Consider the following 49,494-nt stretch of genomic DNA (forward strand, 5'->3'; position numbering starts at 1 on the left):
AACCACTTTCCTATGCGGCCCTTAGGATGGAAAAGTCCTCAACAGGTATTGGACAATTATCTGCTCTCTCTGTAACAAATGTTTGACAAACCTACACAAATTCAAAAGGATTCCCGGATTATACCGTGCCCCAGAAGATAGTTTTTCCAGAGCTGATAATACTTCGCCTTCAAATGGATCTGGTCGAAGGTATACTCGGTGACCAAATCGCCGTTGGCATCACTTACCGCATCATTGATCTCCAGGTAAAAGATATCCTGGTTATTGGCCATAGCGGCCAGCGCTGCGTTTCTGGCATTAATATTTTCATTGTTGAAAATCTTGTCCGTATGGCTCTTTTCACCGCTCACACGCATGATTCCCTGGACAAAAATGATTGCGTTCGGCTGCAGCTGTCTGATCCGGTTCACCGCATCCGCATACACGGTGAAAAAGCTTTCCGTAGTCCCTCTTCCTAATTCATTAATTCCAAGCATGATATAGATCTTTCCGAACTGTTTCTGGGAAAGCGCTTCTTCTATTGTCACCTTAGTGCCGTCATCAAGCTGCGCCACTTTTTTCGGGGATTCAAACACATTATATATGGTAAGGGAGGTAGCCGAGTAAAAGGTTACATTATCACTGAAACCGGCGTATTCATCAAGCCCTACCGTTCTGGAATCTCCTATAAACAAAGCATCGTCAAAATAGGATTCATCCACCTGGGTAAATTCATAAGTCTTATTTTCATCCGCAGCGGATTCCTGTTCCTGTACCGTTTCCGCCTCCGAACCAGTTTCCTGACCAGTCTGTTCGCCGCTCTCTTCTGCCGCATGATTATCGGACACGCTTTCCGGACCCGGCAGCTGCATGGGTATCTGTTCTTTCTGCTGCTCTGTTTTATCTGTATTGATCAATTGTCCGAACTTATCATACATGGGCTGGACCGTATTCCCGGAAACCATGCTGTTTCCTGTCAGCACATTGGAATCAACCGTGTTTGCCGAAACACCGCCCTCCTGATCCGCCGCATTATCAGAAACCGTATTTTCTTCCCCGTTTTCTGCCGCTTCGTCTGCCGCCCCGCTTTCCTGAATCTCTTCTTCAGCGGAACCGGTCTCTTCTGTCAGGGAATGCTCTGCCTGTGCTGTATCCTCCTGCGCTCCTGCCATTGTCTGGCTGGCTTCATGAACGAACAGGTCCCATGGATAAACACCATCCTTCCATCCCTGGAAAACCAGGGATAAGCCGGGCGTCATCCATCCGTCCTGTCTGCTATAGGAGGCATATATCGTATGTTCCCCTGCATATCCTGCACCTGTTATTAGCAATCCGCTTACCAGAAGGAGCAGGAAAAGCGGATATTTGTTCCAATTTTTCATTTATATGCCACCTTAAAATCTAAAATACATAAACGGATTATTTGCCGCATTGGTCAGCTGGTAAACAGCCATCCAGAACAGCACCAGAAGAAGCGCATTGGCATACCAGCTTTTCCTGTGCTTGTTGAACCAGGCGGAAACTCCGGGAATACAGAAAAAGATCCCGGCCAGCAGAAGCCACCAGTACATGGAGAAATACTTGAATATATCCTGTGGATTAAGGGTCTCTCCAATTCCGAAGAAAGGAAACAGACGGCCAAAATATATTCCTAAATCAGGGAGACTGGTCACGGCAAATATCACCCAGGTAAGCGGAATCACAATCCATACGTAAATATGGGAAACCAGCTTATGGCGGCTCAGCCATTTGCCATAAAAAAGCTTCTCCACAATAACAAACAGGCCAACAGTAATCCCCCATATGAGAAAATTCACACCGCTTCCATGCCAAAGACCGGTAAGCAGCCATACCACACACAGATTAAGAAGAAGCCGCGGTATCCCCTTCCGGTTTCCTCCCATAGGAATATAAACATAATCCCTGAACCAGCTTCCCAGTGTCATATGCCATCTGCGCCAGAAATCACTGACGGAAGTCGCCATATAAGGCTGATCGAAATTCTTGATATATGGCATCCCTATCATCATGCCGATTCCCACCGCCATCAGGGAATAGCCCTCAAAATCAAAGTACAGCTGCAGGGAATAAGTAAATGCCCCCAGCCATGCAAGCGGTGTGGAAATACTCTCAAATCCGATTGTCTGTATATCATTCCAGAGAATTCCCAGCCTGTCTGCAAGAAGCACCTTGGCCCCCAGTCCAATCACAAGCAGCCGGAGTCCTTCCTCAAACTGCTCCGGTGTACATCCCAAATGCTCCAGCCCTTCCGAGGCATCATCATAACGCATGATTGGCCCGCTGGTAAGCTGAGGGAACATACACACATAGGAACCAAAGCTCCAGAAAGAATTGTCCGCCTCCACTTTTCCCCGGAAAACATCCATTTGATAGGATATCATTTTAAAGGTATAAAAACTGATTCCCAGGGGAAGGAGTATATTGCTGTCCACCACATTTCCTATTTTAAAGAATGCCAGCACTCCCACATCGGTTATCAGGGCCAGCAAAAGCCATTTGCGCCTTTTTTTATCTCTCCATTTACTGTGGATAAAGGGGGAATCGATATCCACCTTCATATTCTTCCCTATAAGGAAATTCAGCGCCGTACAGGCCAGCAGAAGGAACACAAACCGGGGTTCTCCGCAGGCATACATCAGGATACTTCCTATAAAGAGTACTATCTTCCGATATTTAACGGGTGTCAGATAAAAAACAACCAAAAAAACAGGCAGGAACCGAAACAGGAATTCCAGACTGCTGAAAATAAGGCTATTCTGACTAACTATGTTTCCTAAATCAAATCCTGCCACATTCTCCACTCCAGACATTACTTAAAGTTCCATATCCGTCTTCTTCAGTCATAAATTTCCGACAAAAACCGACCGGATACGGCCTATTAAGCATAATACATTTTAATAGGAATGAAAAGAGAATTTTCGTATTTTTTTAAACTTAATTTTTTCTTAAAACAATTGTAAGAATTTCCCGAGAAACCTCCGGGGGCTTTAATCAGCCGCCCGGACTCCCGCTTTCATACTGCGTACATATTCTTTCAGAGCTTCTCCTGCATTTGCACCATTGGCCGCAATTATCTTTACAATAGCGCTGCCCACAATGGCCCCGTCGGAAACGGCAGCCATTTTTTCCGCCTGTTCCGGAGTGCTGATTCCGAAACCGACCGCACAGGGAATCTTTGTTACTTTGCGCACCATATTTACAATAGAGGAAAGATCGGTCGTGATCTGACTGCGCACACCGGTCACACCCATGGACGATACAATATAGATAAAGCCGGCCGCGTCTTCCGCAATCTTCCTGATACGTTCCTCTGATGTGGGGGAGATCATGGATATCAGATCCACTCCGTTGGAAGCGGCTATGGGAGCCAGTTCCCCTTTTTCCTCAAACGGCATATCAGGAATGATAATGCCATCTACGGAAAGCTCTCTGCATTTTTCCAAAAAAGCATCATATCCATAATGAAACACCGGATTCAGATACGTAAGAAAAACCAGAGGAATCTGTGATTTTTCCCTCACTCTGCGGACAATGTCAAATACGCCGTCCGTAGTCATTCCCGCCTTCAGGGCCCGTATATTCGCTTCCTGTATCACCACGCCCTCCGCAGTGGGATCGGAAAACGGTATGCCGATTTCCACCAGGTCCGCACCGGCTTCTTCCATATCCAGAATATATTCCACTGTTTTATCCGCACTCGGATCCCCTGCGGTCAGAAACGCAATAAAAGCCTTGCCGTTTTGAAATGCATTTTTAATCTTACTCATGAATATCCCTCCCTCTGTACCGTGCAATAGCGGCCACGTCCTTATCGCCTCTGCCGGACAGGCATATGATAATACTGTCATCCGTGCTGTACTGTGCTGCAATTTTCTTAACATGGGCCACGGCATGGGCGCTCTCTATCGCACAGATAATACCTTCCGTACGGGCCAGGTATTCGAACGCATCCACCGCCTCGTCATCGGTAACCGGTACATACTGCGCCCTGTTTGTGTCATGCAGGTAGGCATGTTCCGGTCCGATTCCGGGGTAATCCAGGCCGGCGGAGATGGAATAGACCGGAGCTATCTGTCCATATTCATCCTGGCAGAAATAGGATTTCATCCCGTGAAAAATCCCCAGTGTCCCCTTCGCCATTGTCGCCGCATGCTGCCCGCTTTCCAGACCTCTTCCCGCGGCTTCACAGCCTATAAGCTGTACTTTTTCATCCGGGATAAAGTTATAGAACATACCCATGGCATTGCTGCCGCCGCCGACACAGGCCACTACAGCGGCAGGAAGCTTTCCTTCTTTTTCAAGGATCTGTTCTCTGGCCTCCTTACTGATCACGCTCTGGAAATCTCTTACCATCATGGGAAAAGGATGAGGCCCCATCACAGAACCCAGTACATAATGAGTATCCGATACACGGTTCGTCCATTCCCTCATGGTTTCGTTCACCGCATCCTTGAGCGTCTGTGTGCCGCTGGTTACCGGATGCACCTTTGCTCCCAGAAGTTCCATACGGTATACATTCAGCGCCTGTCTGTCCGTATCCTCCTTACCCATGAAAACCTCACATTCCATGCCAAGGAGCGCCGCTGCCGTTGCCGTTGCCACACCATGCTGTCCGGCTCCCGTTTCCGCTATTACTCTGGTTTTTCCCATTCTTTTTGCCAGGAGCACCTGTCCCAGCACGTTGTTGATCTTATGGGAACCGGTATGGTTCAAATCCTCTCTTTTCAGATAAATTTTGGCCCCGCCAAGATCCTTCGTCATTTTTTCCGCATAATAAAGCAGGGAGGGACGGCCTGCATATTCCTTCAGAAGCCGATCCAGCTCCTCCTGAAACTCTTTGTCCTTTTTATAATATTCATAACATTCTTCCAGCCGGATCAGTTCATTCATCAAGGTTTCTGATATATACTGTCCTCCAAACTCGCCAAAACGTCCTTTACTCATCACATCGATTCCTTTCTTTATCGGCTCTGCCGCTCTCCCTGAGCACCATGGCCTCTTTTTCCGCCAGCCTGGCGGCTCTCATAAAATCAACAATTTTTATTCTGTCTTTTCTTCCGGCGCTTTCCACTCCGCTGCTCACATCCAGCGCAAAGGGTTCAAACAGCCGGACCGCTTCCGCCGCATTGCAGGCGTTCAGCCCTCCGGCGAGGAAAAACGGTTTTCCCACCGCCCGGGCCTCATCGGCCAGCGACCAGTCAAAGGGTCTTCCCTCTCCGCACCCGCCGTCAAAAAGCAGATAATCCGCCGCACTGTCCTTCCATTCCGCCAGCTTCCTTCCATCCGTAACCTGTACCGCCTTAATTACCTTTTTCCCGCTTTCCCTTTGAATAAAGGCAATATCATCCTCTGTCTCCTGCCCGTGAAGCTGTGCGGCCTCAATCACGCCGCTCTGCAAAAGCCTGATAATCTGTTCCGGCCTCTCGTTCACAAAGACACCCACCGGGCATATTTCTTCCCGCAAAAGCCTGCGCAGCCCTGCGGCCTGTTCCGCAGTCACCTGTCTGCGGCTTCTGGCAAATACAAACCCCACATAATCCGGGCATACTTCATTGGCGTACAGAATATCTTCTACCCGGCTCAGGCCGCAGATTTTTACCCTGAGGCTTTCGTTCTTCCCATCCTCCCTGCAAAAGGACGGGCCGGTAAGGGGCTTCACAGTTTTCCCCGCAAAATATCCAGTTCCCTGCGTTTATCAGGACTCCGCATCAGCGTTTCCCCGATTAAAACCGCATTTGTACCATTTTCCCGGAGGATTTGGATATCCTGTGCCGTCTTCATACCACTCTCCGAAACAAAAAGGATATCTGCAGGAACCAGCTTACGCAGTCTGACGGAATTGGTGATATCCACCTGGAAGTTCTTTAAATCCCGGTTATTGACTCCGATAATCCTTGCCCCGCACCGAAGAGCCATTTCCACCTCCTGCCGGTCATGGGCCTCAACCAAGGCAGAAAGGCCCAGACTGTCCGCAAGCGCAAGGTAACTCTTCAGCTCCTCTTCCGTAAGAATCGCGCAGATCAGAAGCACCGCAGCCGCACCCAGCAGCTTTGCCTCATAAACCATATAGGCATCCACGGTAAAATCCTTGCGCAGTACCGGAATCGAAACCTTGCCGGCTATTTCCTTAAGGTACTGATCACTTCCCAGAAAAAATTCCGGTTCCGTCAGTACGGATATCGCCGAAGCCCCTGCAGCTTCATATTCCCCGGCTATCTGCAGATATGGGAAATCCGGTGCGATCAGTCCTTTTGAAGGAGACGCTTTTTTCACCTCACAGATAAATGATAATTCTTCCTTCCCCAGCGCGCGTTCAAAGGGAAATCCTGTGTCCGGGCTTAATTGTTCCGCTTCTTTTCGCAATTGTTCCAGAGGAACTGTCTGTTTCCTTATTTTTACCCGTTCTCTTGTTTTCTCAGCTATTGTATCCAGTATCATGGTTTACTCCATCCTTTAACATCCATTGTGATTCAGCCGTTCTTTTCCATTTATTCAAAGGCTTAGCTGTTGGAACAGGCTATAAACTCTTCCAGCTTTTTCTTCGCCCTGCCGCTTGAAATGATATCTTCGGCCATTCTCACTCCGGCTTCCATGCTTTCTGCCTTTCCTGCAATATAGAGCGCAGCTCCGGAATTCAATACCACCGCATCTCTTCTTGGCCCTTTTTCTCCTTCCAGTATGCTCAGGGTAATGGCGGCATTTTCTTCCGGCGTACCGCCCTCCAGCTCCTTTTTATCGCATTTTACAAAACCGAACTGTTCCGGTTCCAGGTAATAGGTTTTGTAATCCCCGTCCTTTACCTCACACACATAGGTTTTGGCGCTCATGGAGATTTCATCCAGCTTATCCATGCCGTAAACCACCATAGCCCTTTTTACTCCCAGATTAACCAGAACCCTTGCCAAAGGCTCTACCAGAGTCTCATCATATACGCCCATGACTTCCATATTGGCTCCTGCCGGGTTAGCCAGAGGTCCCAGGATATTGAAGATAGTACGGATTCCCAGTTCCCTGCGGACAGGCCCCACATATCTCATGGCCGTATGGTATTTCTGGGCAAATAAGAAGCAGATACCGATATCCCTTAACAGTTCGGCACTCCTGGCCGGCGCTATTGTGATATTCACTCCCAGAGCCTCCAGGACATCCGCAGCGCCGCATTTGCTGGAGGCCGCCCGGTTTCCGTGCTTTGCCACCGGGACACCTCCCGCCGCAATCACCAGCGCCGAAGTAGTGGAAATGTTAAAAGAATTGGAACGGTCTCCGCCGGTTCCCACGATTTCCAGTACATCCATGTCATTCAGAAGACGGACACAATGATTTCTCATTTCCTCCGCTGAGCCTGTGATTTCCTCAATGGTTTCCCCTTTCATGGAAAGCGCCGTCAGATATGCGCTTTTCTGAATATCAGAAGCTTCTCCGCTCATGATTTCATTCATTACCTCTTTCGCCGTCTCATATCCGATATCTTCTCCGTTTGCCAGTCTGGCAATTGCTTCCTTAATCATTTTCAATCCATCCTTTCTGTCATTCCTTTTTTATTCCGCTGCTTCTGAAAGCAGATTACGGATAATGCCCATTCCTTCCGGTGTCAATACGGATTCCGGGTGAAACTGAACTCCATATACCGGATATTCCCTGTGTTCCACAGCCATGATCTCACCATCCGCCGTTCTCGCCGTAATAACAAGCTCTTCCGGCATGCTGTCCGGATCCGCTGCCAGTGAATGGTATCTGGCTACCTGCATATGTTCCCCCATTCCCTGAAACAGCCTGCTTTCCGGCTCCAGCAGAGCGTCCGAAGTCTTCCCATGCATCAGTTCCTTTGCATAGCCTATTCTGGCCCCGAATGCTTCGCATATGGCCTGATGCCCCAGACAAACCCCGAAAATGGGTATTTTTCCTGCAAGCCTGTGCACCACCTCTTCACAGATACCGGCTTCCGATGGTTTTCCGGGTCCCGGTGAAAGAACAATCAGCTCCGGCTGCAGCTGCTCAACGGCATCGACTGTCATTTCATCATTCCGAATCACCTTGATATCCGGGTTTACCGTACCGATGAGCTGGTACAGATTATAGGAAAAGCTGTCATAATTGTCTATTAACAAAATCACCCGTCAATTCCTCCTTCCGCCGTCTCCAGGGCCGTCCTGACCGCCCTGGCCTTATTAATACACTCCTGATATTCCTTTTCCGGTTCACTGTCCGCCACGATACCGGCCCCGGAACGGATAAAGACCTTTCCGTTTTTGGCAAATGCCAGCCGTATGGCAATGCAGGTATCCATGTTCCCTGTGAAGGCCAGGTAGCCTATGGCACCGCCGTAAATTCCTCTTTTATTGTTTTCCAGCTCATTTATGATTTCGCAGGCCCGCAGCTTAGGTGCTCCGGAAAGGGTTCCTGCCGGGAGAATGGTCTCCACGGCATCCAGCGCGTCCCTGTTTTCACCCAGTGTCCCCGAAACCGTGGAGCCGATGTGCATCACATGGGAATATCGCTGTATGGTCATGTATTTTTCCACCCTTACCGTTCCTATCCTGCTGATTTTCCCGATATCGTTTCTTCCCAAATCCACCAGCATATTATGCTCCGCACGTTCCTTTTCATCCTCCAGCAGCTCTTTTTCCAGTTTTTCATCTTCTTCCGCAGTGGTTCCTCTGGGCCTGGTTCCCGCGAGAGGAAAGGTATAGAGCTGATCTCCCTCCAGCTTTACAAGCGTTTCCGGGGAGGCTCCTGCTATTTCAATGCTGTCGCTGGAAAAATAGAACATATAGGGAGAAGGATTTATTGTACGCAGCAGCCGGTAGGTATCAAACAGGCTTCCTTCCATATCCGCATCCAGCCGGTTGGACAGCACCACCTGGAAAATATCCCCTTCCCTGATATGGTGCTTCGCCTTCTCCACCATGCCGCAGTATTCCTCACGGCTGAAAAGCTCCCGGAATCCGGAGCGAAGCTTAAGCGGCGGGATATCCGCCTTTCGTCCGTTCCGAATCAAATCCGCCATATACTTCAGTTCTTCCATCGCTTTGTTATAGGAGCACTCCAAAGCATCCGTTTTCGCGTTGACAACCAGAATTATTTTCTGTCTGTAGTTATCAAAGGCAATTACTTTGTCAAAGAGCATGAGATCCACATCCTGAAAGCCTTCCGTATCCTCGGCATCCAGCTTCAGTGACGGCTCACTGTATTTCATGTAATCATAGGAAAAATATCCTACAAGCCCGCCTGTAAAAGGGGGAAGCCCCTCCAGCACAGGGCTTTTATTCTCTTCCAGTATCCGCCGTATATATTCCCGGGGATTTCCTTCATGCTCCTGGGTATGAAGCGTATTTTTTATTTTCACCCTACCGTCATGACAGGTAATTTCCAGCGCCGGGTCATATCCCAGAAATGTATAACGTCCCCATTGTTTATTATCCTCCGCACTTTCCAGCATATAACAATGGCGGCTGACATTCTTCAGAATCCGCATGACCTCTACGGGTGTAACCGCATCTGCATACAGTTCCCTGGTTAGGGGAATCAGACCATATCGATCCGCCGATGCTGCTTTTTTCGCTTGCTCCAGGCTTAATGTTTCCATTTTTTCCTCCAATTCTCTGCCCGGACCGGTTCACAGAATATTTTTCCGCACAAAAAACCCGTCCATGACAGAATCCTGATAAAGTCTTCTGTCAAGGACGGGTAATATTTCACCACCCGCGGTGCCACCTTGATTCACGTAAAATAACGTGCTCTCGCCGGATACCATCATATCCGCGGCAACTGACGTATGCCTCACGTCACGGCTACCGGACAGCCCTGCGGCTTCCCTTCACCATGCCCTCCGTGGTCCATTTAACAGGCTGCGTTCTGTCCGTTCTCAGCATTCCGGACTCTCTGTAAGTGCACGATCTGTTTTTATCTCCACATCATCGGTTTTAAAAACATTGTTTTGTTGTTTGAAGTTTTATTTTATTGCATTATAACGCTAAAGTTATAAAAAGGCAATAGAAAATTTAAAAAATGTGGTGGAATGTGGTGGAACAGTATTTGTCCTTTCCCCTCCGGGTGTCCTGTGGCCCTGCTCGCTGCCTGCCTGTGCGGCCCGGGAGAGATGTTATTTGCTGGTTCAGATTCAAAAAAGGGATATTTCTAACAGTTCCGATAACCCAATCAGCCGTCAACGCGGCTGAACTCCTCCCTTTGGTCGTCAGAGCGACTTTAGTCGCTTACATCGCCGCTAAGAACAGACGGCTGATTGGGTTATCGGAACTATAAGAAATAATCACCTTTTTTTCATATTCACCTGCAAATAACATCTCTCCCGGGCCGCACAGGCAGGCAGCGAGCAGGGCCACAGGACACCCGGAGGGGAAAGGACAAATGCTGTTCTGCGATAATCTTTGAAAAAATTTAGGGTGTTATATGGGCTTTGGCAAAGTGTATGGGGAGGTGGAAGTTGGGGGTGGGGTTGTCTATGGGGTGGTAGGCGGCGTAGTGTTCTATTTCGGGGGATTCTGAAATCTTGTAAAAGTTGCAGTAAAATTCTGTGGTTTCGTCCAGTTGGGAGAGGCCGCATTCTTTTTTCAGGAAGGGTTCCGGGATCAGGAGAGACAGGGTCCAGCGGTCTTGGTGTATGGTGGTTCTGCAGCTGCAGGTTTTCAGGTATTGCTGGGGCATGGAGGATCTGTTTTTTCTTCCTTTTCCGTAGGCGGCGTATAGGGCGGCGTTTGCGTTTATTTCAAAGTTGGTGTACATACAATCGTTGGTAAGGGGTTCTCCTTTTTGGGGGAAGGCGAGAAAGATTTCCATGGCGCTGTCTTTGCATACGGGATCCATGTAGTTATGGTATTCTTTTTTTGGATTTTTTTCTTCGCAGGTCATTTCTACATAAAAGCCTTTGTCTTTCAGGTAGGTCATTGTGCCGTAGGCTTTGGGTTTTGTCAGGCAGGTCCACATGTAGTTGTTGATTGTAAATAAGGTGCCTTTATCTGCGTTTTCTGGAGAATCGATGATTTTTACCTGGTATTCCATGATTTGCGTTCCTTTCTGAATTGGTTGGGCCGGGAAAGGCTGTCGGCTTCTGGCGGACAGGTTTTTCCGGGATTTTATAAAAAAGGCCGTAATCCCGGAAGGAACCGGAGGCTACGGCCTTTTGATTTGTTACAGGGAATCAGCTTTGAGGATTTCTGCTGTTTCCCGGGCTATTGCAAGTTCTTCATTGGTGGGAATTACGAGTACTTTGGTTCCGTTTCCGGGTTTGGAAATAATTATTTCTTCGCCGCGTTTATGGTTGGCTTCTTCATCCAGGGAAATTCCCAGGAATGAAAGGCTTTCACATACCATGTCACGGATAATGGGGCTGTTTTCTCCTAATCCGGCGGTAAAGCAGATGGCGTCCACGCCGTCCATTTCGGCGGCATAGGCTCCGATATATTTGATAACTCTCTGGGAAAATGCTTTAAGTGCGCGGACGGCATCGGTGTTACCTTCCAGATATGCATCTTCCAGATCTCTGAAGTCGGAGGAGAAACCATCGGAAAGTCCGTAAACGCCGGATTCCTTGTTGAGGATATCCATGATTTCATCGATGCTCTTTCCTTCTTTACGTGCGATAAACCCAACAATGGCGGGATCGATATCGCCGCTTCTTGTACCCATTATCAGTCCTTCCAGAGGGGTTAAGCCCATGGACGTATCTATGCATCTGCCATTTTTTACAGCGGATACGGACGCTCCGTTTCCGAGATGGCAGACAATGGTTTTCAGGCTTTCATAGGGCTGTCCGAGGACAGCTGCCACTCTTTTGGAAACATAATCATGGCTTGTCCCGTGAAATCCATATCTTCTGATTTTGTAGTCCTTATAGTAATGATAGGGAATTGCATACATATATGCTTCTTCAGGCATGGTCTGGTGGAAGGCGGTATCAAACACGCCTACCATAGGAATTCCGGGCATCAGGGCTTCACAGGCTTCTATACCGATAATATTGGCAGGGTTATGGAGAGGAGCCAGTTCGCAGCATTCCTGAATGGCCTCCTTAACCTCAGCAGTAATCAGTGTGGCTTTTGCGAAATGTTCGCCTCCGTGCACAAGCCGGTGCCCTACCGCTCCTATTTCCTGAAGGCTCTTCACCACTCCCGTTTTCTCATCGGTCAGTGCCTTCAGTACCAGGCTGACAGCCTCTTTATGATCCTTCATCGGAGCTTCTGTAACCTGTTTTTCACCTCCTGCAGGAGTATAAACCAAACGGCTTCCTTCAATCGCTATTCTTTCGCACAGTCCCTTTGCGATCAGCTTCTCGCTCTGTGCATCAATCAACTGAAATTTTAAGGAAGAACTTCCGCAGTTAATGACTAAAATATTCATAATCGTAATACCTTTTCCCTTTTCATATTTACAGCTTTTTATACAAGCTGTGCCTGTACCGCCGTCAATGCAACAACGCCCACGATATCCTCCCAGGAGCATCCTCTGGAAAGGTCATTAACGGGTCTTGCAATACCCTGAAGCATCGGACCATAGGCTTCCGCTTTACCGAGACGCTGTACCAGCTTATAGCCGATATTTCCTGCGTCCAGGTTGGGGAATATCAGGACATTTGCTTTTCCGCCAACTTCGCTGTCAGGAGCCTTGGATTTGGCTACCTTGGGCACCAGTGCGGCATCGGTCTGCAGTTCGCCGTCAAGAGTGAGATGAGGATATTCTTCATGAGCGATTTCCACTGCCTTTACCACCTTGTCCACGAGAGGATGATGTGCGCTTCCTTTTGTGGAATGGGAAAGCATCGCAATAATAGGCTTTGCACCGATCAGCTGTTTAAAGCTCTTGGCGCTGGTGTCCGCAATGGCAGCCAGTTCTTCCGAAGTGGGATCCTGATTCAGACCGCAGTCAGCAAAAAGGAATGTTCCGTGCTCTCCATACTCACAATCCGGAACATCCAGGATGAAGAAGGCAGAAACCAGCTTTACTCCCGGAGCGGTACGAAGGATCTGCAGGGAAGGTCTTAATACATCAGCCGTGGCGTGGCATGCACCGGCAACCATTCCGTCCGCATCATTGGCTTTTACCATTACAACTCCGAAGGTAAGAGGATCACTTATCAAAATTTCCTTCGCCTTCTCTACCGTCATTCCTTTGGACTTCCTTGTTTCATAAAGAAGCTCCACATATTCATCCAATTTATCTGTTTTCGTCGGATCTATCACCGTCACTCCGTTGAGATCCACTTCCAGCCAGCCGGCGCCGTCCATGATCTTCTCTTCATTGCCAACCATAATAATATTGGCAATCCCCTCCTGCAGCACATGAGCTGCTGCAATCAGCGTCCTCTTGTCGTTTGTTTCCGGCAGCACAATGGTCTTTCTGTCCGCTCTTGCTTTCTCCTTGATCGTGTCAATATAAGACATACCCAAAAAACTCCTTTCTATTCCACTTCTTCCAATTTTTGTCGTTCTTTCATCGTCTGAATAAATTATACAGAATTCCTTTTTTGTATACAAGGCCATTTTCCTGAATTTATTGTACAAAATCCTGCACATTTTATAAATTTGCTAAAATTGTTCGTGAATTTGTACAAAAAGTGGAGTCTGATAAATTTCTATCATTGTTCCTTTACCCGAAACATGATATTCTTACCATAAACAAACCGTAACTGTCCGGAGACGCGTTCCCAACTGGCGGGGATGGGTTTCTGGACAGTTACGTCAAACACTGAAATTGAATTCAGAAAGGACTCTTTACATGAAGGTTACCGGAATTATTGCAGAATATAATCCCTTTCATAAAGGACATGCTTATCATATACAAAAAGCGAAAGAACTTACCGGAGCCGATTATATCATCGTAGTGATGAGCGGCGATTTTACACAGCGTGGCATGCCCGCCATTCTGGATAAATACACTCGGGCGCGTATGGCGCTTGCCTGCGGGGCCGATCTGGTCCTGGAGCTGCCGGTCCGCTTCGCCTGTGCCAGTGCGGAATTTTTTGCCGGGGGAGCTGTTTCTCTGTTGGATCGGCTGGGAGTGGTGGATTCGCTTTGCTTCGGAAGTGAATGCGGCGACGCCGGACGGCTGCAGAAGGCAGCCTCTGTCCTCGCAGGGGCGGAAGCCTCGGAAAGCTTCAGGAACACTCTGCGGGAAGGTATACGCAATGGCCTCTCTTTTCCTGCGGCACGGGCGAAAGCGTTGGAAACGCAAGAAAATGGAACCGGTGAGCTTTTTACACTCCCCAACAACATCCTGGGAATCGAATACTGCCGTGCCCTCCTGCATCTGAACAGCCCTGTCCGGCCTGTCACCGTCCTCCGTAAGGGCGCCGGTTACCACGAAGAGGCACTTCATGATGCGCAAAACGAAACTCCCGGTTTCAGTTCCGCTTTTGCCATCCGTCAGGCACTGCAGCAGGGCGGCAGCTTTGACACTGTCCGCGGTTCACTCCCTGAAGAAACGCTGGAAATCTGGGAATATTGTCTTAAAAATGGCGGAATCGTTTCAGAGAAAGATTTTTCCCCACTCCTCCGTTACCGGCTGCTGATGGAAGCGGAAAACGGGTTTTCTTCCTATGCGGATGTCACACCTGATTTTTCTGACCGTCTGAAAAAGAACCTGGATCAGTTTACCGGCTGGCACGATTTCTGCCTTCTGCAGAATTCCAGGGATATGACCTATACCAGAATCAGCCGCTGTCTGTGCCACATCCTTCTCGGACTGTCACAGGAAAAACAGGAAGAAAGCAAACATATGGCTTTTGCCTCCTATGCCCGTCCCCTTGGTTTCCGCAGAAGTGCCGCTCCGCTGCTCCAGGCTGTCAAACAGAATTCCTCCATTCCTTTTCTTTCCAAACTGGCAGATGCCCGGCAAATCCTTTCTCCCTTTGCCGCCAGCCTGCTGGAGGAAGACATAAAGGCCTCCCATATTTACCAGACTGTAGTCAGCGGCAAATATGAAAAGCCTTTTTTGAATGAATACAGGAGACAGATTCCTATCCTGTAATTGGTTTCAGTTCTTAAAGCTGTGGATTGGAGCGGGAATTCTTCCGCCCCTGTTTACAAAGGCTTCACAGCCAAAGGAATTTACCGGCATAATGGGCGCATGCCCCAGCAGGCCTCCGAATTCCGCATGGTCTCCCACCTTTTTCCCGATAACAGGGATCAGCCGGACCGCCGTCGTCTTCTGATTCACCATACCGATTGCCATTTCATCCGCTATAATACCGGAAATGGTGGATGCCTTGGTATCTCCGGGAATGGCGATCATGTCCAGGCCCACGGAGCAGACGCAGGTCATGGCCTCCAGTTTTTCCAGGGTGAGCGCGCCGGCCATCACCGCATCAATCATTCCCTGATCCTCACTCACCGGTATGAACGCGCCGCTTAAGCCGCCCACATAGGATGAAGCCATTACGCCGCCCTTTTTCACCTGATCGTTTAGCAGCGCCAGCGCCGCCGTTGTCCCGGGCGCTCCTGCATGCTCCAGCCCTATTTCGCAGAGAATGTCCGCCACGCTGTCTCCGATAGCCGGAGTCGGCGCAAGGGAAAGATCGACAATACCGAAGGGAATCCCCAGCCTTCTGGATGCCTCTCTCGCAACCAGCTGGCCTACTCTTGTTACCTTAAATGCCGTTTTCTTGATCGTTTCACAGAGAACCTCAAAGTTTTCTCCGCGTACTTTTTCCAGTGCTGTTTTTACTACCCCGGGACCACTTACACCCACATTGATGATTTGATCCGCTTCTGTCACGCCATGGAAAGCTCCCGCCATAAAGGGATTATCATCCGGCGCGTTACAGAACACCACAAGCTTGGTACATCCGGAAGAATCCGTTTCCTTCGTATACTCTGCGGCTTCCAGAATGATTTCTCCCATCAGCCTGACGGCATCCATATTGATTCCCGTCTTGGTAGAACCCAGGTTTACGGAGCTGCAGACTCTTTCCGTTCTGGCAAGAGCCATGGGAATGGAGCGGATCAAAAGCTCCTCCGCGGGAGTCATTCCCTTGGATACCAAGGCGGAATAGCCGCCGATAAAGTTTACTCCCACTTCCTTGGCCGCTTTATCCAGCGTGTCCGCAATGACGGCAAAATCCTCCGGAGTTTTACAGGCCGCCCCTCCAATCAGGGCGATGGGGGTAACGGAAATTCTTTTATTTACAATCGGGATCCCATATTCTCTGGAAATTTCTTCGCCCACCTGAACCAGATTGCTGGCCGCCCGGGTGATTTTCTGATATATCTTTTCATTTACTCTGTCAAGATCCGAATCAATACAATCCAGAAGGCTGATACCCAGAGTTATGGTCCGCACATCCAGATTTTCCTTCTCGATCATCTTATTCGTTTCATTTACTTCAAATATATTAATCATACCTAAACCTCTTCCACTCCTGTATGTAGAACCGCCCGCCAGGGGTCCCCAAAGCCTTCAGCCCGGCCGGCAAAATCATTACGGCCTGCAATGATATCAGAGCCTGTGCATCTGGTTAAAGATTTCTTCGCTCTGGCATTTGATAATAACACCGATTTCCTCTCCCAGCCGGGTGAGTTCATCCGTGATATCACCAAAAGGTTTTCCGGTATGGTTCATGTCCACAATCATCATCATATTGAAATAGCCCTGTACAATAGTCTGGCTGATATCCAGGATATTAATATTGTTTTCCGCAAGATACGTACACACTCTGGCTATAATTCCAACCGTATCATGTCCTACTACCGTTATAATAGTTTTTTTCATATGCTTTCCTCCAATTTTCCTTATGCGATTTCGATCAAACGGGAAACCTCGCTTCTTTTTGCCACCTGAATCGGGAAATCCCCCGCTTTATATTGGGTATCCGACTGGGTAATCTCCAGCTTTACCGTCTCATAGGCCAGCTCCGGCAGGTTGTTTTCTTTGCTCAGATGCCCCAGCACAATATACTGAAGCTTATCATGAAGCAGCCGGCTTAACAATCTTCCTGAATTTTCATTGGAAAGATGTCCCCGGTCTCCCAGTATCCGCTGTTTTAAAGGGTAAGGATAAGGCCCTACCTGAAGCATATTCACATCATGATTCGCTTCCAGAAGGAGGGCATCCATCCCTCTCAGTGATTCTATCGTATAATCATTGTATGTGCCCAGATCCGTTATCACACCGATTTTCTGTTTTCCATAAGAGAATCGGTAAGCCACCGGCTCCGCCGCATCATGGGAAATCCGCATGGGATTAACCGTCATATCCTTTATAGTAAAGCTTTCATCCGCTTTTACCGTCTGGAACAGACCGTCATCTATCGCTCCGAGGCTTCTGCATCCCCGGATGGCATCCAGCGTTTTAGGAGTCGCATATATGGGAACGTTGTATTTGCGGGAAAACACGCCCAGACCGCTGATGTGGTCACTATGTTCATGAGTCACGAAAATCGCATCCAGCTCACCGGGACATATTCCCAGGCTGTTGAGCCCTTCCTCCGTCCTCTTTCTGCTGATTCCCACATCCACCAGAACATGTGTGGTATCCGTCCCTACATAAATGCAGTTTCCGCTGCTGCCGCTGGCAATGCTGCACAGTCTCATAATCTTTTTAACTCCTTATCTTTCGCCCTGTCCATTTTATATCCATGTACTAATATGCCATATCCTGATCATTCTTGCAAGGGAAAAAAGCCATCCATGCAAAATCAAGCTTTCTTAAGCGCATTTTCCAGCTGCGCATAGGTTTCCTGCAAATCTCCGTTATTTTCAATGACCCTGATGCAGTTCCTGCGGAATTCTTCCTCAGACAGCTGGCTGGCAAAAATCCGGTCAATCTTTTCATCCGTATAGTTTCTGCTTTCCTTAAGACGCCTGCGCCTGATATCCGCATCGGCATGGATATACCAGAGTTCGTCCGCAACTTTTCCATATCCCTCTTCAATCAGCAGCGCCGCTTCCAGAAAAAAAAATGCAATACGTCCCGTTTTTCTTTCCTTATCCACTTCCTGTAATATGTATACTTTCACTGCAGGATGGATGATCGCGTTCACTTTGGCGAGCAGTTCCCTGTCCGCAAAAATTAGGGCAGCCATTTTTCCCTTGTCTATCCTGCCCTCTGCGTCCAGAACTCCTTCACCTAATAATTCCACAAGCTGCCCGTAACATTCTTGTCCGGGCAGCTTCACTTCATTTGCCACATCATCCGCCAGCAGGATACGGCAGCTGCAGTGAGAAGCCAGATAGGAAAGCACCTGGGTCTTTCCCGCTCCTACGCCGCCGGTAATACCAATCAGCTTCATTTTAAATCCGCTCCTCTTATTTTGCTTCGTACCAGTTTTTCCCCGTATGAAGATCAATTTCCAGAGATACCGCCAGATCCGCAGCGTTTTTCATTTCTTTTTCCATTATGGCGGCAACCTGTTCCAGTTCATCCTGCGCCGTTTCCACCAACAGTTCATCATGGATCTGGAGAATCAGTCTGGACTTCAGATTTTCCTCTTTCAGCCGCTTCCATACACGTATCATGGCAATTTTAATGATGTCCGCCGCAGTTCCCTGTATCGGGGCATTCATAGCCACTCTCTCCCCGAAGGAACGCTGCATAAAATTACTGGACTTCAGTTCAGGCACCGGCCTTCTTCTTCCAAACATGGTAATAGAATAACCATTCTCCTTCGCCTTCTCCACTTCTTCATCCAGGAATTCCTTCACCTTGGGGTAGGTTTTGAAATACTCCTCTATATACTGGGATGCCTCTTTTCTGGAAATGCTCAAATCCTGGCTTAAACCGAAAGAGCTGATCCCATATACGATTCCGAAATTAACCGCCTTGGCATTCCTTCTCTGCAGATCCGTCACCTGCTCAAAAGGCGTGTGGAACACCTTGGATGCCGTAATTCTGTGGATATCCGCATCGGAACGGTATGCTTCAATCAGCTGTTCATCCCCTGACATATGGGCGAGAACACGCAGCTCTATCTGAGAATAATCCGCATCGGTAAACAGATAGCCTTCCTTCGGCACAAAAACCTTCCGGATAAGCCTTCCCAGCTCCATACGCATGGGAATATTCTGAAGGTTCGGCTCTGTGGAGCTGATTCTTCCGGTTGCCGTAATTGTCTGGTTCAGGGTGGTATGAATCCGGTTATTTTCTCCGATATATACCGCCAGGCCGTCGGCATAGGTGGATTTCAGCTTCGCCAGTCCTCTATATTCCAATATCTCCGATACAATGGGGAATTCCGGCGCCAGCTTTTCCAGAACATCCGCCGCTGTGGAATAGCCTGTCTTTGTTTTCTTTCCTCCGGGAAGCTTCATTTTCTCAAAAAGAACTTCTCCCAGCTGCTTCGGCGAATTGATATTAAAATCTTCTCCAGCCTGCTTATGAATGGAATTTTCCAGTTCATTGATTCGGTCTACCAGCGCATCCCCATAGGCCTTCAATTCCTCTGGGCGTACTTCCACCCCTTCTTTTTCCATTTCATGAAGGACCCTGGTCAGAGGCATCTCTATCTCACGGAACAGATTTTCCATCTCTGTTTCCTGTAATTTTTCCTGAAGGAGCGGCTGTGCAAGGAAAATGGTATAAACGGCAAAACCCGCATATTCCTGAAATGCCTCTTCTTTTTCCTGTGCCGCCTTCGTCAGGGAAAGCTTCTCCAGAAGCTGCTGACGGCTCTGGATCATAAGCCCCAGCTGCTCATTGGCTATATCCTCGATGCTATAATCATTTTTCAACGGATTCAGCAGATAAGCGGCAATCAGCACATCAAAAAACTGCCCTGTCTCCTCCTGGTTCAGATATGCATACTGCGGTTTGATCTGAAAGGTCGAAAGTTTAGTTCCTTTATCGGCCAGTTCGGCCAGCTTTCCTGTCAGGTATTCTTTGGTCAGGAAGCCCTGAGACCGTAAAATCCATATCTTATCCGGTGCCGCCGCCAAAGCCAGCGCTGCAAAATCCTCATCTTTACCGCTGTCCTCCAGTACCAGAAATGCCGCTCTCTCCGCCTTACCCGCTTCCGCAAATGCAGTTTCAGCTTCCGTGAGATCGGATGTCATGAAGAAAGAATCCTTCTGGCTGTTTTGGGTAACCGCCTCCTCTTCAAAACGCCCGAGCAGATTTTTAAATTCCAGCTGTTTAAACAACGTATATGCCTCCGGTGTAAATAAGTCCTGCATGCTCACCATGTCCCAGGTTACGTCCAGATCACAATCTGTATGGATCGTTGCAAGGACCTTGCTTAGATCCGCCAGCTCCTTGTTTTCAGCAAGAGATTCGCGGATACTTTTTTTGCTTATATCATCCAGATGAGCATATATATTATCCAGGGAACCGTACTGTACCATGAGTTCCGTCGCAGTCTTGGGCCCTACCTTGGGAACCCCCGGAATATTATCGGAAGAATCGCCCATCAGCGCCTTCAGTTCAATAAACTGTACCGGAGTTACCTGATACGCGTCCTCCACATCTTTTGCATAATAATCCTCGATTTCCGTCTTTCCGCCCTTGGTTTTGGGAATCCGGATTTTTATATGGTCACTGGCAATCTGAAGAAGATCCCTGTCACCCGATACCAGGGCAACCTCCATCCCATCCTTTTCCCCCTTCTTCGCCAGGGTTCCCAGGATATCATCCGCCTCAAGACCTGCCTTTTCCACAGTACAAACTCCCATAGCCTTCAGCACTTCCTTAATAACAGGCACCTGCTCCCGCAGCTCCTCGGGCATGGGCTTTCTTGTCCCCTTATACTCCTTATAAAGCTCATGCCGGAATGTAGGCGCATGTACATCAAAAGCCACCGCCAGGAATTCAGGCTTTTCTTCCTCCAGTATTTTAAACATAATATTCAGGAAGCCATAAACCGCATTGGTATGAAGCCCCTGCGCATTACTCAAATCAGGCACACCATAGAACGCTCTGTTCAGTATGCTGTGCCCGTCAATCAGAACCATTTTTTTACTCATATAAATACCACCGTTGTCATAACCAGAATCACTATCAGCATGGCGATCACTTCAAAATAATATAATCCCCGCTGCAGTCTCTGGCGTATTTTTACATGGCTTTCCGCCATTTGAAGTCTTGCGGACAGTTCATCATTTAAATTAAAAGCATCCCCGTCCTCCAGACGTTCCATTCCCACCGTAACCAGGAACTGAATACTGAGCTCCTCTTTACAGGATGGACACTTCTTCACATGCTCCAGGAACTGCTTTGCCGCCCTGGTTTCCATTTCTCCCTTAATAAAATCAGGTATCAGTTTTTCAGCCTGCTTACAATCCATCCGGACGGCCTCCTTCCTTTGCGCATATCATCCATGTGGAAAGGAAACCTATATATAGTTTCCTCCGCTCTTATATTAATATATACTAAAATTACCAGATATAAAAGATTTTTCTTAAAAAGACAAAAAAATAAGAGAGTAACCTCAGAAAATAAAGTATTCCTCTCTTATGTAATATAAAAACAGTACTATGCAAAACTGTTTACTTTATCTTTCATACGGCGCATTTCGTTTTCCAATGTATTAACACGGATAATAAGCATTTCTTTTTCATTTTCCACCTTTAATGCCTCGTCAAGCTTGCGTGAAAGATCCTGATGCCCTTCGGCAACTCTTCTTATATTGGGGCCTATTTCATTTTCCAGTGTCAAACGAATATCAGTCACGCCATTTTCCAACTTCATAAGACGATTATCCAGCTGTGTAAAGCGATCATCCATTTGTGAAAAACGATCATCCATCTGCATAAACCGTTCATCCATAGCCCCCATTTGCTTCAGCAATAAATCAAGTTTTTCAGAATCTGTCATAAGCTATACCTCCTATATGCATATAGTAACATAATCAAAAGATAAAGTCTATTCCGTTATTACTATCCATTCAGAACACAATTACAGTTCAGACAGGCCTGAACCGTTAAACATACAGCCAATAAAATCATAGCGCAATAGGCCGGATGCCGTACATAAAAGCACGGCATCCGTATGATTTACAGCTTTATTATCTGTTACAGCATCTTCTTCCCTCTGCAGTAGGTCTGAACCACATCGTAGTTGTCTTCCAACACCACAATATCCGCATCGTATCCTACCACCAGTTTCCCCTTTCGTTCATCCACTCCGAGACATCTGGCAGGGTTGAGCGTACAGGAATTAATAGCAGCATCCAGAGGAACCAGGGCTTTTTCCACCAGAATCTTAAGTCCCTTATTCATATTCAATGTGCTTCCTGCAATTGTATCGGTCCCCTTCAGTCTGGCGAGTCCGTCTTCCCCAATTTCAATATCATGGCCTCCCAGCTGATAGCTGCCGCCCGGAGGGCAGTGCTTTGCACGGAGCGAATCACTTACCATAATTCCATAATCCCTGCCCTTGGCCTGGAAATAGTTATTTAATGCCGCCAGATGGGAATGACAGCCATCGCAGATGATTTCACCGTAAATATCCCTTACACGGAAAGCAGCACCCACAAGTCCCGGCTTTCTGTGATGATAAGGTGTCATTCCGTTATAAACATGGGTCATGCTGGTCGCACCATTGGCAATACCCAGCATAGCCTGCTCATAAGTCGCAGAGGAATGCCCCATACTCACTACAACACCGGTTTCCCGGCAGTGTCTGGTAAGAGCAAAATTCCTGTCATGTTCAGGGGCCATGGTAATATATTTGATCAGGCCTTCCGCCGCTTCCTGGTACATTTTAAACTGCTCTACAGCCGCGGTGGCAATAGCCTCAGGAGGCTGGGCCCCCTTATATTCCATGTCCAGATAAGGGCCTTCAAAATGAACACCCAGGATTTCCGCGCCTTCATAGCCTTCCTTAACTACGGCCGCAACATTTCTCAACGCTTCGGTCAGGACCTCCGGCATCTGCGTTACCGTAGTGGGGAGGATAGCCGTTACACCCTCTTCAGGAATACGTTTCATCCAGTCACGCAGTCCTTCCGGTTCGGCGTCATTCGTATCAAAACCATAAGCTCCATGGGTATGCACATCTATAAAACCGGGAAGGATACGCTTTTCGCCATAATCCTCATCCGCTTCTTTTGTACCATAAGGAAGGATGTCCGTTATTTTTCCGTCATTTACTTCCAGCTGCATGGCGAGAAACTGTCCGGCTATCCATACCTGCTTGCTTTGTATTATCATATCATTATCCTCCTAGAATGCTTTATTCCAGCCACATAAGTAAGGAATGTTCTGTCAGATTCCGGAAAGCGCCGCCTCATCTGCAACTACAACCACATCATTATGAAGCTGGAGAACAGATGCAGGAACCTGAGGCTTTACCGGTCCGAAAAATGCCTTCTTAACGATCTCAGCCTTATCTTCCCCGCTTACAACCACAAGAACCTTTTTAGCCTGCATAATCGTTTTAATCCCCATAGTATATGCCTGTTTGGGAACTTCATCATAGGAAGCGAAGAAACGCTGGTTCGCCTTAATGGTGGACTCTGTCAAATCCACACAATGGGTTTCCAGTTCGAAGCTGTCAGCGGGTTCATTAAAGCCGATATGTCCGTTATGGCCCAGGCCAAGAAGCTGAAGATCAATTCCTCCCACAGACGCGATCACCTTATTGTAATCATCACATGCCTTCGCGCTGTCCGGCTCCGTTCCGTCAGGAAGATGGGTTCTTTCCTTATTAATATTTACATGTTTGAAAAGATTGTCATTCATAAAATAATAGTAGCTCTGGTCATTATCTCTGGTCAGCCCCTTGTATTCATCCAGATTAACAGAGGTAACCTCGGAGAAGTCCAGATCCCCTTTATTGTACCATTCCACAAGCTGCTTATAGGTCCCGACAGGCGTGGAACCGGTAGCAAGCCCCAGTACACAATCCGGCTTGATAATAACCTGTGCGGAAATAATATTTGCCGCTTTCCTGCTCATGTCCATATAATCCTTAGCTTTAATAATTTTCATTTTTACTGCTCCTTCTCAATGTATTTAGTATATACGTTTCCCTTATATTATAAACTATTATACAGCCAGTCTCCAGACTGTTCTATGTACAATCCGGTCTTTTTTTAACCATATTTGTCCAAAAAGTCTTTATAACCAAATTCGGAAGCTCCTGTTACGGAGCTTCCGACTGTGCTAGGCAGGAAAATTTGGGTTCTGTATGCTTTTATTAAAGCATTTTCTTCATTTCATCCGCTACGAACTGAACCTTGGTTCCTACAATTACCTGAACGGATGTCTTGCTGGGTCTGATAATACCCGCAACACCGGCTGATTTGATTTTCTTCTCATCCACCTTGGTGTAATCATTGATTTCGAAACGAAGTCTGGTAATACAGTTATCCAGAGACTTCACATTTTCTTTACCGCCAATTCCTTCAAGAACAACCTTGGCAACTGCTGTAAAGTCGTTGTTTGACAGAACCACGCTCTTTTCGGCTTCCAGGTCATCATCTTCACGGCCAGGTGTCTTAAGGTTGAATTTGGTAATAACAAAACGGAAGATTACATAGTACAGGATACCTACTACGATACCTATCGGGAGCACTAACCAGGGATTCTCGGCCAAAGGCGTAAAGGAACTCAATACAAGGTCAATGGCGCCGCCGGAGAAGGAGAAACCTGCTCTGACAGGAAGCGCTACGGTAATACCTGCGGTAATACCAGCTAACAATGCATGAACGAGATACAGTCCGGGAGCCAGGAACATGAAAGAGAATTCGATAGGCTCTGTTACACCGGTGAAGAAAGAACAGAATGCTGCAGATGCAAGCAGACCATAAACTACTTTCTTCTTATTGGATTTAGCTGTATGATACATCGCCAGACAGGCAGCAGGAAGACCAAACATCATGAACGGGAAGAATCCTGTCATGTACATACCAGTCTGTCCGTAAGTACCTGTATTTCCCCAGAAGTTTCCGAGGTCATTAATTCCTGCAACGTCGAACCAGAATACGGAGTTCAATGCATGATGCAGACCGAAAGGAATCAGCAGACGGTTGAAGAATGCATAAATACCTGCACCTACAGCGCCCATTCCCAGGAAACTTTCTCCCAGTTTAACCAAACCGCCAAACAGCAGAGGCCATATAAAGAACAATATTGCGGAAGCAAGGATAGAGAACATAGCCGTTACAATTGCAACCGCACGCTTGCCGCTGAAGAAAGAAAGTGCATCGGGAAGCTTGGTTCCTTTGAATTTATTATAGCATGTTGCACCAATCAGACCGGCCAGGATACCGACAAACTGGTTATTGATTTTGGCGAATGCAGGATCTGCATCCGCACCGGTCAGACCTGCTACTGTGCCGGAGCTGAGCAGTGTGGTAATCATCAGGAAAGATACCAGACCTGCCAGACCTGCGGTACCGTCATTATCATCAGACATACCGACAGCGACACCAATGGCAAAAAGCCATGCCATATTATCAATCAGAGCACCACCGGCTTTAATCAGGAATAAACCGATTGTATAGGCAACACCGCCTGCTGTAAAGCCCGCAACCTCACCAGCCATAGCGGCAGGTGCCAAAATGTACCCAACGCCCATCAGGATACCACAAACCGGCAGACAAGCAACCGGCAGCATCAAGGACTTACCTAATCTTTGCAAATACTTCATCATAATTAAAATTGCCCCCTTCTTTTTCTGTTCTGCCCTAGCTACAGAACTTTTTCTTTATTCAAAAGGAATTCTCTTTCCTTTAGAATACAACTTGTTTACAGGTTCTCTTTCATGAAGGCTTCCAGCGCCTGTGCCGCAGCATCTTCATCCGGTCCTTCTATAGTAAAAGTAACAGTCTGGCCCTGTTTCACGGCCATCATCATCAGGGACATAATTTTCTTTGCGTCCCCCTTCTTGGTTCCGTTATCCACGGAAACTGTGCTGGCAAATTCTGCAGCCTTCTTTACCAGAAGACCCGCAGGCCTTGCATGGATTCCCAGCTCGTCAGTGATCGTATACTTAAATTCTTTCATGTACGTCTGTCTCCCTTCTTCATATTTTTATCAAAACCACTCTCCGTTTATTCCGGAATTGTGGCAGATACCTTTTTCAGCAGTTCTTCAGGCCTATATATCCCTTACCGCTTTTCTTACACTCAATACATAGGTGGGAGACACGGAAAGCTCATCTACTCCCATATCAACAAAAGTCTTTGTCAGAGTGGTATCCCCGCCAAGCTCGCCGCAGATGCCTACCCAGATTCCCGCTTTATGACCATTTTCCACCGTCATCCGGATAAGCCGGAGAACTGCTTCATGATGAGAATCATAAAAATCATCAAGATTCTGATTCTGCCTGTCTATAGCCAGCGTGTACTGAGTCAGGTCATTTGTTCCAATACTGAAAAATTCAACTTCCTTCGCCAGCTCATCACTGATAACTGCTGCCGCCGGTGTTTCAATCATGATTCCCAGTTCCACTCGGTTGAAGCTGATTCCTTCTTTGGTAAGCTCCTCTTTTACTTCCTCCACAATTTTCTTTATTTTCCTGATTTCTCCTACGGAAATAATCATGGGGAACATAATAGCCGCCGTACCGAAGGCAGAAGCCCTGTAAATAGCTCTCAGCTGTGTTTTGAAAACCTCAGGTCTTTCCAGGCAGATACGGATAGCGCGAAAGCCCATCGCCGGATTTTCTTCCTTGGGAAGTTTAAAATAATCCACCTGTTTGTCGGCCCCGATATCCAGGGTTCTGATAATTACCTTCTTGCCTTCCATCTTTGAAAGGACTTCCTTATATATATGAAACTGCTCTTCCTCTGAAGGATAATCTTCTCTTCCCAGATAAATAAATTCACTGCGGAAAAGTCCGATTCCGCCGGCATCGGATTCCAGTACCTTATCCACATCTGATACATTTCCGATATTGGCATACAAGTTAATTCTGCGTCCGTCAGAGGTAATGTTGTCTTTACCTTTTAATTCCTGAAGAGCCGTACGCTCTTTTTCATATTCCATCTTTTTCTGTACCATCGTATCCAGCACCGAATCCTCCGGATTGATGATAAAGGTACCGCTGAATCCATCCACCACGGCCTTAGCACCGCTGTACTCTTCCAAAAGGGCTACATCCGTCTGTACAAGAGCCGGAATGTTCATGGACCTGGCCAGAATTGCCGTATGGGAATTCGTTGAACCATGCTTGGTTACAATCGCAAGTATTTTGCTTTTATCCATCTGCACAGTCTCACTGGGGGAAAGGTCGTCTGCCAGCAGTATCACCGGTTCTTCCGATACAATTCCCTCTTCGCCTACTCCTGCGAGTATCCGTATCAGACGTTTGGAAATATCCAGGACATCTGCAGAACGGGCTTTCATATACTCATCATCCATACTTGCGAAAACACCTGCGAAATTATCTCCGGTAAGGCTCACGGCATATTCCGCATTCATTTTTTCATCCCGGATCATCCCGCGGATAGAGTCCAGATAATCTTCGTCTTCCAACATCATCTTATGGACATCAAAGATCATCGCCTGCTCTTCTCCGGCTTCCACCAATGCTTTCTGATACAGCTCCTCCAGCTGGCTTCCGGCGGCTTCTTTTGCCTTTTCCAGTCTTTCCACTTCTGCCTCGGGATTTTCCACAGTTTCCTGCTTCAGAACATATTCCTGCTTTTTGTACAAATATATTCTTCCTATTGCAATCCCTTTTAATACGCTTTTACCGGAACATTTAATCATGGTTATTCCTCCCAGCTATTTACTTGGTAATTTCCAGACAATCGTCACCAGGTTTAACCGTCTTCCCGGTTTTTCCCTCGACAGAAGCATAATCTGACGTATTGCATACAATCATGGGGGTAATGACATCATATCCGGCGGCCTTAATCTGTTCGATATCCGCTTCTATCAGCAAATCCCCCTTGCTTACTTTGGCTCCCGTCTCCGTATGGATTGTAAAATGCTGTCCGCTAAGCTTAACCGTATCCAACCCGATGTGAATCAGGATTTCCACCCCCTCCGCCGTAGTGAGTCCCAGTGCATGGCCTGTGGGAAATACAGTGGTTATCTCGCAGTCTGCAGGTGCATATACCTTTCCGTTAACAGGCACTACTGCGATTCCCTTACCGAGTATTTCCTCACTGAAGGTAGGGTCATTTACCTGCTTCAGGGAAACGCATTCTCCTTCCAGAGGCGATCCGAGAACAATTCCTTTTTTCTTAAAAACATCAAATAAGCCCATTTTCATCCATCCCTTCTTTTTGACTGATCATTTTTTGTTATTCTGTGTCATATCTGTAAAGCTGCCGGCCTGTTTCAGCTGCAGGGCCAGATAAATCTGCTCTTCCCCGGTCATTTCACAGCCGTACTGCTCTTTCACATGTTCTTTTACCTTTCCTGCCAGCGCGTATTCCCCGCTGCAGTGGTTCTTCACAAATTCTTCAAATACGTAATCCTCTCTTCCTTCCACAGGAGGAAGCAAAAGCATCCGGTGAGCGAGGAATTTAAGGTTGGATGCCAGCCTATCCCTGTAAAGGGAATCCTCCGGCGGCAGATTGAGACTTTTCTCCAGTATCTGCATCATATCCTGTATCATATTAGTCATAGCCCATGTATCCCGGACCTTAATATCAAATTCGGCATCTACAAGATGAATGGCTATGGAAGCCGCTTCATCGTCCGGCAGGCGTATCCCTGTCCTTTCTTCTATAAGGCTGAGGGCATGCATTCCGATTCCGAACTCCTGAGGATAAAACCGTTTGATTTCACGGTAAAGGGCATTGGAAAAATCCATTCCGTCTTTAAAACGTTCTATTGCAAAACCAATATGGTCGGTGAGTGTCAAATATACATTCTGGCTGAGCTTTGTATTCAGATTTTTTCTTGCACATGAAATAATATCCGCCGATACCTGAATATATTCTAACGGCATGCTTGCGAGCAAATCTTTAAAGCGTTCCCGCACATCCTTACTTTCCAGCCGGAATATCTTTTCTATGCCATCCTCCGCTACATCCTGCCCGGCTTTCTTCTGAAAACCCAGGCCGCGGCCCATAACAATTATTTCCTTACCCTCCTCATCCCAGGAGGATACCACATTATTATTAATTATTTTTCCGATTATCATACCTGACCTCTGCTGTGGAGATTGGAAGTATAATTCTGGTTTCCGGTTTGTTTTACGCTGTTAGCATTCCCAAAATATATTTCAGAATGTAATTTATGAATAAAAAAAACCAAATCTTATAAGTTAACCTCACCAGCCTGTACTCACACAACATACATACGGCGATTAACTTATAAAATCTGGTTTTGCCTGCCTGACAGTAACAACCCACTCAGTATTTATCTCTTTCCCTCATCTGAATTGAGCATATCAAACTTGCCAATCGATGTCAAGAGCGAATAGGTAATTTCGTGTCTTTTTCACATATTTAACGTTTAGTTTTTATGCATATCGTCTATATCCTATACTTTTTCAAATATTCATTTTTCCTGTTTATATATATAATATCTAATTTTATTCTTTTCCGCGCTAACACTTTCATGTGACAGAGAATTTAATCTTAAGAAATTTTTCCGCCTATTCCTTATGAATCATGTTATAATAACAGGCATAGACTTATATTAACCATAATCAGGTAGGAGTTCTCATGAAAAAAAGAAAATCATCCGGTAATTTTATCGGCATAGGCTTACTGTGCCTGCTGTTTTTATGTGTAGCTGTTTTCAGTATTTTCTTTGTCTGCTGCAGCAAGCCGTCCTCCGACTCATCTGAGGAAACTATTCCCCCCGAAACTTTTTCCGAAACGGACGGCATATCTGACAATACCGCAGCTCAGACGGAAAGCTCTGTACCTCCGTCCGAAGAAGCTTCCACAGAGCAGAAGGAAGCGCGGAATTTGACCGGATTGAAATTGTCCATTCTTGGGGACAGCATTTCCACATTTGATGGTTATATCCCGACTGACTATAATATCTTTTATCCTAACTACGGAGATATTTCCACAGTAGAAAAAACCTGGTGGTTTCAGGTTCTCTCTTCTACAGGAATGGAGCTGAATGCCAATGCTTCTTCTTCCAACACCGATGTTTCGGGTGATTCTTCAGATACTACCGGCAGCGCCCCCGGATGCAGTTTCAAGCGGATTAATGATTTAACCCCCGGTGACGACGGCCCCGCTCCTGATATCCTTATTGTATTTATGGGCGTAAATGACTTCCTGCGGAGTGTGGAGCTGGGTAATTTTACCACTCCTGAGGCACAGCAGGAAGGGGTTATTACCAATTTCTGCGATGCTTATGAGCTGATGCTGCAGAAGCTGGCGGCAACTTATCCCAAGACACAGATTTATTTCTGTACCCTTTTGGAAACCAATGCAGGGGATGTTGACGACAATCCCGGAGCCTTCCCTTCCACCAATGAAAACGGGAACACAATAGCTGATTTCAACGCGGAAATCGCCACAATCGCTTCCGCCTATAATTATCCGGTAATTGACGTCCATAATTGCGGTATTACCTATGATAATCTTTCGGATTATACCATTGACGGCACCCACCCCAATGCGGAGGGCGCACACCTTATCGCGGAATATATTACCAAATCACTTTTATATTAGTTACAATAACAGACATAACTTGACAAACTCCTTTTCTCTGTGATACCTTTTTTATTGGATAACAATTGAGAAAAGGAGTTTTTTATGCTATGAAAAAAGGAGTAAAATTCACAGCCCTGGCCCTGGCAGCTTCCCTTATGTTTACTTACCCGCTGTGCAATGGCATAACTGCAGATGCCGCCGCTCCGCTGAAAACAGTGGAATCTTCCAATGTTCCTACGAAATACACTGGTATGAGCCTTTCCATTCTGGGGGACAGCCTCTCAACCTTTAATGACTATATTCCCAGAGATTATAATATTTTCTATCCTGGAAACAGCGGTATTCCCATGGTAGAAGGGACCTGGTGGTATCAGGTGCTGAACGCCACAGGTATGCGCCTGTGCAGCAACGCTTCTTCCGCCAATACTAATGTAACCGGGAATTCCCTTGCCACGGATGGCTCCGCACCTGGCTGCAGCTTCCGTCGTATTATGGATTTAAAGGGTGCTGACGGCACGTCTCCCAATGTCATCGTAATTTATATGGGTGTAAACGATTTTGCCCGGGATATACCGTTAGGCTCCTTTAAGGCACCTTCTCTTCAAACCGAAGGAACACCTGCCACCTTCAGCAGTGCTTACGAACTGATGCTTCTGAAAATAAAGACTCTGTATCCCGATGCCGCCGTATACTGCTGTACCCTTTTTGCCAGAGATCCGGGGCTCAGAGCGCCGGGAACCAATACTCCCGTGAACAGAAATGGGGATTCTATCATGGACTTCAATAAACAAATCCGTGCTATTGCCGCCGCATACGGCGCATCCGTCATCGATGTTTATAATTGCGGAATTACATATGATAATCTTTCTGTTTTTACCAGTGACGGCGTACACCCCAATCTTCCGGGCGCACAGCTGTTTGCCAACTGTGTAACCGCAGCGTTAGTTAATTCCTGACAGACGATTTCGATACAGAAGAAAAAAGGCTCCGGTATAAAAGCAATGTCTAAGCTTAACGACATTCTTTTGATACCGGAGTCTTTTATTCGTTTCTTATTGCCGCAAGAGGACTCAGTCTCATCGCTCTGAGCGAAGGGAAAAATCCCGCTATCATTCCCACAAGAACGGCAAAGACCAAAGACAGGAGCGCCAGCCATGGAGGTATATAGGACAACGTCATCATATTCCCCATAGATGCCACGATCTGGTTTATCAGTATCGATATGGCAAAGCTGAATACCAGCCCCACGATACCACCGATAAAACCGATAAATCCTGCTTCCATCAAAAACATCATCTGAATATTTCTCAGGTCACAGCCCAGGACCTTCATAATACCAATTTCTTTCGTACGTTCATAAATGGACATCATCATCGTATTTGTGATTCCGATAGCTGCTACCAGCAGTGAAACCGCTCCGATTCCTCCCAGTACCAGCTGCACGTATCCGTACTGTGTCTGCATGGCCTGTACCCATTCCGCGTTGCTGGAGGCCTGGTATCCCATGGCATTGATGGCATTCTGCACCTCTGTAACGTTTTCCATGTCATCCACATCTACATATATCTGACTGTAATATATTTCCTTGAAGGGCTTACCCGTTTTTGTAGTCGGCTGTCCGGGAATGGCTTTATTTTTAAATATACGCTTTAATTCCGTCTTCAGCAAATCAATATCACAATAAACATCATAGCTGTATCTGCTCCAGTTTTCGGGACCGCCCTCTACCAGGCCGCAGGTACCAATGAGATACTTTTTGGGAGGAGGCGTCTTGGAAGCTCCCGAACTGCCGTCTCCATATTTATTACTGTAATAAGCGCTTGTGTCGAAAATAACGAAAACAGGGTCCTTCAGAAGATTAACATCCGGCATTTCTCCCTTCTCATAATACGGATAGCTGCCGGTTCTCGCATTATAAAAACTCTGTAAAACCATATTTCCATAAAAGAATTCCAGCTTTTCCGCATTTTTCTGAGGAAAGGTGCCTTCCCCCAAAGGGATTTTCATAGCCTCAAAAGCCTCCGGAGTCATTCCCTGGACTCTGAAATTGCCTTCATAAATCCCGCTTCTGGCAATGACATCCACACTGAGCACCGGCGACACAAGATTCACGTGCGGGATGGCCTTCAGGGTTTCCACCAGCTCATCATCCAGCCTTTTTTCCTCCTGCTCTTTATCGGAAGAAGAGCTTTGCACCATAACGCTGCCGGAATAAGAATAGCCATAACCTCCGGCTTCGTTAACCGTAATCGCGGTAAGGCTGCCGTAGGATTCCATTTCTTCCATGGATGACTTATTCAGCCCCAATCCCAGGGAAACCATTACTACAATAGAAGCCACGCCAATGGTCACTCCCAGCACGGTAAGCAGGGTACGCACTTTTCTCTTCCACAGGCTGCTGCTGCTTAACCGCAGCAAATCCAAAAATTTCATATCCGCTCCTGCCCCTGGTTATTCTTCATTGTCTGTGTCCAGCAGCTCTTCTTCCAGTTTCAGGGCCGCCGCCTTCTTTTTCTTTTTTCTGACTGTCACAATGACAATTATGACTGCTGCCACAACCACCGCCGCTGCAATACCTATAATTAAACCGATATTAACGCCGCCCTGGTTATCCACGGGAATATCCTCCGGCATTGAGGGATCCATATAAACCTCTTCATAGACATCCAACGCAAAATTCCTCTCAAAGCTCACCAATTCCCCAGATTCATTTTCAAAGGATATTTTAGCTTTGATTGTTCCGTCACCCGTACTGGGGGCAACCGCAGTAATCATGGAATCCACGCTTCCTGTTTCTCCCGGTTTCAGAGTTCCGAGGAAGGTATCTCCTCCTTCAATGGAATCCCCCTCATATTTCACCTGAAGATTATAAAAAGTGGTTTTACCGGTATTATATATGCTGAACATGACATTAGACTGGCTGCCTATGGAAATGCTGGCAGGCATTGCCTCAATATCACTGGTATCATACTTAGCCTCCTGCAGCACCGGAACGGATACCTTTGCCTCATCAGTCAGGTCGACATCTTTTCCTGAATCATATTTCATTTTTACGGTTATTACATAAGGCTTCTGTGTCAGATCCGTCTTGGCAGTCATTTCGATATTAATATCAAATTCACTGCCGGGTCCGATGGAATCCGTGTAAACAGAACTGGAACCCGAAGTAGGCAGGAATACAGCATAGGTGGTATTGGCCTCCGTACCGCTTTCCACCGCCTGCATGTCAAACAGCACATTATTAACCGCTTTTTCTTTGGAGGTATTCTTCACATGGATAGTTACCATAAAGGTATCTCCGGCATAAATTTCCTTGGGATTTGTCTCAAAGCCGGTTACAATAATACGCGGTTTGGACTCCACGGCTCCGTCATCGCCGCCGATATGCCCTGCGCCGGGTTTTCCCTGTGTATATACATAAACCAATACAGTCTCCGGCTCTTCACACCTTACCCCTGCCTTTGTATACCAGATTTCAAAAGACAGCGGGTAATAGCCGGTCATTACATCTTCTCTCACCGTAAAATTATAAGTCAGTTCTCTTCTGGCAAACATACCGGCCTCATAATTACCTCCATAGGGATTTCCCGGTATTTCCGCAAAAGACTGAACATATCCCGTAGCATCCGGTTCAAAAGGCCATAGCTTGACATCATTGGAGACGACAGGCTTCACCACCAGATCCGTAAGATTCTCACTTCCCAGATTTATAATAGGCAGAACAATGGAAACCTGCTGCCCGTAGCTGACAGACGGTGTCTCCCAGTTATTTCCCACCTGAAGGAATTCCGTTGTAGGTTTCGTTACCGACGTGTCCGGAACTACCGCATCCAGCTTGGCCTTCATCTCGCCTACGTAAGACCATAATTCACCGACACTCATCTCTGTGTTGGCAATATAATATATGGCACTGTATAAAGTGTCATTCAGCTTCTTAAGCGTATATTCATCCGGATGTGTCCGCTTCAGTATACTGTCCACATGCGCCTTCAGCTGGGCGTCGGCATCTGCACGATCGTCATCAGTAATTACATTCGGCGAGGATCGGTCAATCGTATTGCCGCTGGTCGAAGAGGCCATTACCCGTCCTGCATTTCCCTGAAAAGGTACCGCTGCAAGCAGCGCTATGCATACTAATGTCAAGCTGATGGTGCTGATGATTTTTTTTCCTGCGTTCATTTTCTTCCCCTCTGTACTTCTCTAAGCATTCTCTTGTATTTTCTGCCGGTTGTCTTCTATTTTAACGATTTTGCCATCGATTATATGGAAGATACGATCGGCGAAACTCGCCAGATAATTATCATGGGTAACCATGACCAGCGTCTGCTTCTGTTCCCTTACCACCTTCTGCATCAATTCCATAACCTCCTTCGAGGTATTGGAATCCAGATTGCCGGTAGGTTCATCGGCAAAGATTATTTCCGGGTTCACCACAAGGGCTCTGGCCACGCCCACTCTCTGCTGCTGGCCGCCGGACATCTGTGTCGGCTTATGCTTCTTATGCTCCTTCAGCCCGACCAGATCCAGGACTCTGGAAGCCCGCTTCAAACGAATATCCTTATCCACTCCCTGAAAGGTTAAGGGAAGCGCCACATTCTCCACCGCATTCATGGTTCCCATCAGGTTAAAGGACTGGAAAATAAAACCGATATGCTCTCTGCGGAATTTAACCAGCTGGTTTTCCGTCTTATTCTCCATATGTTCTCCCGCAATAATTATTTCACCCTTGGTAGGTTTCTCCAACCCCGCCAGCATATTCAGAAGAGTCGATTTTCCTGAACCGGAGGTACCCACAATCGAACAGAACTCCCCTTTATATATTTCAAGGTTCACTCCGTCAAGCGCGCGTACGTGGCTGTCGCCAACCCGATATACTTTATATAAATTCTTAACCTGAATGACCGGCTTCGCTTCCGTTCCCATGCAATCCTCTCAATCTGCCAAAAAAGTACATTTTTTCAAATTCTTTCTTCGACATTATATCATACTCCATTAGTTTTTCCTATTTAAGATTTTTTTAATATTCATAAACACTTTTGTATTTTTTTACCTGATAAAGCGCCAGAATCAATGTGGCGCATTCTGCCGCCGGTACCGCAAGCCAGAGGCCATTTATCTCCCATAGCCAGGAAAATAACAAAATACCTGTAACCGTAAACCCAAACGTACGGACCATGGATATCATTGCCGAAATCTTTCCGTTGGACAAAGCCGTAAACAGAGAAGAAACGAAAATATTCATGCCGGCAAAAAGGTAATTGACGGAGTATAATAAATATCCCTGATAGGTCAGTTCATTGGCAGAGGTCCCTCCGGGAAGGAAAAGTCCCACCAAAGGTTTAGCCAGAAGTATGGATGCTCCTGTCATAAGAAAAGAGCATAATATCATACTTTTCATACATATTCGAAATACGGTCTGCAGCTGTTTCTTATTCCTGCTGCCGTAATTATAGCTGATGACCGGGGCAACCCCATTGGAAAAGCCCAGAAACACGGCAGTAAAAAAGAACTGCGTATACAGAACCACCGTTACCGCGGCCACTCCGTCTTCTCCTGCAAAATGCATCATAAGAAGATTCATCAGCCAGGTAATAACGCTGGCCGCAAGATTACTCACCATTTCCGAAGAGCCGTTCAGGCAGCTTTCCCACAGCACTTCCCCCTGGAAAGAAGCTTTTACCAGGAAAAGCTCCGTTCTGGGCTTTAAAAAATAAAAAAAGGCAAAAACAGGCATTATGGAATATCCAACCGCCGTTGCCAGGGCCGCTCCGCCGATTCCCCAGTCCAGAACCGCAATAAATATATAATCCAATATCATATTAGCCAATCCTGACAATATGGTAAGCCCCAATCCCAGATTAGGCTTCCCTGCGGTAACAAAAAGGACCCCAAGAATCGTCTGCAGCATCTGTACCGCCATGAAGGGAAGAAGTATTATCATATATTCCCTGCAGTAACCCATCAATCTTTCACTGGAGCCCAGAAGTTTCAGCAGCGGCTCCAGAAAAACCATGCTGACAATGGTAAAAAGGATTCCAAGAATCAGCCCGAATACAAGAATCCTTGTGAAGTTCTTTCTCGCCTCCTGTGCCTGCCCCAGGCCAAGCTGTCTTGCTATGACTGCACTTCCGCCGGTTCCCAGCATGATTCCCATGCCTACCACCAGTCCGATCAGCGGATAAACTATATTGATGGCAGAAAGGGCATCCGCTCCCACAAAACGGGACACAAAGAACCCGTCCACCATGGTATACATTGACATGAATACCATCATTATTATCGTTGGAAATGCAAATTTCAGCAAAGTCCTTCCATTAAAGTTCTGTGAAATAGAATGGCTCATATTCCGTCCTCCTGCTGTTCATCATTTACAAAGCTTGCAAGCCCCGCAAAAGCCTACTATAATGTATGGAGTAACCCTATAGTCAACACTTTTTTATCCATCTTTTGGACGGCGGCCCTGTTCCGGTAATTATCCTGAGCCGCATGTTTTGGAGGAACCATGAATAACAATTCGAAACCGCTGTTTACCACAGGAGAATTTGCAAGGCTCTGCAATATACGAAAAGACACTCTTTTCTATTATGATGAAATAGACCTGCTGAAACCTGAAATCATACAGGATAATGGCTACCGTTATTATTCCGCCAATCAGCTTTTTTTATTTGACATCATTGCCATGCTGAAAGAATGCGGCACACCCTTAAAAGAAATAAAAGAATATATCACCGCCAGAGAACCGGCATCCTTTCTGACCCTCATGGAAGAAAATGATAAAATCCTTTCTGCGGAAATGGAACGGCTGATGCATATCCACCGCCTGATGCGCAATACCATCAAGCTTACGAAGCATGCTCTCAGGGCAGAATATAACGTCCCGTTCCTGCAGGAATGCCCGGAAGAATATTTTATAGCCATGCCCTTTTCCACCGAATATGAGGACTATGAAAGGAATCAGTCCGAAACAATTAAGGCACTGCTGGAATATCTGGAAGCCAATCTCCTGGGGGAAGAATATCCCTTAGGCTCCATTATTTTAAAAGAGAACCTCCGTTTCGATGAATATAAGGAAGACTATTACTGCAGCAAACTCTCCTCTCCCGTACAAAATCCCCTGCTTTTTGTAAAACCGGCAGGAACCTATGCCATGCTCACTCATAAAGGTTCTTATGAGACCCTCAGCCAGTCCTATAACATCCTCAAGGATTACATCAAAAAGTCCGGCCTTCAGATAACCGGCAATTCTTATGAACATGAATTGCTTAATTATCTGGCGACCGGACGCTCCGAAAACTATGTGATTGAAATTTCCATTCAGACGGGCTGAATTAATGGTACAGGAAAAAACCTGCCGCCCCGGTGAGAAGCATTAACGCAACAGGGCCCAATCCCTTTACCTTCCCCTTTGTAAAAAGAGGAACGATAATCCTTGGAAGCAGCAGCGCGGATACAAAGAGCGCCACACTCCGTATCTCTATACAGCTCAGGGATAACTGTCCGATATCGGAGCTTCCCCAAAAAGTAAGAAGCAGGATGGTTCCTGCTGCGGAAAGAATCAATCCCGTGGACGCCGCCTTCAGCCCCTTCAGAAGATGCGTCATATAGAAGGAGTTTCCTTTTTTCTTAAAAAATACATACAACAGCAGTGACAGCACAATTCCTCCGGCCACACAGCCTGCGGTAGCAGCCGCTGCCCCCCATACTCCCGCCAGCTGGAATCCGGCAAAAGTAGAAGCATTTACAGCCAGCGGCCCCGGTGTCATCTGTGAAATCGTAATAATATCCCCGAAGGTTTTCTCTGTCAGCCACCCGTATTTTCCCACAATCTGATTCTGAATCAAACTGATCACTGCGTAGCCTCCCCCAATGCTGAAGCATCCAATCTGAAGAAACACTCCGAAAAGTTTTGCAATCAGTTCCATTACACTTCCTCACTCTCTTTCTCTGTCTTCTTCACCCTCCTGCCGCACAGATACCATGCCTGGGCCAGACTCATAATACACCCTGTCACCAGAGCCAGGGCCGCACTTCCTTTTCCCAGGAAACAAAAGATAAATATTCCGGGTATCATGAGGGAAAACAGGAAATTATGTTCCTTCCAAATATTTCTGCACATTCCGAATGCGGTTTCCGCAATCAATACCGCTGCTCCAGCCTGCATTCCCTTTAAAACAGCCGCCATTGCATGATTGGCAATAAACGCCTGATAGCTGTGGGAGATCACTCCCATTATCAGAAACGGAGGGAACACAGATGCAAATGCACTGATAATCGCCCCTGACGCCCCAGCCACCCGGAATCCTGTGACCGCCGCCAGATTCACGGCAATGGCTCCCGGCGCTGATTGAGACACTGCCGCCATTTCCGCCAGTTCTTCCTCTCCAAACATCTTCTTTTGCAGGACAAAATATTTTCTTATCATGGGAACTACCACATACCCTCCCCCGAAAGTAAACGCACTGATAAACATATGTATGCCCAGAAGCCATAAATAAAGCCTTTTTTTACCTTTTTTCATAAATGCTGCCTCCTCGTCCGCCTTATTATATAGCTTGCTTTATCATTAGTAAAATGATATATTTTAATCAATCTCATTACTTTTATTCATCTATAATCAAGGAGCGATTATTATGACAATACGGCATATGGAAATTCTGAAAGCGATATCCGAAACAGGCAGCTTTACAAAAGCCGCCCGGTTACTGTATATTACACAGTCTGCGGTATCTCATGCCGTTCAGGAACTGGAAACGGAAGCGGGAACTCTTCTTTTTGACCGTCTCTCCAAAACGATCAGGCTTACGGAAGCGGGAAACCTCCTTCTGCAGGAAATTCTTCCCATCCTGGATTCCTGCAAGGCAGTAGAGTCCAAAATAAAACAGCTGGACCGCCGCGCCCCCATCCGCATTGTGTCCAGCATTACTATTGCCTCTTACTATCTGCCCGATGCTCTTCATCGGTTTGAAGCTTCTCACCCGGATATTCCGGTATATGTAAATGTGGTAAGCGCAGCTAATGCCATAGAAGTGCTTCAGGCAGGAAATGCTGATATCGCCCTGGTAGAAGGGCTTCCTCCCCACGGCCCTTATCAAAGTACCCCATTTTCCTCTTATCCGCTGCTGACTCTTTGCTCACCCGATTATCCGCATTCCCGGCAGCCGCTGTCTCCCTCCGCTCTGACAGAAGAACAGCTTCTTCTGAGAGAAAAAGGAAGCGCTATCCGTGATGTACTGGACAGCGCTCTCTATCTTTATGGTTTTACCGCTCATCCTCTTTGGACAAGCGTCAATTCTCCTGCGCTCATCGAAGCCGCTAAAGCCGGCCTGGGAATTACCATATTGCCGGATATTCTGGTAAAAGATGCTCTGAACGAAGGGAGCCTGATTTCTCTGGAAACGGAAGGTTTATCCCTGATTAATCAGCTGCTTCTGGTTACACATAAGGATAAATACCTTACTGAACCGCTTACAGAGCTTATCCGGATCATGGTCCCGGATGAAACGGTTACACTAAAAAATTAATAATCATAAAGAAAATTCCTACTATAGAAAGAATCAAATAAAACATCAATATATTCTTTATTGTATTTATATTATCATTAATTTTACTCAGGACATCAGGTGAAGGAAGATTTACACTTGTACTGGCGGATGCCGGATATTTGTCCTTCAGCTGAGCCTTAATCTGCTCTTTTTCCTCTTTGCTTTTCGTATCCCACTCGGCCTTTGTATATCCTGCGTACACCATAGCAGATTTGCATTCCGAGCACCCCTGATATTCATTTGGTGCTGAATGCTCAGCACTTCCAAGATAGTGACAGTTAGGGCAATAATAAATATAGCGTTCCATAGTATTTTCTCCTTTATGTATATTATTTGATATAATATTGTTACCTTTTTACCCTTTCTTTGTTGTATATTATACCATCTAATACAACATGATGAAATGTTTAAGTAAAATATATTTATAATATTTCAGATATCATCACTGTAATATAATTCAGATATCATCACATCAATATAATATAATTTACTTTATCAATCATTATTTTTCTGATATAATTTAATCGGTATAAAAAATACATAGACAATCAAATTCGACAGGAGGTGGCATATTGCCTGAATACTTGAAATTTTCTTCACGAAGTGAATTCAGAAATTGGCTGGAAACAAATTGTATGTCAAGCGAGGGGGTGTGGCTGCTGTTCGGCAAAACGGGCGGCCCCAAAACAATCAAGGCCGGCGAGGCACTTGAAGAGGCCCTGTGCTATGGCTGGATCGACGGACAGATGCAGAGCCTTGATGACAAATCATATGTCAAATATTTCTCTATGCGCCGTGAAAACAGCAAATGGTCCGATAAAAATAAGACTATTGTTGAAAGTCTTGAAAAGCAGGGATTAATGACAGAGTTTGGCAGGGAAAAAATAGAAGCGGCAAAGACAAACGGTCAATGGGATAAACCTAAAGCACCTCCCATTACAGATGAACAAATAGCTGTTTTAGCTGATATATTGAAGGAATATGAACCGGCTTATACAAATTTCCAGGCAATGTCTCCCTCTGTGAAAAAGACATATACAAGGGCATATTATGATGCCAAAACAGATGCTGGCCGCGCTAATCGTATATCTTGGATGGTGGAACGGTTAAATAAGAACCTTAAGCCGATGTGAATGATTTCAATGAGAAACCTTATTTCTATGACTTCATGTATGTAAAGCAAAACCTTAAAACTCCTCCTGATAAAATCCAGGAGGAGTCAGATTGCAGATAATCGGCTTCCTTAGAAAGACGATTGCCCAGTAGCTTCAAGCATCTGATTATTCAGTTACTTCGTCATATGGCCTTCAGCATATTTCTCTGCTAAATATTATCTATAATTTCTTTTTTCTTTACTACAAATTCTTCCTCGGTTATTAAATCAGCATCTCTCATTTTTTGTAATTCACTTAATTTTTCGTAGTTACTTGTCGCTTTGTTTAAATTTCCATTATTACCATTGGATGCATCATAGTAGATAGTATTATTATTGCTGGTTCCTCCTACTGTAGATAAAAAACCAGCTGCCACTATAATAAGCGATACAATTAATAATACAATACCAATAAGTATAACAACTTTAAAGTCTGACATTCTGGAAATAGCATGACTTGCATCCCCAGTTCCAAACATACCTTTTAGTGCCGATGCCAGACCTTTTTGGTTATTATACGATGTAACTCCATACATTATTATACCTATTCCAGCTATACTGCCAAGAATACCTAATATTTTCATAATTCTACTGGCCATTATATGTTCCTCCTGTTTTTTTCTATTATACTGCAGCCTTAATTAAAAGGAAACAACCTGTGAGTAACAGAATATCTGCTAATATATATGAGGTATTTCTGACTAATAAACCTTATAATATTTGAAGCAGAATCTAACGAAATGCAACACGAAAAGAAAAACCCCTGATAAACTCAGGGGTTTTGCACTGCCGGCGGCGGGACTTGAACCCGCACGTGGTTGCCCACAACAGATTTTGAGTCTGCCTCGTCTGCCATTCCGACACGCCGGCATTTCGGCTTCATTGTCCACAACTCAGCCGAAGATTATAATACCATATCTGAAAGTTTCTGACAAGCATTTTCACATGACTTTTTCAAAAAACTTTTACATATAATTTCTTCTGATAAGACTAAAAATTGAATTTATCATATATCTCAAAGCAGTCAAATGTTGCAAAATAATCCTTTGGAGTCTCCGCTCTTCTTATCAGCTGCACATCCCCGTTTTCTTTCAGCAAAAGCTCGGAGGATTTGAGCTTGCCGTTATAATTATATCCCATAGCAAAGCCGTGGGCACCTGTATCATGAATAACCAGGTAATCCCCCATATCCACTTTGGGAAGCATCCTGTCTATAGCAAACTTATCGTTATTTTCACAAAGAGACCCTGTCACATCGTACATATGGTCGCAGGCCTGTCCTTCCTTTCCTAAAACAGTTATGTGATGATAAGCTCCATACATGGCGGGCCTCATCAGGTTTACCGCACATGCATCGCAGCCAATATATTCCTTATGGGTGTGTTTTTCATGTATAGCCTGTGTTACGAGATGCCCGTAGGGAGCCATCATAAACCGTCCCAGTTCCGTATAAATTGCCACATCTCCCATTCCGGCAGGCACCAGCACTTCCTCATACATTTTTCTTACGCCATCTCCGATTGCAAGAATATCATTGCCCTCCTGATCCGGAAGATACGGAACCCCTATACCGCCTGAGAGATTTATAAAGCGGATATCCGCGCCTGTTTCCTCCTTCAGCCTGACAGCCAGTTCAAACATTTCCTTTGCCAAAACAGGGTAATATTCATTGGTAACAGTATTGCTTGCAAGAAAAGCATGAATACCGAAATGCTTCACACCCTTTTCTTTCAGAATACGGAAGCCCTCAAACATCTGCTCTGTCGTAAACCCATATTTGGCATCCCCGGGGTTATCCATAATACCATTGCTTATTTTGAATACACCGCCGGGATTGTAACGGCAGCTCATGGTTTCCGGAAGTTTTCCCATGATCTCTTCCAAAAACTCTATATGCGTAATATCATCCAGATTAATAGTGGCTCCCAGCTTTGCCGCATAAGCGAATTCTTCCGCCGGTGTATCGTTGGAGGAAAACATAATATCCTCTCCCTTAACTCCCATTGCCTCGCTCAGCATCAATTCTGTCAGTGAGGAACAATCACAGCCGCAGCCATAATCTCTCAGAATATCTATCAGAAAAGGATTGGGAGTCGCCTTAACGGCAAAAAATTCCTTATATCCTTTATTCCAGGAAAAAGCCTGTTTTAATTTCTGCGCATTTTCACGTATCCCTTTTTCATCATAAATATGGAAGGGGGTCGGATAGGTTTTCACAATTTCTTCCACTTGTTCTTTCGTCACAAACGGTACTTTATTCATTTTCATGCTTCTCCTTTTGCTTTCTTTTTCTTACCGGTAAGTTCGATCAGCTTAATCTCATTTCGCATGGCTTCCTTCAGGGCATCCACAAATACCCGCTGGCCGGAATACAGGCATATATCCCTGCTGCTTCCAGTGAGTTCACCGGTAAGAACATATTTGGAATCAGATATCAGACGAACCTGATTTTCTTTTCCTTCCGTTTTATAGCAGACTGCTGTTTTCAGCCGCTCCGGTATCTTATCTGAAAGAAGGACAACCTTTATTTTTTTCTGCAGCAGTTCATATATATCCTGTTCCATTTCCGCAATTCTTGTTCCTGACGCGGAAAGGTAAACTCTCTTTTCTGCCTGCTCCATCATGTGGTGCATCTTATCAAGGATCTGCTGTTCCCCCATAATTGTGATATACCCATCACTGGGCTCGTCAGCCGCCGGCATGTTATCTGACAGCCACTGCTTGGTATTCCCCATCATACGAAGCTTGTTGTCACAGAATTCCTCTACGGGAACAGCCATATACTTACTGCTGCTGCCCTCCATTAAATAGGCGGCGCCCTTTTCCGCCAGCCCCGCTAACGCATTATAGACATTGGAACGGGAAATTCCGGTCAGCTTTGCCGCTTCATATCCGGTAAGCGTACCATTTCTGTACAGGCACAGGTAAATTGAGGCTTCCTGCCTTGTCAGACCGAACACCATCAGCTTTTCAATATAACTCATTTCATCCATAGGCTGCCTCACAATCGTCCTCATTAGTAGTTCCGTACAGGAACACTATAGACTGTCATTTTTCATTTGTCAAGTCCGAAAAAAGAAATGATAAAAAGCCTCATCAGGCTTTTATACCTGACAAGACTTTTATTTTATCCAAATCTTTTTTTAATCTGTCCCATTTAAGCCTGATTTCTTTCCTTCCCAGTAATCAAGCCCTTTCCAATCGGCATAAACACAGGTCTCCACAACGGTAACACCTTCCATTATATGATACTGCACAGCCGGTATAACGGCCTTAGGATAGAGAAGATTGGTATTGGGATCCGCATCAATAATAACACCTGCCTCCGGCACCCGCTCTCCTGCAACTTCCGTATATTTTCCTGTCACTCTGCAAAAAGCATAGCGGTTCTCAGCCAGAGCTGTCCCCTCTTCTGTTCTGCCGGTAAATTCATCGGAAGGGTCCGACGCAATACCGAAACCGCAGTCATATGCCGCACAGCTAATATTGCTCACAATTCTGTGTATCCTTTTATGTCCCCATTCTTCCGGAATCACAACGGTTTCCACCTGGATTTTGGGATAAGGGGACCATACAGAAACCACTTTTTCTTCAGATACTGTAAAATCCTCACATATTCTCCGCACATACACATATCCGTCAATAAGAAAGGCCAGCATACTGTCCGGGGCCGCCTCATGAAGCTCAAAATTAGACTTTGCAACATGAAAACCAAATCTGGTATCGTAAGCAAATTTCCCATATTTTGCCTGACTCTGTCCATGTCCGGAGGAACTGTATCTGCCCGGAACATAAGCCGTATGATGGCCTGCATGGGCCGCTATAAGCATATCCGCATAGGGAAGCAGCCTGGTTTTTTCCAAAGGCGGCAAAGGGGCGGGTACAGCCGTCCAGAATTCATGATCATCAGGAAGCTGCAGAAATGCAAAGGTTTTCATCGCCCAGTAGGGCGAACCGGGCCCGTTATAACGCTCTCCCATTATCAGATCCGGATACCCATACCCAATTGTCAGAATACCATCCCTGTCAAATATCGGCTTCTTCATCCAGTTCTGCAGATGACGGACTATCAGTCCCTTAATCACCCCCACAGAAAAGGGATATACCCCCGCCATCAGGCAGGCAGACCAAAAGCTGACCTGAGCAAACCGATAAGTAAGAGAACGTCCAAAAGGCAGGGCTGCTCCCTCTTCATCAAACCAATAGATAAAGGTTTTTCCGAACAGCATTGCCCGTTCTTTATAGATACGGCAGCGCTCCGGATCCTCTTTCTCCATGACGCTGGCATAAAAAAGGCAGTAAAAATGAATAGCAAAAGAAACATAATAATCCTTTTGTCCGGAATCGCCATCCTGATACCATCCATCACCCAAATAGAATTCTTCCACGCCCTTAAGATATATCTCCAGCTTTTTACTGTCATATTTCCTGCCGCGTTTCATCAGGGCCACATTCACCAGTACCGCAAACAGAATCCAATTACATACAGGAAGGTCATAATCGTTAATGCCGTACAGCCAGCTGCTCAGATGTTCCTTTTCCGATTTCGAAAGAGGATCCCACAGCTTTTGCGGAGTGAGGATCAGCCCATAAGCTATCGCCGCCATCTCGACGAATTTCTGGTCAAACGCATGAAAACCGCCCCAGAATTCAGGATTACCCGGATCGGTACCGGCTTTCAGGCCCTTCCGGTATATTTCTTCAAATCCGGTTTCTTCTCCGCCTCCCGCCCAGAAAGGCACCAATCCCCATAAAGGCCGTGAAAAGGCTTCCATCCCTTCCGCCTTTCTGTCATAATTGGTAGCTGTGACCCCTAATATGAGTTCGGCCCTCTCTCTGCTGTAATAAGGCTTAAGAGGTTCAAGGACAGAAAGCATAAGCCTCTGAAAATCTTCTTTGGAATACAGATCCATATTTCTCCGTCTCCTTATTCTGATTTGTCAGATATTTTCTATCTGCCAGTCGACAGGCTCTACGCCATTGTTCTTTAAGAAGTCATTGGCCTGGCTGAAATGCCTGCATCCCATAAATCCGCGGAAAGCCGAAAGCGGGCTGGGATGAGGTGCCTTCAATATCAAATGCTTCGGATTGGTCAGCATGGGGATTTTACTCTGTGCAGGCCTTCCCCACAGCATATATACCAGCGGCCGGTCCTGATGGTTTACCGCTTCAATTACAGCATCCGTAAACTGCTCCCAGCCCTGTCCCTGGTGGGAGTTGGCCCGGTGCGCCCTGACTGTCAATACCGTATTCAGCATAAGTACTCCCTGATCCGCCCATTTCTTTAAATAGCCGTTATTCGGTATATAACAGCCCAGATCATCATGCAGTTCCTGATAAATATTCACCAGTGACGGAGGTATCTCCTTCTGCTCCGGTTTTACGGAAAAGCTGAGGCCATGGGCCTGATTTTCATTATGATAGGGATCCTGTCCCAGAATCACTACCTTTACCTTACTTAACGGTGTAAAATGAAAAGCATTAAAAATCTCATCCGCCGGCGGATAGACCACATATGTGGAATATTCCTTTTGTACGAACCGAAACAGCTGCGCGTAATATGGCTTTTTAAATTCCCCGCTTATTTCATCCAGCCAGTCATTTTGAATCATTCCCATCTTTTGTATCTCCTACCTTTTATTTTCATATTACAAGAAAAGCGCTTCTACAATCGTACAGAAACCCCTCTCCCCTGAAGGTATTCCTTTACCTCCCTGATTTCCAGTTCTATATAATGAAAAAGAGATGCGGCAAGAACAGCTTCCGCACGGCCCTCCACAAGCGCATCATAGAAATGCTCCAGTTTTCCGGCCCCGCCGGACGCAATTACCGGTATCGGTACCATATCTGCAATTTTCCTGGTCAGTTCAATGTCATATCCGGCTTTTGTACCATCACAATCCATACTGGTAAGCAGAATCTCTCCCGCACCCAGGCGGGTTACCTTTTCCGCCCAGAAAAAAGCGTCAATCCCCATATCAATCCTACCGCCATTTTTATAAATATTCCATCCGCTGCCATCCGGCCGTCTCTTGACGTCCATGGCAACTACCACGCATTGGCTTCCGAACTTATCCGCTGCCTCAGAAATCAATTCCGGCCTGTTAATAGCAGAAGAGTTTATGGATATTTTATCGGCCCCCTCCCGCAGCAGTACCTTGAAATCTTCCACGGTACGGATTCCTCCTCCTACAGTAAACGGTATAAATACCTTCTCCGCAACTTTACGAACCATATCAACTACCGTTTTCCTGTCATCGGAAGAGGCCGTAATATCAAGAAAAACCAGTTCATCGGCTCCTGCCTTATCATAGGCCTCACCTATTTCCACCGGATCCCCGGCATCCTGAAGATTAACAAAATTAACGCCTTTTACCACTCTTCCGTTATGTACATCAAGACAGGGTATTATTCTTTTTGTATGCATCGCTATATCTCCTTATTATGTGAGAGAAATAAAATTCTTCAATATGGTAAGTCCGACGGCCGAACTTTTCTCCGGATGGAACTGACACGCGAAAATATTATCTTTTTCCACAGAAGCATGAATACGTGTGCCGTATTCCGTTTCCGCTGTAACAATAGAAGGATCCGAAGACCTCAGATAATAGGAATGGACAAAATAAACATACGAATTTTCTTTTACCCCTGTAAAAAGACGCCCCTGATTGGGATAGGATAAGGAATTCCATCCGATATGGGGGATTTTCAGGCCTGGCGCTTCCGGTATGCGAAGTATTTCACCCGGCAGGATACCAAGTCCGTCCACGCCTTCGCTTTCTTCACTTCTCTCAAACAAAAGCTGAAGTCCCAGACAGATTCCCAAAAATGGGGTACCCTTTTCAGCCACTTCCCTGATTACATCTGTAAGCCCATAATCCTCCAGCTTCTGCATCGCATCACCAAAAGCGCCTACCCCGGGGAGAATCACCTTATCAACCTCCAAAATACAAGCTTTATCCCTTGTAATTACCGCATTTTCTCCCAGAGCCTGAAGGGCTTTTTCCACACTCTTTATATTTCCTGCATCATAATCAATAATCGCTACCATGCCTGCTGTCCTTCCCTTCTTCCAACTTTTACTTTATCTCATTACCGTAGTGTAGCACACTTGCAGTCTATCCGCAATATTTCACCCTTGATTTCCTTCCTCTGATAAAAACGTAATGGCATCAGTTTTTACGGAAATTCCTCTTTCAGACAGTTCTTCCGTTAAAAAAGGAAGTTTCCCATGAACACGGTAAAATACAGACTTTTGGTTAAAAAATGCTACTTTTTCAAAGGGAAAACGAATTACTGAAGGATATTCCATTCCCGCCCCCAGCTCCAAAATACAAAGCTTATGATTTAATGTTCCCTGAAGCCATTTTGTATATTTTTCCCACTGTGTAAGGTAGCCTTCTTCCCGATAACCAGGTGTTTCTATGCGATTAAACCAAAGGATGCCGCAGCAGTCCGTACAAACAGGAAAGTCCACCGATGAAAGGTCTCCATTGCAGTTATCAATTTCTTCAAGCACCTGCAGAATCACATTTTCATCCGTTACAAGAGATTCCTGCTCCGCATTGCATTTTTCTGCACACTGTAACGCCCGGAAACCTCCGCAGGGCGTTACGATTCGTTCCCTGTCCAGACCAGAATTAAAAATATAGTCGTCCTCCGATAAAGACAGAACAAAATAATTTTTTCCCTCCAGAAGAGCTGTCAGCGTTTCATAAGCTTTCTTTATACGATGATCCGGATGTCTGCGCATATAATGGCACTGAAGATACTGAATGATAGCAGCACTGTCCTCTTCCGCTTCCGCCTGGGCAAGCAGAGGCCCGTAAAAAGTATCTTCTTTCATTCCCTGATAACTCTCTTCCATTTCTTTTCCGATTCCAACCAGAACCATCTGAGAATCCGCTATATCCTGCAGCAATTCTTTCGTCATTTTCTCTTCCTCTTCATCTAAGCTTTTGTATATTTTTTATCTTGTTAATAGTATCATATTGGGGACAGTGCATCAAGTAATGAAATCCCCTGACCACAGTAAACATACGGATTTTTCAACACAAAAAAACCTTATCCGAAAACAGATAAGGTAAAATAATTCACAAATAAAATCCATACCCTCAAAACCGAACATTGAATCTAATCTCTTTCTCCAAAACTTACTTCCCATACCTTCAGGATAAGCCCTCGACCGATTAGTACTGGTCAGCTCCATACATTACTGCACTTCCACCTCCAGCCTATCTACCTCATACTCTCTAAGGGGTCTTACTTATTGGGATATCTCATCTTGAGGGGGGCTTCACGCTTAGATGCCTTCAGCGTTTATCCCTGCCGGA

The 49,494-nt window shown here is 46.1% G+C and carries 47 protein-coding genes, 1 tRNA gene and 1 rRNA gene; 6 read left to right on the top strand and 43 right to left on the bottom strand.

The features are described from left to right. Positions 1–101 precede the first annotated feature (101 nt). From BLA28_RS28165 to pta, 12 genes are all read right to left on the bottom strand, one after another. Entirely contained in the window at positions 102–1,361 is a 1,260-nt protein-coding gene (locus BLA28_RS28165; protein WP_069159516.1) for a GDSL-type esterase/lipase family protein, read from the bottom strand. 12 nt (positions 1,362–1,373) lie between these two features. Beyond that, entirely contained in the window at positions 1,374–2,810 is a 1,437-nt protein-coding gene (locus tag BLA28_RS28170; RefSeq protein WP_069159515.1) for an MBOAT family O-acyltransferase, read from the bottom strand. Between the two features lie 177 nt (positions 2,811–2,987). Continuing rightward, a complete protein-coding gene (trpA, locus tag BLA28_RS28175) occupies positions 2,988–3,767 on the bottom strand; it encodes a tryptophan synthase subunit alpha (protein ID WP_071699668.1) in 780 nt (259 codons plus the stop codon). Next, positions 3,760–4,944: a tryptophan synthase subunit beta gene (trpB, locus tag BLA28_RS28180; protein ID WP_009256449.1), complete on the bottom strand. Its 1,185-nt coding sequence runs from the start codon at positions 4,942–4,944 to the stop codon at positions 3,760–3,762. The genes trpA and trpB overlap by 8 nt, the downstream gene beginning before the upstream one ends. Further along, the gene (locus tag BLA28_RS28185; protein ID WP_069159513.1) at positions 4,937–5,659 is read right to left on the bottom strand and encodes a phosphoribosylanthranilate isomerase; all 723 of its coding nucleotides are present in this window, start codon (positions 5,657–5,659) and stop codon (positions 4,937–4,939) included. Before BLA28_RS28185 ends, trpB begins: the two co-directional genes overlap by 8 nt. After that, positions 5,656–6,438: an indole-3-glycerol phosphate synthase TrpC gene (gene trpC, locus BLA28_RS28190; protein ID WP_069159512.1), complete on the bottom strand. Its 783-nt coding sequence runs from the start codon at positions 6,436–6,438 to the stop codon at positions 5,656–5,658. The genes BLA28_RS28185 and trpC overlap by 4 nt, the downstream gene beginning before the upstream one ends. Positions 6,439–6,500: 62 nt before the next feature. Next, entirely contained in the window at positions 6,501–7,508 is a 1,008-nt protein-coding gene (trpD, locus tag BLA28_RS28195; RefSeq protein ID WP_069159511.1) for an anthranilate phosphoribosyltransferase, read from the bottom strand. 30 nt (positions 7,509–7,538) lie between these two features. Continuing rightward, positions 7,539–8,114, bottom strand: coding sequence for an anthranilate synthase component II (locus tag BLA28_RS28200; RefSeq protein ID WP_069159510.1), 576 nt, complete (start codon positions 8,112–8,114; stop codon positions 7,539–7,541). Beyond that, positions 8,111–9,586: an anthranilate synthase component I gene (trpE, locus tag BLA28_RS28205; RefSeq protein ID WP_069159509.1), complete on the bottom strand. Its 1,476-nt coding sequence runs from the start codon at positions 9,584–9,586 to the stop codon at positions 8,111–8,113. Before trpE ends, BLA28_RS28200 begins: the two co-directional genes overlap by 4 nt. 812 nt (positions 9,587–10,398) lie before the next feature. After that, a complete protein-coding gene (locus tag BLA28_RS28210; protein WP_069159508.1) occupies positions 10,399–11,019 on the bottom strand; it encodes a carbohydrate-binding family 9-like protein in 621 nt (206 codons plus the stop codon). Between the two features lie 129 nt (positions 11,020–11,148). Further along, on the bottom strand, positions 11,149–12,357 hold the full coding sequence (locus BLA28_RS28215) for an acetate kinase (RefSeq protein WP_044967033.1): 1,209 nt from the start codon (positions 12,355–12,357) through the stop codon (positions 11,149–11,151). Positions 12,358–12,395: 38 nt separating this feature from the next. After that, positions 12,396–13,397 carry a phosphate acetyltransferase gene (gene pta / locus BLA28_RS28220; RefSeq protein ID WP_044967081.1) on the bottom strand — a complete coding sequence of 334 codons (1,002 nt, stop codon included), beginning with the start codon at positions 13,395–13,397 and terminating at the stop codon, positions 12,396–12,398. 334 nt (positions 13,398–13,731) lie between these two features. Between pta and BLA28_RS28225 the strand changes: the two genes are divergently transcribed. Continuing rightward, positions 13,732–14,982 (top strand): nucleotidyltransferase, encoded by a 1,251-nt coding sequence (locus BLA28_RS28225; protein WP_069159507.1) that lies wholly within the window; start codon positions 13,732–13,734, stop codon positions 14,980–14,982. 6 nt (positions 14,983–14,988) lie between these two features. On the opposite strand, the gene BLA28_RS28230 is transcribed toward BLA28_RS28225, so the two are convergent. The 14 genes from BLA28_RS28230 to licT form a co-directional block, all read right to left on the bottom strand. Further along, complete coding sequence (locus BLA28_RS28230) at positions 14,989–16,353, bottom strand: PFL family protein (RefSeq protein WP_009256459.1); 1,365 nt, start codon at positions 16,351–16,353, stop codon at positions 14,989–14,991. Positions 16,354–16,449: 96 nt separating this feature from the next. Next, a complete protein-coding gene (locus BLA28_RS28235) occupies positions 16,450–16,722 on the bottom strand; it encodes an ACT domain-containing protein (RefSeq protein WP_009256460.1) in 273 nt (90 codons plus the stop codon). A 20-nt stretch (positions 16,723–16,742) separates the two neighbouring features. Further along, entirely contained in the window at positions 16,743–17,543 is an 801-nt protein-coding gene (locus tag BLA28_RS28240) for an MBL fold metallo-hydrolase (protein ID WP_009256461.1), read from the bottom strand. Between the two features lie 104 nt (positions 17,544–17,647). Beyond that, complete coding sequence (coaE, locus tag BLA28_RS28245) at positions 17,648–18,241, bottom strand: dephospho-CoA kinase (protein ID WP_069159506.1); 594 nt, start codon at positions 18,239–18,241, stop codon at positions 17,648–17,650. A 16-nt stretch (positions 18,242–18,257) separates the two neighbouring features. After that, positions 18,258–20,906 carry a DNA polymerase I gene (gene polA, locus BLA28_RS28250; protein ID WP_069159505.1) on the bottom strand — a complete coding sequence of 883 codons (2,649 nt, stop codon included), beginning with the start codon at positions 20,904–20,906 and terminating at the stop codon, positions 18,258–18,260. Beyond that, positions 20,903–21,226: a zf-HC2 domain-containing protein gene (locus tag BLA28_RS28255; RefSeq protein WP_009256464.1), complete on the bottom strand. Its 324-nt coding sequence runs from the start codon at positions 21,224–21,226 to the stop codon at positions 20,903–20,905. The genes polA and BLA28_RS28255 overlap by 4 nt, the downstream gene beginning before the upstream one ends. Before the next feature lie 188 nt (positions 21,227–21,414). After that, complete coding sequence (locus tag BLA28_RS28260; RefSeq protein ID WP_069159504.1) at positions 21,415–21,756, bottom strand: hypothetical protein; 342 nt, start codon at positions 21,754–21,756, stop codon at positions 21,415–21,417. A gap of 197 nt (positions 21,757–21,953) precedes the next feature. Beyond that, entirely contained in the window at positions 21,954–23,093 is a 1,140-nt protein-coding gene (gene nagA / locus BLA28_RS28265) for an N-acetylglucosamine-6-phosphate deacetylase (protein WP_069159503.1), read from the bottom strand. Between the two features lie 54 nt (positions 23,094–23,147). After that, a complete protein-coding gene (gene nagB / locus BLA28_RS28270; RefSeq protein ID WP_069159502.1) occupies positions 23,148–23,873 on the bottom strand; it encodes a glucosamine-6-phosphate deaminase in 726 nt (241 codons plus the stop codon). Positions 23,874–24,081: 208 nt separating this feature from the next. Next, a complete protein-coding gene (gene nagE, locus BLA28_RS28275) occupies positions 24,082–25,539 on the bottom strand; it encodes an N-acetylglucosamine-specific PTS transporter subunit IIBC (protein ID WP_009256468.1) in 1,458 nt (485 codons plus the stop codon). A gap of 95 nt (positions 25,540–25,634) precedes the next feature. Then, the gene (locus BLA28_RS28280; RefSeq protein WP_009256469.1) at positions 25,635–25,892 is read right to left on the bottom strand and encodes an HPr family phosphocarrier protein; all 258 of its coding nucleotides are present in this window, start codon (positions 25,890–25,892) and stop codon (positions 25,635–25,637) included. A gap of 93 nt (positions 25,893–25,985) precedes the next feature. Then, entirely contained in the window at positions 25,986–27,602 is a 1,617-nt protein-coding gene (gene ptsP / locus BLA28_RS28285; RefSeq protein WP_044967051.1) for a phosphoenolpyruvate--protein phosphotransferase, read from the bottom strand. Positions 27,603–27,621: 19 nt separating this feature from the next. After that, positions 27,622–28,110 (bottom strand): PTS sugar transporter subunit IIA, encoded by a 489-nt coding sequence (locus BLA28_RS28290; protein WP_081330242.1) that lies wholly within the window; start codon positions 28,108–28,110, stop codon positions 27,622–27,624. 21 nt (positions 28,111–28,131) lie between these two features. Further along, positions 28,132–28,989, bottom strand: a complete 858-nt coding sequence (licT, locus tag BLA28_RS28295) for a BglG family transcription antiterminator LicT (protein WP_069159501.1) — start codon at positions 28,987–28,989, stop codon at positions 28,132–28,134. A 526-nt stretch (positions 28,990–29,515) separates the two neighbouring features. Here licT and BLA28_RS28300 point away from each other — a divergent pair. Both BLA28_RS28300 and BLA28_RS28305 read left to right on the top strand, forming a co-directional pair. Continuing rightward, positions 29,516–30,484: an SGNH/GDSL hydrolase family protein gene (locus tag BLA28_RS28300; protein WP_044967053.1), complete on the top strand. Its 969-nt coding sequence runs from the start codon at positions 29,516–29,518 to the stop codon at positions 30,482–30,484. Positions 30,485–30,573: 89 nt separating this feature from the next. After that, positions 30,574–31,422: an SGNH/GDSL hydrolase family protein gene (locus BLA28_RS28305; protein WP_009256474.1), complete on the top strand. Its 849-nt coding sequence runs from the start codon at positions 30,574–30,576 to the stop codon at positions 31,420–31,422. Between the two features lie 85 nt (positions 31,423–31,507). Here BLA28_RS28305 and BLA28_RS28310 read toward each other — a convergent pair whose 3' ends face one another. From BLA28_RS28310 to BLA28_RS28325, 4 genes are all read right to left on the bottom strand, one after another. After that, complete coding sequence (locus tag BLA28_RS28310) at positions 31,508–32,899, bottom strand: ABC transporter permease (protein WP_069159500.1); 1,392 nt, start codon at positions 32,897–32,899, stop codon at positions 31,508–31,510. Between the two features lie 18 nt (positions 32,900–32,917). Then, on the bottom strand, positions 32,918–34,645 hold the full coding sequence (locus tag BLA28_RS28315; RefSeq protein WP_069153549.1) for a COG1361 S-layer family protein: 1,728 nt from the start codon (positions 34,643–34,645) through the stop codon (positions 32,918–32,920). A gap of 21 nt (positions 34,646–34,666) precedes the next feature. Further along, positions 34,667–35,389, bottom strand: coding sequence for an ABC transporter ATP-binding protein (locus BLA28_RS28320; protein ID WP_009256477.1), 723 nt, complete (start codon positions 35,387–35,389; stop codon positions 34,667–34,669). Positions 35,390–35,483: 94 nt separating this feature from the next. Continuing rightward, on the bottom strand, positions 35,484–36,809 hold the full coding sequence (locus BLA28_RS28325) for an MATE family efflux transporter (RefSeq protein ID WP_069159499.1): 1,326 nt from the start codon (positions 36,807–36,809) through the stop codon (positions 35,484–35,486). 159 nt (positions 36,810–36,968) lie between these two features. Between BLA28_RS28325 and BLA28_RS28330 the strand changes: the two genes are divergently transcribed. Continuing rightward, a complete protein-coding gene (locus tag BLA28_RS28330) occupies positions 36,969–37,793 on the top strand; it encodes a MerR family transcriptional regulator (protein WP_069159498.1) in 825 nt (274 codons plus the stop codon). 1 nt (position 37,794) lies between these two features. On the opposite strand, the gene BLA28_RS28335 is transcribed toward BLA28_RS28330, so the two are convergent. Both BLA28_RS28335 and BLA28_RS28340 read right to left on the bottom strand, forming a co-directional pair. Further along, entirely contained in the window at positions 37,795–38,388 is a 594-nt protein-coding gene (locus tag BLA28_RS28335; RefSeq protein WP_069159497.1) for a chromate transporter, read from the bottom strand. Further along, positions 38,388–38,984 carry a chromate transporter gene (locus BLA28_RS28340; protein ID WP_016359695.1) on the bottom strand — a complete coding sequence of 199 codons (597 nt, stop codon included), beginning with the start codon at positions 38,982–38,984 and terminating at the stop codon, positions 38,388–38,390. Before BLA28_RS28340 ends, BLA28_RS28335 begins: the two co-directional genes overlap by 1 nt. A gap of 112 nt (positions 38,985–39,096) precedes the next feature. Here BLA28_RS28340 and BLA28_RS28345 point away from each other — a divergent pair, with 112 nt between their 5' ends. Beyond that, entirely contained in the window at positions 39,097–39,987 is an 891-nt protein-coding gene (locus BLA28_RS28345; RefSeq protein ID WP_069159496.1) for a LysR family transcriptional regulator, read from the top strand. Here BLA28_RS28345 and BLA28_RS28350 read toward each other — a convergent pair. Continuing rightward, the gene (locus BLA28_RS28350) at positions 39,971–40,315 is read right to left on the bottom strand and encodes a hypothetical protein (RefSeq protein WP_069153544.1); all 345 of its coding nucleotides are present in this window, start codon (positions 40,313–40,315) and stop codon (positions 39,971–39,973) included. The genes BLA28_RS28345 and BLA28_RS28350 overlap by 17 nt on opposite strands. Positions 40,316–40,580: 265 nt before the next feature. On the opposite strand from BLA28_RS28350, the gene BLA28_RS28355 reads away from it, so the two are divergent. After that, on the top strand, positions 40,581–41,141 hold the full coding sequence (locus tag BLA28_RS28355; protein WP_069159495.1) for a YdeI/OmpD-associated family protein: 561 nt from the start codon (positions 40,581–40,583) through the stop codon (positions 41,139–41,141). 190 nt (positions 41,142–41,331) lie between these two features. On the opposite strand, the gene BLA28_RS28360 is transcribed toward BLA28_RS28355, so the two are convergent. The 10 genes from BLA28_RS28360 to BLA28_RS28405 all read right to left on the bottom strand — a co-directional run. Continuing rightward, positions 41,332–41,760, bottom strand: a complete 429-nt coding sequence (locus tag BLA28_RS28360) for an SHOCT domain-containing protein (protein WP_044967067.1) — start codon at positions 41,758–41,760, stop codon at positions 41,332–41,334. 188 nt (positions 41,761–41,948) lie between these two features. Next, positions 41,949–42,031: transfer RNA gene (locus tag BLA28_RS28365), tRNA-Leu, on the bottom strand. A gap of 120 nt (positions 42,032–42,151) precedes the next feature. Continuing rightward, positions 42,152–43,423 (bottom strand): diaminopimelate decarboxylase, encoded by a 1,272-nt coding sequence (locus BLA28_RS28370; protein WP_069159586.1) that lies wholly within the window; start codon positions 43,421–43,423, stop codon positions 42,152–42,154. A gap of 2 nt (positions 43,424–43,425) precedes the next feature. After that, a complete protein-coding gene (locus tag BLA28_RS28375) occupies positions 43,426–44,154 on the bottom strand; it encodes a TrmB family transcriptional regulator (RefSeq protein ID WP_009256496.1) in 729 nt (242 codons plus the stop codon). A gap of 150 nt (positions 44,155–44,304) precedes the next feature. After that, entirely contained in the window at positions 44,305–46,074 is a 1,770-nt protein-coding gene (locus BLA28_RS28380; RefSeq protein ID WP_069159494.1) for a DUF2264 domain-containing protein, read from the bottom strand. 27 nt (positions 46,075–46,101) lie between these two features. Further along, positions 46,102–46,779 (bottom strand): uracil-DNA glycosylase, encoded by a 678-nt coding sequence (gene ung, locus BLA28_RS28385; protein WP_069159493.1) that lies wholly within the window; start codon positions 46,777–46,779, stop codon positions 46,102–46,104. A gap of 47 nt (positions 46,780–46,826) precedes the next feature. Further along, positions 46,827–47,588, bottom strand: a complete 762-nt coding sequence (gene hisF, locus BLA28_RS28390; protein ID WP_069159492.1) for an imidazole glycerol phosphate synthase subunit HisF — start codon at positions 47,586–47,588, stop codon at positions 46,827–46,829. 15 nt (positions 47,589–47,603) lie between these two features. After that, the gene (hisH, locus tag BLA28_RS28395; RefSeq protein WP_069159491.1) at positions 47,604–48,212 is read right to left on the bottom strand and encodes an imidazole glycerol phosphate synthase subunit HisH; all 609 of its coding nucleotides are present in this window, start codon (positions 48,210–48,212) and stop codon (positions 47,604–47,606) included. Between the two features lie 81 nt (positions 48,213–48,293). Then, the gene (locus BLA28_RS28400) at positions 48,294–49,094 is read right to left on the bottom strand and encodes a hypothetical protein (RefSeq protein ID WP_050018628.1); all 801 of its coding nucleotides are present in this window, start codon (positions 49,092–49,094) and stop codon (positions 48,294–48,296) included. A 236-nt stretch (positions 49,095–49,330) separates the two neighbouring features. Beyond that, positions 49,331–49,494 (bottom strand): 23S ribosomal RNA (locus BLA28_RS28405); the annotation flags it as partial.

It is taken from the genome of Eisenbergiella tayi (assembly GCF_001881565.1).
Lineage (GTDB): Bacteria > Bacillota > Clostridia > Lachnospirales > Lachnospiraceae > Eisenbergiella > Eisenbergiella tayi.

Bases quoted from the DNA above. Each gene is read 5' to 3' on its own strand.
- BLA28_RS28165 (WP_069159516.1), bottom strand. From the start codon at position 1,361: ATGAAAAATTGGAACAAATATCCGCTTTTCCTGCTCCTTCTGGTAAGC.
- BLA28_RS28170 (WP_069159515.1), bottom strand. From the start codon at position 2,810: ATGTCTGGAGTGGAGAATGTGGCAGGATTTGATTTAGGAAACATAGTT.
- trpA (WP_071699668.1), bottom strand. From the start codon at position 3,767: ATGAGTAAGATTAAAAATGCATTTCAAAACGGCAAGGCTTTTATTGCG.
- trpB (WP_009256449.1), bottom strand. From the start codon at position 4,944: ATGAGTAAAGGACGTTTTGGCGAGTTTGGAGGACAGTATATATCAGAA.
- trpC (WP_069159512.1), bottom strand. From the start codon at position 6,438: ATGATACTGGATACAATAGCTGAGAAAACAAGAGAACGGGTAAAAATA.
- trpD (WP_069159511.1), bottom strand. From the start codon at position 7,508: ATGATTAAGGAAGCAATTGCCAGACTGGCAAACGGAGAAGATATCGGA.
- trpE (WP_069159509.1), bottom strand. From the start codon at position 9,586: ATGGAAACATTAAGCCTGGAGCAAGCGAAAAAAGCAGCATCGGCGGAT.
- BLA28_RS28210 (WP_069159508.1), bottom strand. From the start codon at position 11,019: ATGGAATACCAGGTAAAAATCATCGATTCTCCAGAAAACGCAGATAAA.
- BLA28_RS28215 (WP_044967033.1), bottom strand. From the start codon at position 12,357: ATGAATATTTTAGTCATTAACTGCGGAAGTTCTTCCTTAAAATTTCAG.
- pta (WP_044967081.1), bottom strand. From the start codon at position 13,397: ATGTCTTATATTGACACGATCAAGGAGAAAGCAAGAGCGGACAGAAAG.
- BLA28_RS28225 (WP_069159507.1), top strand. From the start codon at position 13,732: ATGAAGGTTACCGGAATTATTGCAGAATATAATCCCTTTCATAAAGGA.
- BLA28_RS28230 (WP_009256459.1), bottom strand. From the start codon at position 16,353: ATGATTAATATATTTGAAGTAAATGAAACGAATAAGATGATCGAGAAG.
- BLA28_RS28235 (WP_009256460.1), bottom strand. From the start codon at position 16,722: ATGAAAAAAACTATTATAACGGTAGTAGGACATGATACGGTTGGAATT.
- BLA28_RS28240 (WP_009256461.1), bottom strand. From the start codon at position 17,543: ATGAGACTGTGCAGCATTGCCAGCGGCAGCAGCGGAAACTGCATTTAT.
- coaE (WP_069159506.1), bottom strand. From the start codon at position 18,241: ATGAAGCTGATTGGTATTACCGGCGGCGTAGGAGCGGGAAAGACCCAG.
- polA (WP_069159505.1), bottom strand. From the start codon at position 20,906: ATGAGTAAAAAAATGGTTCTGATTGACGGGCACAGCATACTGAACAGA.
- BLA28_RS28255 (WP_009256464.1), bottom strand. From the start codon at position 21,226: ATGGATTGTAAGCAGGCTGAAAAACTGATACCTGATTTTATTAAGGGA.
- BLA28_RS28260 (WP_069159504.1), bottom strand. From the start codon at position 21,756: ATGACAGATTCTGAAAAACTTGATTTATTGCTGAAGCAAATGGGGGCT.
- nagA (WP_069159503.1), bottom strand. From the start codon at position 23,093: ATGATAATACAAAGCAAGCAGGTATGGATAGCCGGACAGTTTCTCGCC.
- nagB (WP_069159502.1), bottom strand. From the start codon at position 23,873: ATGAAAATTATTAAAGCTAAGGATTATATGGACATGAGCAGGAAAGCG.
- nagE (WP_009256468.1), bottom strand. From the start codon at position 25,539: ATGATGAAGTATTTGCAAAGATTAGGTAAGTCCTTGATGCTGCCGGTT.
- BLA28_RS28280 (WP_009256469.1), bottom strand. From the start codon at position 25,892: ATGAAAGAATTTAAGTATACGATCACTGACGAGCTGGGAATCCATGCA.
- ptsP (WP_044967051.1), bottom strand. From the start codon at position 27,602: ATGATTAAATGTTCCGGTAAAAGCGTATTAAAAGGGATTGCAATAGGA.
- BLA28_RS28290 (WP_081330242.1), bottom strand. From the start codon at position 28,110: ATGAAAATGGGCTTATTTGATGTTTTTAAGAAAAAAGGAATTGTTCTC.
- licT (WP_069159501.1), bottom strand. From the start codon at position 28,989: ATGATAATCGGAAAAATAATTAATAATAATGTGGTATCCTCCTGGGAT.
- BLA28_RS28300 (WP_044967053.1), top strand. From the start codon at position 29,516: ATGAAAAAAAGAAAATCATCCGGTAATTTTATCGGCATAGGCTTACTG.
- BLA28_RS28305 (WP_009256474.1), top strand. From the start codon at position 30,574: ATGAAAAAAGGAGTAAAATTCACAGCCCTGGCCCTGGCAGCTTCCCTT.
- BLA28_RS28310 (WP_069159500.1), bottom strand. From the start codon at position 32,899: ATGAAATTTTTGGATTTGCTGCGGTTAAGCAGCAGCAGCCTGTGGAAG.
- BLA28_RS28315 (WP_069153549.1), bottom strand. From the start codon at position 34,645: ATGAACGCAGGAAAAAAAATCATCAGCACCATCAGCTTGACATTAGTA.
- BLA28_RS28320 (WP_009256477.1), bottom strand. From the start codon at position 35,389: ATGGGAACGGAAGCGAAGCCGGTCATTCAGGTTAAGAATTTATATAAA.
- BLA28_RS28325 (WP_069159499.1), bottom strand. From the start codon at position 36,809: ATGAGCCATTCTATTTCACAGAACTTTAATGGAAGGACTTTGCTGAAA.
- BLA28_RS28330 (WP_069159498.1), top strand. From the start codon at position 36,969: ATGAATAACAATTCGAAACCGCTGTTTACCACAGGAGAATTTGCAAGG.
- BLA28_RS28335 (WP_069159497.1), bottom strand. From the start codon at position 38,388: ATGGAACTGATTGCAAAACTTTTCGGAGTGTTTCTTCAGATTGGATGC.
- BLA28_RS28340 (WP_016359695.1), bottom strand. From the start codon at position 38,984: ATGAAAAAAGGTAAAAAAAGGCTTTATTTATGGCTTCTGGGCATACAT.
- BLA28_RS28345 (WP_069159496.1), top strand. From the start codon at position 39,097: ATGACAATACGGCATATGGAAATTCTGAAAGCGATATCCGAAACAGGC.
- BLA28_RS28350 (WP_069153544.1), bottom strand. From the start codon at position 40,315: ATGGAACGCTATATTTATTATTGCCCTAACTGTCACTATCTTGGAAGT.
- BLA28_RS28360 (WP_044967067.1), bottom strand. From the start codon at position 41,760: ATGGCCAGTAGAATTATGAAAATATTAGGTATTCTTGGCAGTATAGCT.
- BLA28_RS28370 (WP_069159586.1), bottom strand. From the start codon at position 43,423: ATGAATAAAGTACCGTTTGTGACGAAAGAACAAGTGGAAGAAATTGTG.
- BLA28_RS28375 (WP_009256496.1), bottom strand. From the start codon at position 44,154: ATGGATGAAATGAGTTATATTGAAAAGCTGATGGTGTTCGGTCTGACA.
- BLA28_RS28380 (WP_069159494.1), bottom strand. From the start codon at position 46,074: ATGGATCTGTATTCCAAAGAAGATTTTCAGAGGCTTATGCTTTCTGTC.
- ung (WP_069159493.1), bottom strand. From the start codon at position 46,779: ATGGGAATGATTCAAAATGACTGGCTGGATGAAATAAGCGGGGAATTT.
- hisF (WP_069159492.1), bottom strand. From the start codon at position 47,588: ATGCATACAAAAAGAATAATACCCTGTCTTGATGTACATAACGGAAGA.
- hisH (WP_069159491.1), bottom strand. From the start codon at position 48,212: ATGGTAGCGATTATTGATTATGATGCAGGAAATATAAAGAGTGTGGAA.
- BLA28_RS28400 (WP_050018628.1), bottom strand. From the start codon at position 49,094: ATGACGAAAGAATTGCTGCAGGATATAGCGGATTCTCAGATGGTTCTG.